58 protein-coding genes (1 of these 58 running past the window's edge) are annotated in these 54,701 nt (G+C 68.2%); 29 read left to right on the top strand and 29 right to left on the bottom strand.

Annotation, left to right across the window (positions count from 1 at the left end; all coding sequences use genetic code 11):
* Positions 1-42, top strand: the 3' portion of a protein-coding gene (locus K3F48_RS13460) for an OmpA family protein (protein WP_222575951.1). Its footprint begins 1,140 nt before the window's first position; 42 of the gene's 1,182 nt are visible here — the last part of the coding sequence; the start codon falls outside the window, past its left edge; it ends in the stop codon at positions 40-42.
* A 93-nt stretch (positions 43-135) separates the two neighbouring features.
* Here the strand turns inward: K3F48_RS13460 and rdgB are convergent, their stop codons facing one another.
* The 13 genes from rdgB to motA all read right to left on the bottom strand — a co-directional run bounded on the left by rdgB (position 136) and on the right by motA (position 9,674).
* Complete coding sequence (rdgB, locus tag K3F48_RS13455) at positions 136-762, bottom strand: RdgB/HAM1 family non-canonical purine NTP pyrophosphatase (protein WP_222575950.1); 627 nt, start codon at positions 760-762, stop codon at positions 136-138.
* On the bottom strand, positions 759-1,472 hold the full coding sequence (gene rph / locus K3F48_RS13450) for a ribonuclease PH (protein WP_222575949.1): 714 nt from the start codon (positions 1,470-1,472) through the stop codon (positions 759-761). Before rph ends, rdgB begins: the two co-directional genes overlap by 4 nt.
* Before the next feature lie 211 nt (positions 1,473-1,683).
* Positions 1,684-2,784: a flagellar basal body P-ring protein FlgI gene (gene flgI / locus K3F48_RS13445; RefSeq protein WP_222575948.1), complete on the bottom strand. Its 1,101-nt coding sequence runs from the start codon at positions 2,782-2,784 to the stop codon at positions 1,684-1,686.
* A complete protein-coding gene (gene flgA, locus K3F48_RS13440) occupies positions 2,781-3,230 on the bottom strand; it encodes a flagellar basal body P-ring formation chaperone FlgA (protein ID WP_222575947.1) in 450 nt (149 codons plus the stop codon). The genes flgI and flgA overlap by 4 nt, the downstream gene beginning before the upstream one ends.
* Positions 3,230-4,018, bottom strand: coding sequence for a flagellar basal-body rod protein FlgG (gene flgG, locus K3F48_RS13435; protein ID WP_222575946.1), 789 nt, complete (start codon positions 4,016-4,018; stop codon positions 3,230-3,232). The genes flgA and flgG overlap by 1 nt, the downstream gene beginning before the upstream one ends.
* 17 nt (positions 4,019-4,035) lie before the next feature.
* A complete protein-coding gene (locus K3F48_RS13430; protein WP_222575945.1) occupies positions 4,036-4,359 on the bottom strand; it encodes a flagellar hook-basal body complex protein FliE in 324 nt (107 codons plus the stop codon).
* Positions 4,356-4,775, bottom strand: coding sequence for a flagellar basal body rod protein FlgC (gene flgC / locus K3F48_RS13425; protein ID WP_222575944.1), 420 nt, complete (start codon positions 4,773-4,775; stop codon positions 4,356-4,358). Before flgC ends, K3F48_RS13430 begins: the two co-directional genes overlap by 4 nt.
* Positions 4,776-4,779: 4 nt before the next feature.
* Complete coding sequence (locus K3F48_RS13420; protein ID WP_222575943.1) at positions 4,780-5,163, bottom strand: flagellar basal body protein; 384 nt, start codon at positions 5,161-5,163, stop codon at positions 4,780-4,782.
* Positions 5,164-5,234: 71 nt separating this feature from the next.
* Positions 5,235-6,308 carry a flagellar biosynthesis protein FlhB gene (flhB, locus tag K3F48_RS13415; protein WP_222575942.1) on the bottom strand — a complete coding sequence of 358 codons (1,074 nt, stop codon included), beginning with the start codon at positions 6,306-6,308 and terminating at the stop codon, positions 5,235-5,237.
* Positions 6,309-6,321: 13 nt separating this feature from the next.
* A complete protein-coding gene (locus K3F48_RS13410) occupies positions 6,322-7,332 on the bottom strand; it encodes a flagellar motor switch protein FliG (RefSeq protein ID WP_255608989.1) in 1,011 nt (336 codons plus the stop codon).
* Between the two features lie 30 nt (positions 7,333-7,362).
* Positions 7,363-7,680: a flagellar motor switch protein FliN gene (gene fliN, locus K3F48_RS13405; RefSeq protein WP_255608996.1), complete on the bottom strand. Its 318-nt coding sequence runs from the start codon at positions 7,678-7,680 to the stop codon at positions 7,363-7,365.
* A 106-nt stretch (positions 7,681-7,786) separates the two neighbouring features.
* Complete coding sequence (locus K3F48_RS13400) at positions 7,787-8,803, bottom strand: FliM/FliN family flagellar motor switch protein (RefSeq protein WP_222575939.1); 1,017 nt, start codon at positions 8,801-8,803, stop codon at positions 7,787-7,789.
* Position 8,804: 1 nt separating this feature from the next.
* Positions 8,805-9,674, bottom strand: coding sequence for a flagellar motor stator protein MotA (motA, locus tag K3F48_RS13395; RefSeq protein ID WP_222575938.1), 870 nt, complete (start codon positions 9,672-9,674; stop codon positions 8,805-8,807).
* Positions 9,675-9,831: 157 nt separating this feature from the next.
* Between motA and flgF the strand changes: the two genes are divergently transcribed.
* The 3 genes from flgF (at position 9,832) to K3F48_RS13380 (ending at position 12,425) form a co-directional block, all read left to right on the top strand.
* Entirely contained in the window at positions 9,832-10,554 is a 723-nt protein-coding gene (gene flgF, locus K3F48_RS13390; RefSeq protein WP_222575937.1) for a flagellar basal-body rod protein FlgF, read from the top strand.
* On the top strand, positions 10,554-11,894 hold the full coding sequence (gene fliI / locus K3F48_RS13385) for a flagellar protein export ATPase FliI (RefSeq protein WP_222575936.1): 1,341 nt from the start codon (positions 10,554-10,556) through the stop codon (positions 11,892-11,894). Before flgF ends, fliI begins: the two co-directional genes overlap by 1 nt.
* A 75-nt stretch (positions 11,895-11,969) precedes the next feature.
* On the top strand, positions 11,970-12,425 hold the full coding sequence (locus tag K3F48_RS13380; protein WP_222575935.1) for a hypothetical protein: 456 nt from the start codon (positions 11,970-11,972) through the stop codon (positions 12,423-12,425).
* A gap of 51 nt (positions 12,426-12,476) precedes the next feature.
* Here K3F48_RS13380 and K3F48_RS13375 read toward each other — a convergent pair whose 3' ends face one another.
* A complete protein-coding gene (locus K3F48_RS13375) occupies positions 12,477-13,013 on the bottom strand; it encodes a hypothetical protein (protein WP_222575934.1) in 537 nt (178 codons plus the stop codon).
* Between the two features lie 161 nt (positions 13,014-13,174).
* Between K3F48_RS13375 and K3F48_RS13370 the strand changes: the two genes are divergently transcribed.
* Positions 13,175-14,395 (top strand): hypothetical protein, encoded by a 1,221-nt coding sequence (locus K3F48_RS13370; RefSeq protein ID WP_255608987.1) that lies wholly within the window; start codon positions 13,175-13,177, stop codon positions 14,393-14,395.
* Positions 14,396-14,467: 72 nt separating this feature from the next.
* Here the strand turns inward: K3F48_RS13370 and K3F48_RS13365 are convergent, their stop codons facing one another.
* Positions 14,468-15,067 carry a transglycosylase SLT domain-containing protein gene (locus K3F48_RS13365; RefSeq protein WP_370631419.1) on the bottom strand — a complete coding sequence of 200 codons (600 nt, stop codon included), beginning with the start codon at positions 15,065-15,067 and terminating at the stop codon, positions 14,468-14,470.
* Positions 15,006-16,130, bottom strand: a complete 1,125-nt coding sequence (locus K3F48_RS24895) for a flagellar hook-length control protein FliK (protein WP_222575932.1) — start codon at positions 16,128-16,130, stop codon at positions 15,006-15,008. Before K3F48_RS24895 ends, K3F48_RS13365 begins: the two co-directional genes overlap by 62 nt.
* Positions 16,131-16,866: 736 nt before the next feature.
* On the opposite strand from K3F48_RS24895, the gene K3F48_RS13355 reads away from it, so the two are divergent.
* Together K3F48_RS13355 and K3F48_RS13350 are read left to right on the top strand one after the other, a co-directional pair.
* Entirely contained in the window at positions 16,867-17,514 is a 648-nt protein-coding gene (locus K3F48_RS13355; RefSeq protein WP_222575931.1) for a hypothetical protein, read from the top strand.
* Between the two features lie 1,869 nt (positions 17,515-19,383).
* Complete coding sequence (locus K3F48_RS13350) at positions 19,384-19,953, top strand: hypothetical protein (protein WP_222575930.1); 570 nt, start codon at positions 19,384-19,386, stop codon at positions 19,951-19,953.
* Positions 19,954-20,842: 889 nt separating this feature from the next.
* Here the strand turns inward: K3F48_RS13350 and K3F48_RS13345 are convergent.
* From K3F48_RS13345 to K3F48_RS13325, 5 genes are all read right to left on the bottom strand, one after another.
* Positions 20,843-21,994, bottom strand: a complete 1,152-nt coding sequence (locus K3F48_RS13345) for a hypothetical protein (protein ID WP_222575929.1) — start codon at positions 21,992-21,994, stop codon at positions 20,843-20,845.
* The gene (locus tag K3F48_RS13340; RefSeq protein WP_222575928.1) at positions 21,994-23,151 is read right to left on the bottom strand and encodes a MotB family protein; all 1,158 of its coding nucleotides are present in this window, start codon (positions 23,149-23,151) and stop codon (positions 21,994-21,996) included. The genes K3F48_RS13345 and K3F48_RS13340 overlap by 1 nt, the downstream gene beginning before the upstream one ends.
* Positions 23,148-23,780: a hypothetical protein gene (locus K3F48_RS13335; RefSeq protein ID WP_222575927.1), complete on the bottom strand. Its 633-nt coding sequence runs from the start codon at positions 23,778-23,780 to the stop codon at positions 23,148-23,150. Before K3F48_RS13335 ends, K3F48_RS13340 begins: the two co-directional genes overlap by 4 nt.
* The gene (fliF, locus tag K3F48_RS13330) at positions 23,780-25,432 is read right to left on the bottom strand and encodes a flagellar basal-body MS-ring/collar protein FliF (RefSeq protein ID WP_222575926.1); all 1,653 of its coding nucleotides are present in this window, start codon (positions 25,430-25,432) and stop codon (positions 23,780-23,782) included. The genes K3F48_RS13335 and fliF overlap by 1 nt, the downstream gene beginning before the upstream one ends.
* A gap of 153 nt (positions 25,433-25,585) precedes the next feature.
* Positions 25,586-26,497 (bottom strand): flagellin, encoded by a 912-nt coding sequence (locus K3F48_RS13325; RefSeq protein WP_222575925.1) that lies wholly within the window; start codon positions 26,495-26,497, stop codon positions 25,586-25,588.
* Between the two features lie 420 nt (positions 26,498-26,917).
* Between K3F48_RS13325 and K3F48_RS13320 the strand changes: the two genes are divergently transcribed.
* Both K3F48_RS13320 and aat read left to right on the top strand, forming a co-directional pair.
* Complete coding sequence (locus K3F48_RS13320; protein WP_222575924.1) at positions 26,918-28,864, top strand: acyl CoA:acetate/3-ketoacid CoA transferase; 1,947 nt, start codon at positions 26,918-26,920, stop codon at positions 28,862-28,864.
* 140 nt (positions 28,865-29,004) lie between these two features.
* Positions 29,005-29,709 carry a leucyl/phenylalanyl-tRNA--protein transferase gene (gene aat, locus K3F48_RS13315; RefSeq protein WP_222575923.1) on the top strand — a complete coding sequence of 235 codons (705 nt, stop codon included), beginning with the start codon at positions 29,005-29,007 and terminating at the stop codon, positions 29,707-29,709.
* Here the strand turns inward: aat and K3F48_RS13310 are convergent.
* Together K3F48_RS13310 and K3F48_RS13305 are read right to left on the bottom strand one after the other, a co-directional pair.
* Positions 29,678-30,373, bottom strand: a complete 696-nt coding sequence (locus K3F48_RS13310) for a DUF2155 domain-containing protein (RefSeq protein ID WP_222575922.1) — start codon at positions 30,371-30,373, stop codon at positions 29,678-29,680. The genes aat and K3F48_RS13310 overlap by 32 nt on opposite strands.
* A gap of 110 nt (positions 30,374-30,483) precedes the next feature.
* Positions 30,484-30,891, bottom strand: a complete 408-nt coding sequence (locus K3F48_RS13305) for an NADH:ubiquinone oxidoreductase subunit NDUFA12 (RefSeq protein WP_222575921.1) — start codon at positions 30,889-30,891, stop codon at positions 30,484-30,486.
* A gap of 199 nt (positions 30,892-31,090) precedes the next feature.
* Here K3F48_RS13305 and K3F48_RS13300 point away from each other — a divergent pair, with 199 nt between their 5' ends.
* Complete coding sequence (locus K3F48_RS13300; RefSeq protein ID WP_222575920.1) at positions 31,091-31,477, top strand: hypothetical protein; 387 nt, start codon at positions 31,091-31,093, stop codon at positions 31,475-31,477.
* A 186-nt stretch (positions 31,478-31,663) separates the two neighbouring features.
* Here K3F48_RS13300 and mdoH read toward each other — a convergent pair whose 3' ends face one another.
* On the bottom strand, positions 31,664-33,412 hold the full coding sequence (gene mdoH, locus K3F48_RS13295) for a glucans biosynthesis glucosyltransferase MdoH (protein ID WP_222575919.1): 1,749 nt from the start codon (positions 33,410-33,412) through the stop codon (positions 31,664-31,666).
* A 16-nt stretch (positions 33,413-33,428) separates the two neighbouring features.
* Entirely contained in the window at positions 33,429-33,761 is a 333-nt protein-coding gene (locus K3F48_RS13290) for a rhodanese-like domain-containing protein (RefSeq protein ID WP_222575918.1), read from the bottom strand.
* A 169-nt stretch (positions 33,762-33,930) separates the two neighbouring features.
* On the opposite strand from K3F48_RS13290, the gene K3F48_RS13285 reads away from it, so the two are divergent.
* Positions 33,931-34,398 carry a CHRD domain-containing protein gene (locus K3F48_RS13285; RefSeq protein WP_222575917.1) on the top strand — a complete coding sequence of 156 codons (468 nt, stop codon included), beginning with the start codon at positions 33,931-33,933 and terminating at the stop codon, positions 34,396-34,398.
* Between the two features lie 60 nt (positions 34,399-34,458).
* Here K3F48_RS13285 and K3F48_RS13280 read toward each other — a convergent pair whose 3' ends face one another.
* A complete protein-coding gene (locus tag K3F48_RS13280; RefSeq protein WP_222575916.1) occupies positions 34,459-34,974 on the bottom strand; it encodes a hypothetical protein in 516 nt (171 codons plus the stop codon).
* A gap of 207 nt (positions 34,975-35,181) precedes the next feature.
* On the opposite strand from K3F48_RS13280, the gene K3F48_RS13275 reads away from it, so the two are divergent.
* From K3F48_RS13275 to K3F48_RS13225, 11 genes are all read left to right on the top strand, one after another.
* Positions 35,182-36,015 (top strand): DUF5765 domain-containing protein, encoded by an 834-nt coding sequence (locus tag K3F48_RS13275; protein ID WP_222575915.1) that lies wholly within the window; start codon positions 35,182-35,184, stop codon positions 36,013-36,015.
* A 270-nt stretch (positions 36,016-36,285) separates the two neighbouring features.
* Positions 36,286-37,953, top strand: coding sequence for an apolipoprotein N-acyltransferase (gene lnt, locus K3F48_RS13270; protein ID WP_222575914.1), 1,668 nt, complete (start codon positions 36,286-36,288; stop codon positions 37,951-37,953).
* Positions 37,954-38,078: 125 nt separating this feature from the next.
* A complete protein-coding gene (locus tag K3F48_RS13265) occupies positions 38,079-38,516 on the top strand; it encodes a helix-turn-helix transcriptional regulator (protein ID WP_222575913.1) in 438 nt (145 codons plus the stop codon).
* Positions 38,517-38,649: 133 nt separating this feature from the next.
* Positions 38,650-39,846: a methionine adenosyltransferase gene (gene metK / locus K3F48_RS13260; RefSeq protein ID WP_222575912.1), complete on the top strand. Its 1,197-nt coding sequence runs from the start codon at positions 38,650-38,652 to the stop codon at positions 39,844-39,846.
* Positions 39,798-40,568, top strand: coding sequence for a tRNA (guanosine(46)-N(7))-methyltransferase TrmB (locus tag K3F48_RS13255; protein ID WP_255608981.1), 771 nt, complete (start codon positions 39,798-39,800; stop codon positions 40,566-40,568). Before metK ends, K3F48_RS13255 begins: the two co-directional genes overlap by 49 nt.
* A gap of 31 nt (positions 40,569-40,599) precedes the next feature.
* Positions 40,600-41,487 (top strand): co-chaperone YbbN, encoded by an 888-nt coding sequence (locus K3F48_RS13250; protein ID WP_222575911.1) that lies wholly within the window; start codon positions 40,600-40,602, stop codon positions 41,485-41,487.
* Positions 41,488-41,525: 38 nt separating this feature from the next.
* A complete protein-coding gene (locus K3F48_RS13245) occupies positions 41,526-42,194 on the top strand; it encodes an LON peptidase substrate-binding domain-containing protein (RefSeq protein WP_222575910.1) in 669 nt (222 codons plus the stop codon).
* Positions 42,195-42,240: 46 nt separating this feature from the next.
* Positions 42,241-42,471, top strand: coding sequence for a Trm112 family protein (locus tag K3F48_RS13240; protein WP_222575909.1), 231 nt, complete (start codon positions 42,241-42,243; stop codon positions 42,469-42,471).
* A complete protein-coding gene (locus K3F48_RS13235; RefSeq protein ID WP_222575908.1) occupies positions 42,468-43,358 on the top strand; it encodes an acyl-CoA thioesterase II in 891 nt (296 codons plus the stop codon). The genes K3F48_RS13240 and K3F48_RS13235 overlap by 4 nt, the downstream gene beginning before the upstream one ends.
* 313 nt (positions 43,359-43,671) lie before the next feature.
* Positions 43,672-44,010, top strand: coding sequence for a P-II family nitrogen regulator (locus K3F48_RS13230; RefSeq protein WP_003610684.1), 339 nt, complete (start codon positions 43,672-43,674; stop codon positions 44,008-44,010).
* 31 nt (positions 44,011-44,041) lie between these two features.
* Positions 44,042-45,538, top strand: coding sequence for an ammonium transporter (locus K3F48_RS13225; RefSeq protein ID WP_222575907.1), 1,497 nt, complete (start codon positions 44,042-44,044; stop codon positions 45,536-45,538).
* Between the two features lie 211 nt (positions 45,539-45,749).
* Here the strand turns inward: K3F48_RS13225 and K3F48_RS13220 are convergent, their stop codons facing one another.
* Positions 45,750-46,439 (bottom strand): Crp/Fnr family transcriptional regulator, encoded by a 690-nt coding sequence (locus tag K3F48_RS13220; RefSeq protein ID WP_222575906.1) that lies wholly within the window; start codon positions 46,437-46,439, stop codon positions 45,750-45,752.
* Positions 46,440-46,572: 133 nt separating this feature from the next.
* The gene (locus K3F48_RS13215) at positions 46,573-48,417 is read right to left on the bottom strand and encodes an alpha/beta hydrolase (protein WP_222575905.1); all 1,845 of its coding nucleotides are present in this window, start codon (positions 48,415-48,417) and stop codon (positions 46,573-46,575) included.
* A gap of 324 nt (positions 48,418-48,741) precedes the next feature.
* Between K3F48_RS13215 and K3F48_RS13210 the strand changes: the two genes are divergently transcribed.
* From K3F48_RS13210 to K3F48_RS13195, 4 genes are all read left to right on the top strand, one after another.
* On the top strand, positions 48,742-49,554 hold the full coding sequence (locus K3F48_RS13210; protein WP_222575904.1) for a uridine kinase: 813 nt from the start codon (positions 48,742-48,744) through the stop codon (positions 49,552-49,554).
* A gap of 5 nt (positions 49,555-49,559) precedes the next feature.
* A complete protein-coding gene (locus K3F48_RS13205; protein WP_222575903.1) occupies positions 49,560-50,393 on the top strand; it encodes a molybdenum storage protein subunit alpha in 834 nt (277 codons plus the stop codon).
* Between the two features lie 153 nt (positions 50,394-50,546).
* Entirely contained in the window at positions 50,547-50,852 is a 306-nt protein-coding gene (locus K3F48_RS13200) for a hypothetical protein (RefSeq protein ID WP_222575902.1), read from the top strand.
* A gap of 42 nt (positions 50,853-50,894) precedes the next feature.
* Positions 50,895-51,314 carry a hypothetical protein gene (locus K3F48_RS13195; RefSeq protein ID WP_222575901.1) on the top strand — a complete coding sequence of 140 codons (420 nt, stop codon included), beginning with the start codon at positions 50,895-50,897 and terminating at the stop codon, positions 51,312-51,314.
* Between the two features lie 67 nt (positions 51,315-51,381).
* Here K3F48_RS13195 and K3F48_RS13190 read toward each other — a convergent pair whose 3' ends face one another.
* The gene (locus tag K3F48_RS13190) at positions 51,382-52,386 is read right to left on the bottom strand and encodes a linear amide C-N hydrolase (protein ID WP_222575900.1); all 1,005 of its coding nucleotides are present in this window, start codon (positions 52,384-52,386) and stop codon (positions 51,382-51,384) included.
* 300 nt (positions 52,387-52,686) lie between these two features.
* Here K3F48_RS13190 and K3F48_RS13185 point away from each other — a divergent pair, with 300 nt between their 5' ends.
* The 3 genes from K3F48_RS13185 to K3F48_RS13175 are packed head-to-tail and all read left to right on the top strand — an operon-like array spanning position 52,687 to position 54,476.
* Complete coding sequence (locus K3F48_RS13185) at positions 52,687-53,238, top strand: NifU family protein (RefSeq protein WP_222575899.1); 552 nt, start codon at positions 52,687-52,689, stop codon at positions 53,236-53,238.
* A gap of 45 nt (positions 53,239-53,283) precedes the next feature.
* On the top strand, positions 53,284-53,973 hold the full coding sequence (gene tsaB, locus K3F48_RS13180; protein ID WP_222575898.1) for a tRNA (adenosine(37)-N6)-threonylcarbamoyltransferase complex dimerization subunit type 1 TsaB: 690 nt from the start codon (positions 53,284-53,286) through the stop codon (positions 53,971-53,973).
* Positions 53,974-53,984: 11 nt separating this feature from the next.
* Positions 53,985-54,476: a GNAT family N-acetyltransferase gene (locus K3F48_RS13175; protein WP_222575897.1), complete on the top strand. Its 492-nt coding sequence runs from the start codon at positions 53,985-53,987 to the stop codon at positions 54,474-54,476.
* Positions 54,477-54,701: the final 225 nt, after the last annotated feature.

Below are 54,701 nucleotides of genomic sequence, written 5' to 3'. Positions count from 1 at the left end.
ACGCCGCGCGCGGAGACCCGCGTCGAAATCGAGGTGCGGTGAGAGCCGGGGCTGAAGAAGCGAGCCTGAAGGCTCGCGGTCCAGGACACGCTCGGACCGCGAGTCTTCAGGCTCGCATTCGGCGTTGCTTCGTATCTAGGCGAGACACGCCAGCGCCAGCGCCTGAAAGGCGCGCGCGCGGTGCGAGAGCGCGCGCGAGCCGTCGCCGGGCAAAGCATGCTTTTCCGCCGACATCATCTCGCCGAACGTGCGGTCCAGGCCGTCCGGCAGGAAGATCGGATCATAGCCGAAACCTTTCTCCCCGCGTGGCGGAAACACGAGGACGCCGTCGACCCGTCCCTCGAACTCCTCGACATGCCCGTCCGGCCAGACGATCGCCAGAGCGCAGATGAAATGCGCCGCGAACGGCGGCTGCGCGCCGCGCTCGCGAAGCTCGCGCTCGACCCTGCGGATGGCGGCGGAAAAATCCCGGTCCTCGCCGCCCCAGCGCGCCGAATAGACGCCTGGCGCGCCCTCCAGCGCATCGACGCAGAGACCCGAATCATCGGCGAAAGCCGGCAAGCCCGTCACGGCGCAGGAGGCGCGCGCCTTGAGCAGCGCATTGCCGGCAAAGCTCCCTTCCGTCTCCGCCGGCTCGGCGACGCCGAGCTCTCCCGCCGAGATCGCGTCGATCCCATGCGGAGCCAGCAATTGGCGAAGCTCCCACAATTTGCCGGGATTATGCGTCGCGATGACGAGACGGCCCTCGATCTTGCGCGTCACGCGAGCGCCGCCTTCTGCAGCGAGATCAGTTGCTCGACGCCGGCGCGCGCCAGCGCCAGCATGGCGGAGAGATCGGTCTCGGAGAAGACCGCCGCCTCCGCCGTCGCCTGCACCTCGACGAGTCCGCCGGCGCCGGTGATGACGAAATTGGCGTCGGTCTTCGCGGTCGAATCCTCGTCATAGTCGAGATCGATCACAGGTCCGCCGTCGCCGACGCCGCAGGAGACGGCGGCGACATGGTCGCGCAACGGATTCTCCTTGATGATCGAGCGCGAGCGCATCCATTGGAAGCAATCATGCAGCGCGAGCCAGGCGCCCGAGATCGCCGCGGTGCGCGTGCCGCCGTCGGCCTGCAGAACGTCGCAGTCGACGACGACCTGCCGCTCGCCGAGCGCCGGCAGATGGGTGACCGCGCGCAGCGAGCGGCCGATGAGACGCTGAATCTCCTGCGTGCGCCCGGACGGCTTGCCGGAGCTCGACTCGCGCCGCGTGCGCGTATGGGTCGCGCGCGGCAGCATCGCATATTCCGCCGTCACCCAGCCGCGGCCCTGGCCGCGCAGCCATGGCGGCGGCTTGTCCTCGAGCGTGGCCGCGCACAGAACATGCGTATTGCCGAATTTGACGAGGCACGAACCCTCGGCATAGCGGGCGACGCCTCTCTCGAAGCTGACGGGACGCATTTCATCGGGCGCGCGTTTGCTCGGACGCATGGAGACTCCGAAATAGACGTCTCCGGCCGAGACGAACCCCCGTTCGCTCCGCGGGCCGGTCGACACGGGGATCGCGAATGACGGCTTGTATCCTGGTTCGCCCGAGAGTGGAAGCCGTGGTCGTCGTCGCGAGCGCGGCGATCCGGCGGAACAGCGAGCAGCGAGTAGAATTCACTCTATTCGCTACTCGCTACTCGCTACTCGCTGTTCGCTATTGAATGACGAGATCGGCCTGCAGCGCGCCCGCGGTCTTGATCGCCTGCAGAATGGAGATGATGCCGGTCGGCTTCAGCCCGATCTGGTTGAGCCCGCGCACCAAGGTCTTCAGCGTCGTGCCCTCGAGCGTTCCGACCTGGCCGACCTGCTCGGTCGCGGTGATGCGCGTCTGCGTGGTCACGGTCGTCCGACCATTGGAGAAGGGCGCCGGCTGCGAGACCTCCGGCGTCTCGTTGATGCGCACGGTGAGCCCACCCTGCGTCACCGCGACGGGAAGAATCTGCACATCCTGGCCGATCACCACCGTACCGGTGCGCTCGTCGATGACGACGCGCGCCGGCGTCGTCGGATCGACGCGCAATTCGCCGATCTCGGCGAGCAGGCGCGTCGCGCCCATGTTCGGCGCGCCGCTCACGGCGACGCTGCGATTGTCGCGCTCGCGCGCGAGACGCTGGCCGTAGCGCTCCCGCGTGAAGCGGTTGATCGCGTCGGTGATGCGCACGGCCGTCTGGAAATCGGGATTGCGCAGCTCGAGCACCAGGGCGCCATTGTCGCCCGTAGGCCGCGGCGGCTCGCGCTCGATCGACGCGCCATTGGGAATGCGCCCGACGGTCGCGACGCCATGCGTCAGCGACTCGTTCTGTCCCGCCACCGCAAAGCCCGACACCGCGATCGGCCCCTGCGCGATCGCATAGACATTGCCGTCGACGCCGGTGAGCGTCGTGAGGATCAAGGTTCCGCCCATCAGCGAGGTCGCGTCGCCCATCGCCGAGACGGTGACGTCGATCGTCGAGCCCCAGCCGACGAAGGGCGGCAGCGACGCCGTCACCATCACCGCCGCGAGATTGCGCGTGCGCAGCGCGCTGTTGCGCACATTGACGCCCATGCGGTCGAGCATGGACGACACCGATTGCTCGGTGAAAGCCGCGTTGCGCAGCGTGTCGCCGGTTCCCTGCAGGCCGACGACGAGGCCATAGCCGACGAGCTGATATTCCCTCAGCCCGCGCACCGAGGCGATGTCCTTGATGCGGACCGAGCCGAGCGCCGGCGCGCAGGCGAGGAGGAGCAGGACGACGACCGCGAGCCGACGCATCATCCCTCGCTCACCCGCACCGATCCGTCGGACTGCACGCGGCCGGTGACGACGAGGCCGCTGTCCTGATTGCGCACGCGAATGAGATCGCCGACCCCGCCCGGCTGCAGCGCCGCGCCATAGGTGACGATCACCAGCCCCGCTTCCTCGAACACGATCTTCACCTGCGCATTGACCACGATGACCCTCGGCGAATCGACGGCGAAGGTCGGGACCGGCCGATCCGGCAGCAGCGTGCGCCGCGCGACCTTGCCGATGAGCGCGCTCTTCGAATCGACGACCGCGCCATCGCCGCCGCCGCGGAAGGAACGCTCCGCGATCATCGACTCGCGGATCACCTCTCCCGGATAGATCACCGCGACCGGCGTCGGCAGCAGACGCTCCTGCGCCAACGCCGCGGCCGAACCGGCGAGGCTCCCCGCGACGAGGACGATCGCGAGCGCGCGCATCACCTGATGCCCTTGGAGATGGTGCCCGCCATCTCGTCGACCGCCTGGATGACCTTGGAATTGAGCTCGAAAGCGCGCTGCGCGGCGATAAGATTGACGAGCTCCTTGACCGAATCGACATTGGAGCTCTCGAGATATTTCTGGCTGACGACGCCATAGCCCGGATCGCCCGGCACGCCGACGACGGGCGCGCCCGACGCCAGCGTCTGACGGAACAGATTGCCGCCGAGCGCCTCGAGGCCCGCCTCATTGGCGAAATTGGCGATGGTCAATTGCCCGAGCTGCTGCGGCTGCGTCTGTCCGCCGATGGTCGCCGAGACCACGCCCGACTGGTTGATCGAGATGCTGACCGCATTGTTCGGAATCACGATCGCCGGCGTCACCAGATAGCCGTCGCCGGTTACCAATTGCCCGTTGGCGTTGGTGCTGAACGAGCCAGAGCGCGTGTAGAGCGTCTCGCTGTCCGGCCCGGTGATCTGAAACCAGCCGCGCCCGTTGAGCGCGAGATCGAGCTCATTGCCGGTCTGCGTGAGCGGGCCCTGCGTCTGCAGGCTGCGAATGGCGGCGAGACGCACGCCGAGGCCGGTCTGCGAGCCCTCGGGAACGGTGGCGTCGCGGCCGCGGTTGGAGACGCCTTGCAGGCGGTCCGCCTGATAGAGGAGATCGGTGAACTCCGCGCGCGAGCGCTTGAACGCCGTCGTGTTGATGTTGGCGATGTTGTTGGAGATGACTTCGATATTCTGCTGCTGGGCGTTCATGCCCGTCGCGGCGATCGCAAGCGCCCTCATGATCTCTCTCGTCCTTCTCAGATCGTCATTCGGCTGATTTCCTGATAGGCGCCGACCGCCTTGTCGCGCACGGCGATGGCGGTCTGCAAGGTGCGCTCGGCGGCCATCACCTGATCGACGACCTGCTGCACCGAGGCCTTGCCCTGCACCGAGGCGATCGACGTCGCCTCGCTGGATTTGAGCGTGTCGACGACATCCGTCGTCAGCTGCCCCAGCACTTCGGAGAAGGACGGGCCTTCGACCTTGGGAGCGACCGTGGCCTTGCCCGTGACGCCCTGGAGCGCCGAGACGCCGATATCGGCCGCGACGGAGGAGACGATGCCGGGAACGAGCGGAATCATTGGCTTCCCTTCAGCAGATCGATGGTCATCGAGAACAGCTCGCGCGTCTGCTTCATCACCTGCAGATTGGCCTCGTAAGATCGATTGGCCTCGCGCATATCCGCGACTTCGGTCAGCAGATTGACGTTGGGATATTTCACATTGCCGTCGGCGTCGGCGGCGGGATTGCCCGGATCGTGCTCGATGCGGAAGGGCGCGCGGTCGACGCCGACGGAGCCGAGCTGGACCAGCGACGCGCCGGAGGCGCGATCGATCTCGCTCTGAAAGCTGACCGTCTTGCGCGAATAGGGATTGGCGCCGGCGGTCTTGGCGACCGACTGCGCATTGGCCATGTTTTCGGCGACGACGCGCAAGCGCGCCGATTGCGCTGCGAGGCCGGAGCCGGCGATCTTCATCGAGGCCTGGAGCGGATCCATCTCGCTATCCCTTCAATGTCGCCATCCACATTCCGTGGAAGGCCTTCAGAATGGCGGTGTCGACCGAGAAGGCCCCGCGGATCTCACCACCCTTGATCATCTCCTGTTCGAGGCTGACCGAATTGCCGGACACCGTGGTCTCCCAGGCGGTTCGCTCCTGCGGATCGCCGGATCTGGGATCGAAGGCGGCGTTCTGCAGGTGGAGGCTGTTCGTCTCGGCGAGCTGCATCGCGCTCTGGTCCAGCGCCTTGGAGAAGGGCGCGAGATCGACGGCGCGATAGCCGGGAGTATTGGCGTTGGCGATATTCTGCGCGACGAGCGCCTGGCGCGCCGTGAGATAGGCGCGTTGGCGATCGACGAGATCGAAGAGATAGACGGGCTCGACCATGGAACCTCACATGATCCTGTCGCGTCTGTCCTACGGGCGGCGTCTTGTGTCAGGCTGGAGCGCGCCGCGCGTCAACGCGAGGCGGAGCCGCGAGCGGTCAGGAAGTGAATGAGCTCGGCGACGGGGCGGTAGAATTCCGAGGGAATCATCTGATCGACCTCGACCTGATTATACATCGCGCGTGCGAGCTCGGGACGCTCCAGCACGGGCACGCCATGCTCCTCGGCGATTTCCCTGATCTTGAGCGCAATGAGGTCCTTGCCCTTGGCGACGACGAGCGGCGCGCCGCCTTCGGAGCGCGAGTAGCGCAGCGCGATCGCATAGTGAGTCGGGTTGGCGATCACGAGCGTCGCGCGCGGCACCTGCGCCATCATGCGCTTGCGCGAACGCTCGAGCGCCAGCGAGCGCAGGCGCGCCTTCACGAAGGGATCGCCTTCCGACTGCTTCATCTCCTCCTTCAGCTCCTGCCGGCTCATGCGCATGTCGCGCCGCCATTTGAATTTCGTCCAGGCGAGATCGGCGAGCGCGATCAGCACCACCGGGATGCAGACGACGCTGGTCAGGCGAATCGTCAGCTTCAGCAGCAGCGACGGAAGCTGCGCCGGCTCCATTCGCATCGCGTCGAAGATGAGGTCCCGGTCGACCGTCAGCGAGAACACGACGCCGCCGCCGATGACGGCGATCTTGACGATCGCCTTCAGCAGCTCGACCAATCCGGGAAGGCCGAAGATGCGCTTCAGCCCTTGCTGCGGCGAGATGCGCGAGGCGTCGAGCTCGATGCGCTTGAACACGACGCGCGGCGCGCCCTGCACAGCCGCGGCGAGCAGGCCTGCGACCATGAATATGGCCAATGTCGGCGCGAGAAAGCGGCCGACCTCCTCGGCGACCGCGCGCGACTGCATGAAGGCGTCGGCGCCGTTGGCGAGCGAGAATTGGCCGACATTGGCCAGCATCAGCTGCATCGCCAGGACGAGGCGCGGGCCGACCGTCTGGAAGACGAAGCTGACGCAGAGCAGAAAGGCGAGGAACATGGAGGCGACGGCCACGTCGCGCGAGACCGGGGTCTTGCCTTGCTCCAGCGCGTCGAGGATCTTTTTCTCGGTCGCTTCTTCTGTTCGGGACTCGTCATCTTCCGAGTCGCTCATGGCGCCGCCGCGCTCACTCCGGCTCGCCCTCCGCCGGGCTCGAGAGATCGATCTTGCCCTGCTCGGCGAGCTTCAGCACCGTGTCGGCGATGAGGCGGCGCGCCTCGAGAATGTCGCGGCGCGGCGGCGAGGCGCCGGTGGAGAGCTCGCTCTCCACCATGCGGCGCATGCGCGAGGAGAGGGCCGCGAGGATGAAGTCGCGAATGTCCACATCGGCTCCCCGCAGAGCCAGCACGACCCGATCGGACGGCACGGTGTCGAACAGGATCATGCGGGCGCGGACATTGAGTCGCGTCACATCCTCGAAGGTGAACAGCATGCTCTTCAGCGCCTCGGCGTCGCGCGGCCGCCGCTCCGAGAGGCTGCGCAGCGCGCCCTCCGCCTGATCGCGCTCCATCTTGTTGATGATCGACGCGAGCTTCGCATTCTTGGCGGCGGAGGCGGTGAGCTCGGAGTTCTGCAAGAGCTCCGCCTGCAGCACCGTCTCCAGCAGGCGCAGCATTTCGTCCGCGACAGTGCGCGTCGCCAGCATGCGGCGCACGACCTCGTCGCGAAACGCCTGCGGCAGCGCGCCGAGCGTCTTGGCCGCGCGCGCGGGATCGACGCGCGAGAGCATCAAGGCCGCGGTCTGCGGATGCTCCTTGCCGACATACTCCGTGAACGCGCCCTCGGGCGCCGAGCCGACGCGCTCCCACACGAGCCCGTTGGGGCTGCCGCGGACCTCGGACATGATCTCCGCGACCTGCTCGGGCGACACGACGCCGGTGATGAGCTGCTCCGCTTCGCCCGCGGTGCCGCGCAGATCGCCGCCGCCATTGGCGAGCTCATTCATGAACTCGTCGATCAGCGGCTCGATCGCGCTCGCCGGCACCGAGCCGAGCCCGGCGGCGAATTTGGTGATCTGCCGCAGCTCGTTCTGATCGAAATGCTTCAGCACGCGCTGCGCGACGAATTTGTCGACGGACAGCAGCAGCGCGGCCACCTTTTCCGGACCGTTGAGCACGCGTGTCGGCTCTGTGATCATTGCGCTCGTCATCGCCGCCCTTCGCCGCCGTCACATGCGCCTTTCGGCGTTCCGCGGCTCGATGATCTCGGTCAACGACACGCCGAAACGCGTGTTGTCGTCCTCCACCACGACCACCTCGCCGCGCGCGATCAAACGCCCGTTGACGACGACGTCGACCGGCTCGCCGATCTTCTGATCGAGCGGAACCACCGCGCCGCGCCCGAGCTTCATCAGATTCGACACCGGCATGGTCACCGAGCCGACGATGACCTGCATGACGACCGGAATGCGCAGGATCGATTCGAGCTTGCGCGAATCCATCTCCGGCGCGTCGCGCGGCTCCTCGCGCGGGCTCTCGGCGCCCATGCGCGGGCCGCCGCCGCCGATCAGTCGTTCGAGTTCCTCGCTCTTTGAGCCTTCCATGCTCGATTTCTCCCAGATGGCCGCGCCATCGAGACGGGCTTCGGCGCGATCATGCGCCGAGCATGTCGTCGATGAATTCCTGCTCCTTGTCGACGAATTCCGCGATGCGGATGGTGTAGGCGCCGTCCTTCTGCCCGATCTCGCACCAGAACAGCGTCTGCCCCTCGCATTCGAGCGCGATGAGGCCGGTCGGCGTCACCGGCAGCTCGACGATCTGGCCGACCTCGAAGCGCGCGACATCGCCGAGCGTCAGGTCGCGCCGCTCCATCACCGCGGCGAGCGACAGCTCGGTCTGCGTGACGCGCGCCTTCATTCGCTGCGCCCACAGCGGATCGACCGATTGAATGGTCGCGGCAGGATCGGCGGAGAGCGCCTCGCGCAGCGGTTCGAGAACGCCCTGCGGAATCGCCACGATCGACTGACTGTCGCAGCCCAAGGCCGAGAGCCGCAAGCGGCAGATCAACATCGAGCCGCCGCGGCGCGCGGCGCCCGCGGGCTCGGGCTTCGCCTCGATAGGATCGAGCCCCGGCGCGGCGCCGGCGACCGTCAGCAAGGAGGCTTGCAATGTCTTGGCGAGACGGTCGAGAACGAGTCGGCCGAGCCGCGTCTCGACGCCAGTGAGCGCGCGCTCCTCGTCGTAGAAAGGCTCGGAGCCGTCCGCGCCGAACAATCCCTCGACCATGGCGAAGACGAATTTTCGCTCGGCGCCGATGGCGACGCGCGCGTCGGGCTCGGCGCCGCCGTAGGTCGCGGTCAGCGCATAGGCCTCGAGCGCGATCTGCGCGTCGGCCGCGCGCGCGCTCACGAGACTCTCCACCGCGACCTGCGGCGACGGAAGGCCGAGCCTGCGCAGCGCCTGCTCGAAAGCGGAAGCCGTCTCGTCCAGCGCGACGCGCAGCATCGGCAGGCGATCCGGCGACAGGCCGCCGCCGGCGAGCAGCCGCTCCCTGATCGCGAGCCCCGGCGACTCTTGCGCGTCGTCGCGCTTTTTCTTCGGCGCGGCGGGCGCGAGGCGCTTGCCCTTGGACGCGCGCGCCGACGCGTCGACGACTTCGCCCGCAGTCATGTCACGCAGCCTCCGCCGCGCCGCCCGACAGCGTCTCGTTCTCGACTTCGTCGATGGTCGGACGCTCGTAGGAGGGGATCGACTTGCGGCCGTGCTCCACCGCCACCTGCGGCATCGCGCCGTTCATGAAGGCGAGCAGCGTCTGCTTGATGATGACATAGAGGTGGCACTCCTTGGTGCGCGCCACCTTGATCTTGAAGGCGAGCGGCGTGATGACGCCGTAGGAGACGAAGATCCCCGCAAAAGTGCCGACCATCGCGGCGCCGATGAGCCCGCCCAGCAGCTCCGGCGACTGATCGAGCGCGCCCATCGCCTTGATGACGCCGAGCACCGCCGCGACGATGCCGAGCGCCGGCAGGCCGTCGCCGACCGTGGTCAGCGCGTGATAGGGCTTCAGCCGATCATAGCGAATCGCCGAGATCTCCTCGTCCATCAGCGCCTCGATCTCGAAGGTGCGGACATTGCCGATGATGAACAGGCGGCAATAGTCGCAGATGAACGCGGTCATGTCCTTGTTCTCGAGCACCTTCGGAAAGGCGGTGAAGATCTTCGACTCGGCCGGATTGTCGACATGCGCCTCGACCTCGTTGCGCGGCTTGCTGCGCAATTCGCGCATCAATGCGTGCAGCAGGCCGAGCACGTCGAGATAGTCGCGATGCTTGGGACCCTTGCCCATGATCGCCTGAGCGATCGCCTTGCCGGAGTCCATGATCACCTTGGTCGGATTGGCGATGACGAACGTGCCCAGCGACGAGCCCATGATGATCACGAACTCCCACGGCTGCCACAGCACCACGAGATGTCCGCCGAGGGCGGCGAAGCCGCCGAACATGCACCCCATCGTAATGATCAGGCCGACGAAAAATCCCATGACGACGGTCTCTCCCGATGGAAGTCTACAGTATTAAAATTAGGTATATTCGCTTGCGCGAGGCTGACATCGGCCTATCAGCCTCACGCAAGCCGGCCCCTGCAGCATTGCGGATGCGGCGTGCGCCGCGGCCTCGCCACGACGGACTGCTCAAATCATGCAATCGGCTTTCTATGTCTCGCTCTCCGCGCAACTGTCGATCGACAAGCGCATGGAGACGATCGCCAACAACATCGCCAACGCCACCACTGCCGGATATCGCGCCAATGGCGTCAGCTTCGAATCCGTCGTGGCGAAGACGGGCGCGGAGCCCGTCGCCTATGCCTCGGCGGGCCGCGACTTCATCTCGCGCACGGCGGGCGACATGCAGCGAACAGGCGATCCCTTCGACGTCGCCGTCGTCGGCAAAGCCTTTTTCGCCATCCGCACGCCGGACGGCGTCGCCTACACGCGCGACGGCCGCATGAAGATGACCGAGACCGGCGACCTGCAGACGGTCGGCGGCTACCCGATTCTCGATGCGGGAAACTCGCCGGTCGTGCTCGACCCCACCGGCGGGCCGCCGATGATCTCGCGCGACGGCATGATCAATCAGAACGGCCGGCAGATCGGCGCGCTCGGCCTGTTCATGATCGACAATGACGCCAAGCTGACGCGCGGACCGGGCGCCAGCGTCATCCCCGACAAGCCGGCGACGGCGGCGCTCGACTTCGTGCGCAACGGCGTCGAGCAGGGGGTCGTCGAAGCGGCCAATGTCAATCCGGTTCGCGAGATGGTCAAGCTCATCGCCGCCTCGCGCGCGTTCGACAGCGTCAGCTCGATGAACGATCTGCTCGACGGCTCGCAGCGCGACGCGATCCGCACGCTGGGCGGCGGCTGATGTCGCGTCTGCAGCGTCTGCGCGAGGCGGTCGAGCGCCATCAGCGGCGCAAGGATCACGCGCGCGTTTCCGGACTCGTCACCGAAGTCGCCGCGTCCCATTGCCGCGTCTTCGGCCTGTCGGATTTCGTCGAGCTCGGCGAATGCGTTCGCTTCGGCTCGCCGCGGGACGAGCGCCTCGGCCAGGTGGTGAAGGTCGGCAAGGACGGCGCGATCGTCAAATCCTTCGACGACCGCGCGCGCGTCGGGCTCAACACGCCGGCCTTTCGCGCCGGGCCGATCGAGGTCGCGCCCCATCCGGACTGGGTCGGGCGCGTGCTCGACGCCTTCGCGCGGCCCGTCGACGATCGCGGGCCCTTGGCCGAAGGAGACCTCGCTCTGCAGGTCGACACGAGCGCGCCGCCGGCGATGCGGCGCGCGCGCGTGACGACGCCGGTGCGCACCGGCGTCAAGGCGGTCGACTGCTTCACGCCGATCTGCGCCGGCCAGCGCATCGGCGTGTTCGCCGGCTCGGGCGTCGGCAAATCCACTCTGCTCGGCATGCTGGCGCGCGCCCCCGGCTTCGATCTCGCGATCATCTGCCTCGTCGGCGAACGCGGCCGCGAGGTGCGCGAATTCCTCGAGGAGGCGATGTCGGCGACGCATGCGCGCGACTCCATCACCATCGTCGCGACGGGCGACGAGAGCCCGATGATGCGCCGGCTCGCGCCGCTCACCGCGACGACGATCGCCGAATATTTTCGCGACATCGGCCGCAATGTGCTGCTCATCGTCGATTCGGTGACGCGCTTCGCCCATGCCTCGCGCGAGGTGGCGCTCGCCGCCGGCGAGCCGCCGGTGGCGCATGGCTACACGCCGAGCGTCTTCGCCGATATTCCGCGCCTGCTCGAGCGCGCCGGGCCCGGCGAGGAAGGCAAGGGCACGATCACCGGCGTTTTTTCCGTTCTCGTCGACGGCGACAATCACAATGATCCCATCGCCGATTGCGTGCGCGGCACGCTCGACGGACATATCGTGCTCGACCGCGCCATCGCCGAGCAGGGACGCTATCCGGCGATCGACATCAAGACCTCGATCTCGCGTCTCGCTCATCACGCCTGGCGGCCGGAGCAGCGGCACCTCGTGCAGAAATTGCGCGCGCTGGTGTCGCGCTTCGAGGACACGCGCGACCTGCGCATGCTCGGCGGCTATCAGAAGGGGAGCGACCCGGAGCTCGACCAGGCGGTGCAGCTCGTGCCCAAGCTCTACGAGGCCGTCTGCCAGTCGCCGCAATCGCCGCCGAGCATGGATCCGTTCCGCGAGGTCGCGGATCGTCTGCAGCAGGCCGGCGCGCAGGGCTGACGCGTCCCGCGCATGAACCAATCTTTCATTCCTTCACGGGCATGATTCTCGCCGTCACAGAGGCGGATGAGGCCCATGAACGATTTCGCGACGATTTTGACGCGGCTCGAGGAAGCGTCCTGCTCGACCGAGCGCAAGAGCGACGACTCGCTCGCCTCTCTGATCGAGCTTTTCGCGCGCATCGATACGGCTGCGGCGAAGGCGTCGGAGGATGAGCGCGCTTCGTTCGCCTCGCGCGTCTATGGCGTCTCGTCCGATGCGGCGGACCCGCGCAGTCGCGACGAGCACAGCCAGAAAATCCCCGACCGGGAGGAGTTTTTCGCCGATCTGCGCCGCGCGGAAGGCTCGCTCGCCGAATTGCGCGCGCTGCGGCGGCGCGTCGCCTGGCTCTGTCATCCGGATCGCCGCGAGAAGTCCGGCGCCCGCCAGGCGGAACGCCTGCTCGCCGAATTCAACGCGCAGATCGACGCCGCCGTCGCCCGTGCGCCGGGGCAAAAGAGCTTGCGTCGCGCCAGCGCGCCGCGACGATAAGGCGCGTCCATCTCTCGCGCAGCGACGCGAAGCGCGTGTCCGACTCTGCGCTCAATTGCCGGCGACGATCCCGCTCGGCGTCACCAGCACCCATTTGTCGCCGCGACGCTCGAAGGCGGTGATGCGTCCGAGCCCGGCGACGACATCGCCCGGCGACACACGCACGATCGCGCTCGGCGTCTCGAGCAGCGCCGCGCCGGCGCGCACCTCGAGCAGGCGAAAGCCTGGAATGGTCGGCTCTCTGGTTTCGCCGATCGAGCCGACCGGCGAATAGTCGACTTTCGGCTGCGACTGCGCCACCTGCATCTGCGCGCGCTGCGCCGCGAGAGTCGCGGGCCGGCTGTAGATCGCTAAATGCTCGATGCCGGCGAACTGGGGGCGCCGCTCGGTGTCGGAAATCATATAGCCGGCGAAGCCGGTCGAGGCGACGGCGAGGCCGACGCCGAGCGAGCGCACGATGTTTTCTCCGACATTATGCGCGCGCGGTCGCGGCGTGGCGCGGCGCTCGGCGAAAAGCCCCGGCGCGGGCGCCGGCCCGGACGGCGCGCGTCGCGCGGCGTCGGTTCGCGAAGTCGTCCCTTTGCGCATGCGATCATCTCCGAATCGGTCGACCATCGATTGGATAGCGCAAATCGCAGGCGAGGTGAATCGGCGCGGAAAATCATGACAAGCTTCGGGAAACGTCTGAAAGATAGCAATGTGCGCGTTAGGCGTCTCACTGGTCGGGACAGCCCAGAGGGTGAATTTTGATGCGTATCGACGATGCGTCGGTCCAACGCAACGCTCTGCCGATCGGCATGGCGAAATTGACGCGGCTCGCCTTCGCCGGCGTCGATCTCGGCCGCATCGCCGGACAGCTGCGCGGAATGTTCGAGCGCGATCCCGCTCATGCGGGCGCGCTGATGGATCTCTCGGTCATCGACCAGCTCAACGGCGATCTCTCGATCGGCCTCGAGCGCCAGGCGCTGGCGCTGCGCCAGCAGCGCGTCTTTCACAGCACGTGCTGCGGCGCCAAGCCGCGCCTGCGCGTGCTCGCTTTCGTCGCCGCCGCGGACATCGGCGCCAACACGCCGCTCGAATTCCTGCTCGAAGGCTCCGACATCGCGCTCACCATGGCCTATGCGATGCCGGGGCGCCCGCTGCCGCGCGAATTGCCAGATCACGACCTCGCCTTCGTCGCCATCGCCGCGACGCCGACCAATCGGCGCCTTCTCGCCGATCTCGAGGAGCGCCTCGCATATTGGCCGGCGCCCGTGGTCAATCTTCCCGCGCGCGTGTCGATGCTGGAGCCGGACGACCTCGGCGATCATCTTTGCGACGTCGAGGGACTGCGCACGCCAGTGTTCGAGCGGCGGCGACGCGACGAGCTCGCCGCCGCGGCGCAGACGCGCGCCCTTCCCTTCCCGCTGATCGTCAAGCCGCAGGAGCCGGCGAATTGGGACTCGGAAAAGATCGACGGGCCGGTCGCGCTCGCCTCGCTGCTGGCGCGCCGCTGCGACGCGGCGTTCCATATCGCGCCCTTCATCGATTGCCGTGGGGCCGACGGGCTCTACCGCAAGATCAGGGTGATCTTCGTCGACCGCCGCGCTTACGCCTGCCATCTCGCCGTCTCCGACGGCTGGAACGCCTCGCATATCGATGCCCGAATGCAGTCCGACCCGTTCGGACGCTCGGAGGAGGAACGCTTCTTCGCGACCTTCGACACGGATTTCGCGGCGCGCCACGCGAAAACCTTCGACGCTCTGGTCGAGCGCGTCGGCCTCACTTATTTCGGCGTCGATTGCGCGGAGACGTCGTCGGGCGAGCTCGTCGTGTTCAAGGCCGATCACACTCTGCTGGTCCACGACATGGATCCGGTCGACGTCTTTCCCTACAAGCCGTCGCAGATGCGCAAGCTGTTCGACGCCTTCTCGGCCTATCTCTATCGCGCCGCAGGCCATGCGCGCCTCGGGGGACGACGCAGGACCTGAGGAAAGGCCCGGCGCCGCGCCGCCTCTCGAGAGCGAGCCGTCAGGCTCGCTCAAATCGGCTGAATCACGCCGCTATCGCGCCACCAAATGCCCGCGCGGACGGCAGAAATCGTGCGCGGCCTCGGTCCATGAGCCGAAGCCGCTCGCCACCATATTGGCGATCACCGCGCACACATAGGTCTTTTGCGCGGGCGCGTTGCCGGGTCCGGCGTGATAGCGCGCCACGGCCGCCGTCCAGCTGCCTTCGCTCGCGCGCAGCGCCTTCAGGAACTTCGCCGCATAGCCGACATTGAGCCGCGGATCGAACATCGCCTCCACCGACGCGAACTTCGCGCCGTGAAAGTGATGATTGACCTGCATGCAGCCGATGTCGATCAGCGCCGCGCCCGCGCGCCGCGCCGCCGCGAAGCGCTCCAGCGCCTCGCGCAGATCGGCGCTGAACACCGGGCGTCCTTGCACATTCATCGCATAGGCGTTGAGCGCGCCCCTCTGGCCGGTCTCGGTCAGCGCCACAGCGTAGAGCACGGCGAGCGGCACCGCATGCTCATTGGCGGCCTGGATCATCTCCCGCTCGCAAATGTTCCGCGGCGGCGCGCCGGCGGCGCGGGCGTCACAGATAGACGCCGCCGCGACCATCGACAGGACGCCGAGCCGCCGTCTCCGGCGCGCCATCGTCCCGCGCGGTCTCGCGCCGCCGTCCGCCCGCGCCCTGTCCATCGCCCGTTCCTTCTTCCGAGATCGTCCGCTCTCGCGGCTCGCTCTCCGCGCCATTGGACGCTGTAGAGAAGCCCTGCCCTCCCGCCTGCGTCCCGTCGGTCGCGGCGGCGGACATCTGAATCGTGCAGCCGTCGATCGCGCATCCGACCGACCGCATCGCCTCGACCAAGGCGTCGCGAGCGGATTCGAGGTCGCGCAGCGCCTCCGGCGAGCGAACGCTGATCTTCATATCGACGCCCGAATGCGCGAGCTTCATCTTCACGACGACCACGCCGAGCGATTCCGGCGCGAGCTCGATGGTCATCGTCTTGGCCGCGAGAGACGTCTTGGCGCCGAGAGACGTCTTGGCGCTGAGGGAGCTGGCGCGCGGCGCGGCGTCCGAGGAGCCGGATGCCCCGCCCGGGCCGCGGCCCGGCGCGAGGCCGAGCAAGCTGCGCGCCTGCGGGGCGAGCATCGCCGCCATCGCCGGAGCGGGATTTGCCGTGGGAGCGGAAAGATCGACACGCCCGAGCGGCGCGGCGACAACCTCCTCCTCCGCCGCAGCCGGCGCGGTGGTCTCGCCGGCCGCCGGGGTCGCGACGGCGCGCGACGCCGCGACCGCCGCCGGATGCGTCTCGCTGCGAGCGGCGTGCGGCTCGTCATGTGGCGAAGGCCGCTCCATGGGCGGCGACGGCGGCTCGACGGCGGACGCAGTCGCGGCGAAATCCTTTCCGAAGCTCTCGACCGCAGCGGTCGGCGCCGCCGTCGGCGCGGCGATCGCTCCGTCGCCCGTTCGCGCATCGGCCGTCGCACGCGAGCCGTCGCCGGCGATGAGCGACGGAAGCGCGGACGCGATGTCGAACGGCGACCTCACGGCGTCGGCGGTCGCTGCTGAGGCGCGCGAGGTCGGGCGGGCGACATCCTCCCGGGCCGGCGCGCGCGCGGCGACCGGCGAGGCGAAACGCCCGGCGGGGATCGAGCGCAGCAGGGCGAGAAGCCCGTCATCGCGGACCGCCTCCGGCGCGGCCGCCGCGCTCACAGTCGCGGCGGATGGCGCGGCAGGCGCGCGATTCTCCCCTGCGACGGCTGCGGTTTTCGGAGCGGAAGCTGTCTTCGGCTCGGCGCGCGGGAACGATTCCGCGTGTTCGCCCTCGCGCGAAACCGCGGCTTCGCTCGGCGGCGCGGGCCGGGACGCGGCGGCCGTCGGTTCGGGCCGCTCCGCCGGAGCGGCGGCAGCGAGGGCGGGCTGCGGATGCGGCGCGTTCGCGACATCCGACGACGCCTGCCGCGCGTCGGTGACGTGAGGGGGCCTCGGCTCGGGACGCGCGGCGACGGCGCTCGTCGGCGGCGCGTCTGACGCAACGGCTCGCGCCGGAGCATCGACCTTTGCCTCCGCCGTCCGGAGCGTCGACGACTCGTCCTCTCGCGGGCGCGGAGTCGGCGGCGGGGCGGCGGGAGCCGAGGGCGCGGCGGGTCGCTCGGAAGCGGCGCGAGGCGCGATCCTCGGCTCCTCCGCCGCGGGACTCGAGGCCGCCTTCGAGGAAGCGACGAGCGCCCCGGAGGCCGCGGAAGACGAGCGCAACTCGGCGACGACGGGGGCGACGCTCTTTTGCGAAAGCGGGAGGTCGACCGCAGGCGCACGCTCGGTCGTCGGGGGCGCGCTCTCTCGCGGAGCGGACGTCGCGGTCTCGCCGGCCGGCGCCGAAGGCGCGGCGGCCCGGTCGGCAGCCGCCCGCGGCGGGATCGGCGGCTCGGCCGCTGGATGCGAGATCGCCTTGGATGAATCGAGGAGGGCCGCAGCCGCCGCGAACGATGCGCGCGATCCGGCGGCAGGGCTCGACGACGCGGAGTCGACGACAGAAGCGGCTGCTCCGGTCGCCGGGGACGCGCTCGGTTTTGGAGCGGACGTCACGGTCTCGGCGGCGGGAGCCGCCGGCGCGGCGGCCCGATCCGAAGCCGCGCGCGGCGCGATCGCCGGCTCCGCCGCAGGACTCGCGATCGTCTTCGACCTATCGGCGGAAACCCCGGACGCGGCAGGGGCGGACAAGGCCTCGTTCCGCGCGGAAACCTGCGTCTCTCCCTTCGGCAAAGGCGCGGCGTCAACCAAAGGCGAGCGCTCCGGCGCGGACTGCGCGCTCGGTCTCGGAGTGGAAGCTGCGGTCTCGCCCGCCGCGCTCCCGACGCGGGGCGGCGCCGGGCTCTGCGCGATATGGCGCATCTCGTCAGTGGACGAGGACGGCGCCTCCTGCGCCAGCGCGCCCGTCACTCTCGGGCCCGCCGAGACAGCGAGAGGATCGCGGCCGGCGGCGTCCGACGAATGTGCTCGGCCGGCCCCACCAGACGGCGGCGCCGCGACCGGCGGCCCATCCTTCGGCTCGGCGCCGCGCGTCGCATCCGCCCGCAGGGAAGCGGGAGCAGGATGAGACGGCTCCTCGCTCCTCGGCGCGGCTTCGTCCGCCGAGGCCGGCGTCGATGTCGAAACGGTGGAAGCGCGCGACGACGCGGCGAGCGCCGGCTCGGCAACTTTCGTCGATTCGGGCGCCGCCGGCGCTCGCACGCCCGACGCGCTGTCGGCGCGGACGTCGATCGTCTCGGCGCCTCGGAAAACGGAATCGGCGACGCGCGGCGATTCGCTCTGAGCGGGCGCCGGCGCTGAGCGGGCGGCGGTCAGCGTCGGATCGGTCCTAGCGGTCGGCTCCGCGAGTGGCCGAGAGGGCTGACGTTCCGTGACGGGAGCTCCGCCAGGCGCCGGGCGGAGCGACGGCGCTTCGACGGCGGCCGGGCTCCGCGTAACGGCGCCCACAGGCTCAGCGGTCTGTGAGCGCTGGGAGATGACGACGCTTTCCGGCGCGGGGGCCCCGCGCGGAGCATCGAGCGGGCGCGGATCGAGCCGCGGCGCAGGCGCGCTCTCGGCCGCCGACTGACCGCGCGAGGCCGCCGATGGGTTCGAGGCGGCCGGCGGAGCGCGGAGCGTCGTGGAAGAGCGCGCGGACGACGATTGCGACGCCTCGCGTTCGACGACAACGGCCGCCCTCTCCGCGGTTGCCGGGATCATGGCGTCGCCGGAAGAGCGCCCCTCCTCCGAAGAAGGAGGAAGAGGAGAAAGGCGCATGGAAGGCGCCCCTTCATCGACGACGACGCTGGCCTCGCCTGCGTGGTCCGCGGGAACGGAAACTGGAGTTGCGACCTCATCCATGGATCTTGCGCGGACCGCCTCGGTCACGGGCGCGGACCGATGAATCACCGGCGCGGCGGTCGGCTCGATCGAGGCCGTCCTGCGCCCCCCATCTGTGGGAGGACTGCGAAGCGCCGACGACCGCGCTTCTTCGACGACGATGCGCGTTGCGCTCTCGTCCTCCGCGGGAGAAAGCGAAGGTTCGGGCGTCGGAAGCACGAATATTTCGGCGCGAGGCGCCGGCGTCTCGGCCCGGGCGCCTTCGACTGCGTCTCCCGAGACGCGGCTGCCCAGGGCCGCCGCGGCCGTGGGCGGCACGAAAGCGCTCTCGGCCCGCGTATGAGGCTCGTTCGAATCGGTTCTCGTCGGCGGCGAGACGGCGGTAGAAATCGCCGGCGAGGCGGTCGGCGCGACCGAACCCTCCGCTGGCGACATTCCGAGTCGCGCCTGTTCCGGCGCGGCCTCGACAGAAACGACGCTTCGGAGCGGATAGGACGCCGCGGAGCTCGGCGGGCGAGCGTCTGCGCCATTCGGATCGCGAACCGGAGCGTCGCCAGCAGGCGAAGCGGCGGCGCCCTCGGCAGTCGCAGAATCGCCGACCGCAATTTCGGCCTGGGGCGTCGCCGGCGCCGCGCGCGAGACCGACTCGCTGGCATCGATCGGGCCAGCGTGGTGTTGCGCGACAGGCGGGTTCGGAGTCGCAGCCGCGCGCGGGGCGGCGTTGTGCGAAACATACGCCGCCTCCACAGCCCGCGTTGCGGCCACAGGGGTTTGGTCGCGCGTGGGGGCGGCCTCGGCGGTCGCCGTCGAGGTAGGGATAAAAGAAACGGCGCGCGCCGCTTCGGGCGGACCCGCCTCCGCTTCGGCCGCCGGCTCTACCGCCGATGGCTGCGGAGCGCGTTGCGTCGAGGCCGGCGTCGCCGTCGCCGATTCTGCGTCCACCGCCGGCGCGTCGCTCACGGCGGGAAGAGGCTCCGAGACCGCTGACGGCGCGATACTCGTGGGCGTCGCCGCGCTCGACGAGGCGACGGACGGCGGCGCATAAGCCGGCTCTGCCGACGGCGAAAGCTTTTGTGTTTCCGCGCGACCGGCGGAGGGCTCGAGCGCTGCGCCTCGCGTGAGGTCGGGCGCAGCGGAAATCACTGTCGTGCGCTGGGGCTGCGACGGCTCGGCGACGGCGGCGGCGAGGGACGCGGGCGCCACGTCCACGCGCGAGCTCGTGAAGAGCGCCTCCATCCGACTCGGCTCGGAGCCTTGGACCATCTTCACGCCACGAACGGGCGACGCCGATGGGGCGGAGGCGTCAGCCGCATCTGTCGATAGCGGGGCGCGGCTCGTCGCGCCCGCATCGCCCAGCCGCGGCGTCTCGGCGCGAGCCGGAGCTGTCCCCGACGTCTCCGCATCCGTCTTCGGCGGCGCCGAGGCGGGCGCTACGGTTCCGGTCTTGGACGGCGCGTTCGACGCGATGGTCGCAGCAGGGTGTTCGCTCCCCGACGCCGGGTCCGAAGATTGGCTCGGCGCAGTTTCGACGGGAGCTTCGGTCGGCGCCATCGACGCGGTCCCGCCCTCGTCGCGAGAGCGCTGGTCGGTCTGGAGCGCAATTGACGCTGCGCCGGTCTCCGCCGCGATGGACCGCACGGAAGACGGGCGCGCAATCGCCGCTCGGCTCGCCGCCGACGAAACGTGAACCGCGGACGATCGCGAGGCGTCGCGACTCTCCTGCGGAGCAGCGCTAGCGGGCGCCGCCGCGCCCGCGTGATCGGCGCGCGCCTCTGGCGCAGACGCGGCGGCGACGGGGGCGGACACGGTCGCAGACTTTGCTGCGAACGCGGCCGGCCGCGCCGATGCGTCGTCAGTCGACGAGCGTGAGGGATCGCGCCGCTCCTCGGGAGCAGCGCCGACGATAGCCGCCGCGTCCCCGCGAGCGACGCGCGGATCTGAAGCAGGCGAAGCGGCGACGGCGCCTGACACGATCGGAGACGGAGACGGCGCTGCGAACGCAGCCGGCCGCGCCGATGCGTCGACAGTCGGCGAGCGCGATGCGTCTCGCTTCTCTCGGGGAGCAGCGCTGGCGGGCGCCGCCGCAGCGACCCCGTGAGCGGCGCGCGGCGCATCTGACGCAGGCGCCGCGGCTACGGGGGTGGACGCGATCGAAGCAGGCGCGGACAACGCAACCGCCCGCGCCGGCTCCGCCGTGCGTCGGCTCGCGTCGGCGCCGTCGGACGCAGCCTCCCGCTCGGGCGCGGGCGCCGACGCCGGCAATGCGGCCGGCCCGAGGACCAGCTCGCGACGCGGCTCGTAAGGCAGGCTCGGGGCGCCTTGCGCCGGCGGCGTATCCGGGCGGTCCGCCGCTTTCGTCGAATCGGATGCGCCCTCCTCCGCCTCGCTGTCGCCCCAGGCGTCGGCGGCCGCATTTTGCGTTTCGCCCGTGCGCGCCGCGCCGTCCACCTCCGAGAGAACGGCGGCGAATGCGGACGCGCCCGCCGCGCCCTCCTCCAAGTGTCCGCGAGACGACGCGGACTCGCGAGGGCGCGCGAGCTGTTCGGCTGCGACGCTCGACAGCAGCGAAGCGAGATTCATCTTTCCACCGCCTTTTGCAGCACGATTTCCGAGTCCGCGAGCGCTTGCCGCGCCGCCCTTTCGGCCGGCGTTTCGGCGCGCGCGGACATGGCCGCTCCCTCGGCCGCTCCCTCGGCGGCGTCGGGCTCGCGCCGCAATCTCTCCATCGCCCCGGAGACGATCGCCTGCAGCTCCTTGTCGCGCGGCGCGAGAGACTTGGCGTCGAGCTCGGCGAATTCGACCGCCGCGGCGTCGAAGTCGCCGCCGAGCGCGGTCAAGGCCGCGCGATGCAGCGCGACGCGCGCCTTGGCCTGGCGCGTGTCGGCGAGCGGAGCGGCGCGATCGGTCTCGAGCGCCGCGAGCCCGGGACGTCCGCGCAGAATCGCCGCCTGAGCGATCGCCATATGGAGATCGAAGCGCGTCTCGGCCGGCTGAGCGTCGAACAGCTCCAGAAATTCGCCGAGCTGCTGCTCGGAGACGCTCGTCGCGACGCGCGTCGTCGCCGCGCGCGCCTCGCCCCAGAAATTGCGCGCGAAGGGCGAGCGCGGATATTGCGCCACATAGCGGCGCGCGAGCAGCAGGAATTTGTCGGCGTCCTGCAGCGGATCGACGACCGCGATCTCGCGCCGCAGCGCCGCCTCCTCGACCAGCGAGCTCGGCACGAGCAGACGCGCGAGATCGAGCAGCTCGCGCGCTCGCGCATTGTCGGAGCCGATCATCAGTCCGCCGCGCACGAGAGCGACATGGCCGCCGAGCGTCGCCGGCTGCGCCTTCGGATCGACCTGCGCGAACAGCTGCGTCGCCTCGCGGCTGCGCCCTTCCGCATAGGCGAGGCTGGCCTCGAGGAGAGGCCGGTCCGAGTCCGAGAACAGATGCGCGTCGAACAGCTTGCGAATGCTGCGCGGCGATCCCCCACAGAGGAGAAAGGTCGCCGCGGCGCGAGCGTTCGCCCGCTCCTTCCAGGAATCGGCCTCCGCCGTCGCGATCGCCGATTGGATCTGCTCGACCTGCGCAGGGATGGCGGCGCGCGCAGGCGCCGCGCCGCGCGCCAGAGCGTCCTGGAGGCTGGTGAGCTTGCGCACCAGCTCGACCAGCCCGTCCGATTGCGCGGCGGCGGCGCTCCACATCGACAGCGCCGCGGCCACGACGAGAGAAAGCGATACGCGCATCACGGGCCGCCCTTTCGCACCAGGATTTCGATGCGGCGGTTGACGGCGGAGAGCGGCTCCTTCGGCTCTTTCAGATTGCGGTCGGCGTAGCCGGCGATCTTGACGACGCGCTTCTCGGAGAGGCCGCCGCGCAGGAGCATGTAATAGGCCATATTGGCGCGGTCCGCCGAGAGCCGCCAATTGTCGTAGACCTTGGATTTGTAGGAGCGTCCGTCGGTATGGCCGCGCAGCTCGACCTGGCCGGGCTGCTTGGAGAGCACGGAGCCGATCTGGCCGATGATGCGCACGAGCTGCGGCTTCGGCTTGACCGAGCCGATCGCGAACATGGAAAAATTCGCCTCGTCGGTGAGGCTGATCAGCAAGCCTTCGGATGTCTGCGCCACCTCGACATGCGGCCCCGGCTGCGCGCTCGCGCTTTCCGCCTTCACGATCTTTTCGATCGCGGCGCGCGCCGCCTCGACTTGCGCCGCCTCGGCCCGCGCCTTTTCCTCCGCCGCCGCGGCCGCAGCGGCGGCGGCGGCCGACGCGGCTTGGCGCTGCTGGCGCGTCGCGGATTTGGCGTTAGTCGGCGGCGTCGTGGCCGCTGGCTTGGCGCGCTCCTCGGCCGGCTCCGCCTCGCTCGCCTTGTCGGGCGAGCCGCTCTCCTCGAGGCGCTGCTCGACATAGCCGACGCCGCGCATGCTGCGGTCGAAGGGATCGCCGAAGGTCGGCGGCGCCTGGCCCGGCTTGCCGGACGCATCCGTCGAATTCGCGGCCGCCGGGCCAGCGATCTCGTCGAGCGTCGACATCGGATCGTAGAGCAGCGCCGCTTCGCGCAGCGGCTCGTCCTTCTCGCTCGCAGCCGCGGGCCCGGCGTGCTGCCGCTCCTGGACGTTCGACTCTTTCGTGCTCTTGCCCTGCCCTCCGTCCTTCGGATCGCGCAGCCCCTTGTGCGCGGGATTGGAGTCGACGAGCTGGACGGGGTTGAAATATTGCACGATCGCCGCCTTGGTCTCCTTCGAGGTGGAGTTGATGATCCACATGACCAGGAAGAAGGCCATCATCGCCGTCATGAAGTCGGCGAAGGCGATCTTCCACGCGCCGCCGTGATGGCCCTCCTCGTCATTCCCGTGGCGCTTGCGGATGAAGATGATTTCGCTTTCCTCTTCGTCGCTCATTGGGCGCCGCCCTCGTCACGGAGCTCCCGCATCCATTCTCCGAGTGTCGTTTCGATCGTCGTCGCCTCTATGCGCGCGCGCAGATCGACGCCGCCCACATCCTCGATGCGAGTCGCGACGCCCTCGCTGCTCAGTTTCTCGCAGAGCGCGTCCAGGAGGTCGGTCGGTCCGCCGAGGCGCACGACCGGATGATCCCGATCCGCGATTATCACCCGCAGCCGGTCGACCAGCGCGTCCAACATGCGGTCGCGCACCTCGCCCGTCACGAAGGGCTCGAGAACGCGCCCGACATCCTCGCCGACCTGCGTGACGAATCCATCGAGCGCCGAGCGGAATTGCTCGCCGAGCCGCTCGCCCTCCTCGCGCGCCCAGCGACGCCGCTCGGTTTCGAGCCGCAGCAGCGACGCCGCCCGCTCGCGCGCGATCAACGCCTCATATTCCTCTTTGGCGGCCGCGCGGCCTTCCTCGACGAGCTCGGCGCGCAGCTCGTCGGCGAGCTCGATCCGCGGCTCCTCCGGGACGCGCTCCTCCTCGACGAGAGGCTCTGCGATCGGCTCCGGCGGCTCCGGCGGCGCGAGGATCGGCGACTCGTCGAACCGCATCAGAAAATCGGCGACCGAGCGCGCCATCACACGCTCCCTCCGACGTACATCCATTGCTTCAAGATCGCCGCGGCCTGCATCTCATCGGCTTCGATGAGCTGCTCGAGCTTCTTTTGCTGATTGAACTTTTCACGCCCGCCGATATCCTCGATGAGTCCGGCGTCGATCGATCCCATGAACTGCGGCGCCTCCATCATCGGCGCGAAAGGCAATTCGATGCTCGGCTCGGCGCCGAGCAGCGCCGGCGCCGCGTCCTCGGCCATAGCCAGGGCCGGCGGCGGCGCTTCGGCGAGCAATGCGCGCGAGGCCGGACGCAGGCCGAAGAGAACGAGCAGCACGGTGACGACGATGAGCGCGCCGGCGTTGATCATCGATCCGAGCTGATGGGTGATCGCCTCGCTCCATCCCGCGGGCTCCACCGGAGACAGGTCGTTTTCGTTGATCGCGAAATCGACGGCGGAGACTTTGACGCTGTCGCCGCGGTCCTTGCGCACGCCCGCCGCGGAGGCGACGAGCTGCTCGATCTCCTTCAGCTGCCGCTCGACCGCCTCCGGCTTCGGCGCATCCTTGCCGGCCCCGCCGAGGCTCGCGCGATTGACGAGCACCGCGATCGACAGATTTTCGACCGTGTAGCCGCCGCTGACCGTCGTGACCGTCTTCGACGACAATTCGAAATTGGTCAGCTCCTCGCTCTTCTTGTTCTCGTCGTTCGATTGCTTGCCCTCGCCCGACTGCGGCTTGTCCTGGGGCACGTTGCGGTCGACGCCGGCGGCCTGGCTGGTGCTGTTGTTCTGGGAGGTGGAGTTCTCCTTCACCACCCGCACCGAGCGCTCGACGCGCGATTCGGGATCGAACACCGTCTCATTGGTCTGCCTGCGGTCCGTGTTGATGCGGGCGCGCACGCTGACCTGGAAGTTCGCGAGGCGCAGATAAGGGGTGAGCGTACGGCGAATATTGTCCTGAATGTCCTTGGAGACGGTCTTCTCGAGCGTCAGCGTCTTGGCCGGCACGGCGTCGTTCTCGTCGCCTTCCGAGGCCGTGAGCAGCATTCCGTCGGTGTTGAGCACGGTGACCTGCTCGACCGTCATGCCGGGAATGGAGGCGGCGACGAGATGGCGGATCGCCTGCGCCGCTTTCGAATCGTCGGGGCTCTCGGTGCGAATCACGACGGAGGCGGAGGGCGGCTGGCGCGCGCGGCGGAACGAGCCTTCGTCGGGCAGCACGATATGCACGCGCGCGGCCTTGACGCCGCGGATGAGCTGAATGGTGCGCGCGAGCTCGCCTTCGAGCGCGCGCACGCGCGTCACCTCCTGCATGAAGGAGGTGAGGCCGAGCGAGCCGACCTTGTCGAACAGCTCATAGCCGGCGTTGGCGCTCTGCGGCAGGCCGCGCTCGGCGAGCAGCATGCGCGCCTGCGCCGTCTGGCCATAGCGGACGAGGACGGCGTTGCCTTCCGGATTGATGTCGAAGGCGACGCCGGAGGATTTGAGCACGGCGCCGATGCGGCTCACGTCCTCGCGGTCGAGGCCGGCGTAGAGCACCTCGAAGTCGGGCCGCGAGACGTAATAGGCTCCGAGCCCGGTGATCGCCAGAACGAGAACGAATATCAGACCGAGGGCGGAAAGCTTTCTGGGCCCGAGCGCGAGCAGATTGTCGCGGAGCTGATTGAGGCGGTCCATGAGCGCGATTCATCGGGTCGGAGCAGAGCGGAGCCCGAATTTTGCGCTTTAGGCTTGCGCGAGCCTCGCCGTGGCGAGTCTCCGCAGAAAAAGCGCGACAGGCCGCGCCGAGCGGCGCGGCCTGTGCGGCCGAGAAACGGCGTCTTCCGAAAATTACTGGAACAGCTTGAGGATCATCTGGCTGTTCTGGTTGGCGATCGACAGCGACTGCACGCCGAGCTGCTGCTGCGTCTGCAGCGCCTGCAGGCGCGTCGAGGCCTCGTTCATATCCGCGTCGACGAGCGAGCTGACGCCATTGGTCAGCGCCTCGTTGAGCGTCTTCATGAAGGTGGCCTGTCCGTTGACGCTCGTCTGCACCGCGCCGATCTGCGCGGCGTATTGGGTGAGGTCGGCGATCGCCTTGTCGGCGTTGGACAGCGTATCGGCGATGCTGGTGGCGCTGGAGACGCTGTTCACGTCCAGAGCGGTGAAGTCGGTCGCCGCGCTCGCGCCGGTCGCCTGCTCGGTCTCGAGAATGCCGGAGCCGGCCGCGACAGCGGGCGAAGCGCCGCCGCCGCCGATCAGCGCGATCGCGGTGAGGTCGATCGTGTTGAGAGACGAGGCGACCGTGCCCTTGCCATCCGAATAGGAGGCGATGAAGTTGAAGGCGCTCGCCGAACCGTCGACCAGATTGAGCCCGTTGAAATTGGCCGAGGCGACGATGCTGGAGAGCTGGCTGCTGAGGCCTTCGAGGGTGGTGCCGATCTTGGCGGTGTCGGCGCCGGGCTGCGCCGCCTGCGCGACCTGCGACTTGATGTTGTTGATCACCGAGATCGCATTGGTGATCGCCGTCGACGCGATGTTCAGCACCGAGGAGCTGACGTTCAGCGAATCGCTGATCGTCGACAGCACGCCCTGATCCGACTTCATCGTCTGGGCGATGCCCCAGGTCGACGCATTATCCGCGGCGCTGGAGATCTTGAGGCCGGTCGAGATTTCCTTCTGCGTCGACGCGAGCGACGACTGCGTCGAGCGCAACGACTGGAGCGCGGTGATGGCGGAGGAGTTGGTCAGAATACTGGACATGACTCATCGATCCCTGGATGGGGTGGAACCTCTGATAAACGGGCATCCCGGATTTTCACCGGCTCGACGGAAGCGGCATCATGCCTTGGGCGGCTCGCCCTATCCGAAACGACGCGCTCGGAGCGCCGGCGCATCGAATGCTCGACCGGACCGCGACAGGAGCAGCGTTGACGTCACAGTTAACGGGATAACCTTAACGAAGGGCTAATGCTTGACTCTATCGGCCGAAGCTCCGGCGCCGTCTATCGAATTCGGCTGCGCCGCCCCTGCGGCGGCAGGGTCCGGCGACGCTATTGCGAAAAAGAGGCGCGAACTCTAGTGTCGCCCCAAACGACGAGCCGGCGCCCGCCCGAGACGGAAGACGCGGGAGAATATTTTCGTCCGCCGGGCGGGGAGACGACCAGGGGAAACACGCAGGAAATGAACAAGAACAACAAGGTGATCACCGCCGACGAGGCCATCGCGCTGATCAGCGAGAACGACGTTCTGACGACGACCGGCTTCGTCCAGAGCTGCATTCCCGAGGCGCTGCACGCCGCGCTGGAGAAGCGCTTCGTCGAGACCGGCGGGCCGAAGGGCCTCACGCTGATCATGACCGCCGGCGCCGGCGACAGCAAAGGGCTCGGCACCGGCCGCCTGCATCACGAGGGATTGCTGCGCCGCGTCATCGCCGGCAATTTCGGCCGCATGCCCAAGGTCGCCCAGGCCGCGCAGGAGAACAAGATCCTCGGCTACAACCTGCCGCAGGGCGTGATCTCCCAGCTCTACCGCGCCTGCGCCGCCGGCCAGCCCGGCCTCTTCTCCAAGGTCGGCCTCTACACTTACGTCGATCCGCGCTTCGGCGGCGGCCGCGTCAATGAGGTCACCACCGAGGACATCGTCAAGCATGTGGTGATCGAGGGCGAGGAGTGGCTGTTCTATACCGCCACCAAGGTCGACGTCGCCTTCATTCGCGGCACCAGCGCCGACCCCTCCGGCAATATCGGCATGGAGAAGGAGTCGCTGACGCTCGACGTGCTCGCCCAGGCCATGGCGGCGCACAATAATGGCGGCATCGTCATCGCCCAGGTCGAGCGCATCGTCGACTCCGGCTCCATCCGCCCCAAGGACGTGAAGGTGCCGGGCATTCTGGTCGACTGCGTCGTCGTCGCCGATCCGCCCGAGATGCATCGGATGAATTACGGCGTGATCTATAATCCGGCGCTCGCCGGCGAGATCCGCGTGCCGGTCGAGAGCATGGCCAAAATGCCGCTCGACGCGCGCAAGATCATCGCCCGCCGCGCCGCCTTCGAGCTGCCGCCCAACGGGGTCGTCAATCTCGGCGTCGGCGCGCCCGAGGGCATCGCCGCCGTGGCCAATGAGGAGAAGCTCACGCCCTTCATCACCCTCACCACCGAGGCCGGGGCGATCGGCGGCGTGCTGGCGTCCGGCTCCTCCTTCGGCTCGGCCACCAACGCCGATTCCATTATCGACCAGAACACGCAATTCGACTTCTACGACGGCGGCGGCCTCGACATGACCTGCCTCGGCATGGCCGAATGCGACGAGCAGGGCAATGTGAACACCAGCCGCTTCGGCGGACGCCTCAACGGCTGCGGCGGCTTCATCAACATCAGCCAGAACGCCCGCAGCGTCGTCTTCGCCGGCACCTTCACCGCGGGCGGACTCGATGTCGCCATCGAGAACGGCGAGGTGAAGATTCTGAAGGAAGGCCGCGCGCGCAAGTTCTTGAAATTCGTCGAGCAGGTGACCTTCAGCGGCAAATATGCGCAAAAGCGCGAGCAGCCGGTGATCTATGTCACCGAGCGCTGCGTGTTCCAGCTGAAGAAGGACGGGCTCGAGCTGATCGAGGTGGCGCCGGGGATCGATATCGAGCGGGACATTCTCCCGCACATGGATTTCAAGCCCATCGTCAAGCATCCGGTCACGATGGACAAGCGCATCTTCATCGACGAGCCCATGGGGCTCATCTCCGATCTGCTCAATCTCGATCTGCAGGACCGCGTCAGCTATGACGCCGACCGCAATATCCAGTTCCTCAATCTCGAGGGCTGGAGCGCCCGCTCCAAGCGCGACATCGACGATCTGCGCAGCATGCTGATCGACGCCTGCCAGAAGATCGGCAAGCGCGTCAACCAGGTCGTCAATCTCGACAATTTCCGCATCAGCGAGCATCTCTACGATTATTACGCGGAGATGATCCAATACATGCTGGAGAACTATTATCTGACGACGACGCGCTACACGACCAGCGCCTTCCTGCGGCTGAAGCTCAAAGAGGCGCTGAGCAAGCGCGGCATCGCCCCGCATGTGTTCGAGCGCAAGGAGGACGCGCACACCTTCCTCGAGGTGATCGGGCAAGACTGATCTCTCGTTCGGCGAAGCGAAGCAATCCTGCCGCCGTGGAGGGCGCGCCGGATCGCTTCGTTAGCCACGCTCCTCGCAATGCCGGCGAAGGAGCGGGTCGTCGCTCTCGATTCCGGCGCGCGATGCGCTACAATCCGAAAATGTCCCGCCCCAGCGCCAGCTACGCGATCACGCCGCAGATTCTCTTGCGCGCCTATTCCATCGGCCTGTTCCCGATGGCCGAGAGCGCGGAGGAGGAGCAGCTGTTCTGGGTCGACCCGCAGGAACGCGCGATTTTTCCGCTCGACGCGTTCAAGGTCTCGCGCTCCCTCGCCAAGACGATCCGCCAGGACCGATTCGAGGTCCATATCGACCGGGATTTCGACGCCGTCATCGACGCCTGCGCGGCCTCCGCGCCGAAGCGGGAAAACACCTGGATCAATTCCGAAATCCGGCGCCTCTATCGGGAGCTGTTCGATCTCGGCTTCGTTCATACGGTCGAGTGCTGGCGGGCGGGCGCTCTCGTCGGCGGCCTCTACGGCGTCGCCCTGCGCGCCGCCTTCTTCGGCGAGAGCATGTTTCACCGCGAGACCGACGCGTCGAAGGTGGCGCTCTCACATCTCGTCGCGCGGCTGCGCAGCGCCGGCTTCTGCTTGCTCGACACGCAGTTCATGACCACGCATCTCGCCTCGCTCGGCGCGGTCGAGATCAGCCGCGACGCCTATCACGACCGGCTCGAGCGCGCGCTCGCGCTTTCGCCCCGGGCCGACGCCTGGCGCGACGATGTCCGGCTTTCGGGACAGGAGATCGTCGAAATGTTGAGCGAGGGCGCGATCAGAAGGGAAACAGCGGAGACGGCGCGCTAGGACGCGGCGCTTCCCCGCCCGGCTGGCTCCTGGACTTCTTCTTCGATTTCTTCTTCTCGGGCTCGGGCGGCGGCGCGACGGCGTCCTCGAAGGGCGCTTCCGGCGCGACGGAGTCGCGCGGGCCGATCGGCGCCGCTTCGATCGGAGTCGGCGCGACCGGCTCCACCTTGCGCGAGCGCGTGCGCTTCTTCTCGGCCGGAGCCGGAGCGGCCGCGCCGGCCTGAGCGGCGGCGTCCGCCGGCTGCGGCGCCTGAACGGTTTCCTTGCCGCCTCTGCAGTCGGTCAGCCACACGTCATAGACGGGATGCTCGACGCCGTGCAGGCCCGGGCTCGCCGCGAACATCCAGCCGGAGAAGACGCGCTTGGCCTCGTTCTTGACCGGGTCCTGGTCGTCGACCTCGACGAAGCCCGTCGTCTGCGGTGCCTCGGTCTGCGGCCGCGTGTTGCAGACGCGCGGCGTGATCTGCAGCGAGCCGAACTGCACCGTCTCGTCGATCGCCACGTCGAAATTGATGATGCGGCCGGTGGTCTTGTCGAGGCCGGCGAAGACCGCGGTCGGATGCCGGATCGGATCGGCGGCCGCGCCGGCGCAGAGGGCGAGGACCGCCGCCCCGCCGAGCGGAAGGCGGCGCGGGATCGCGCGAAGGCGGGAGCGGAACGTCATGAGCGGATTGCGGCTTCCGGTCTCGGACTCGGGACGAAGCGCCCGAGCTGCATGCGCCCGAAAACGAGCAGAGAAGCGTGGCGGATCGATGGTCGGGCGCGAGACGCGCCTCAGCCCTCCGGCGTCCAGGCCTGATAATCGCCGCCGGCCGGCGCGCGCCGGCCCGTGGAAAGGATCGATCCCGGCGGCCGATAGGCGGCGGGCGTGCCGGTCAGATTGGGCATATGCGGCAGTTCCCACTCCTTCGGAGCGTAGCGCTCCTCGGTGGGCGGCGTGTCGACGGTGTGATGGAGCCAGCCGTACCAGCCGGGCGGCGTCGCCGAGCCCTCGGCATAGCCCTTGTAGATCACCCAGCGGCGCTCGATGCCGAGCGCCTTGTCCTTCTTGCCGCCCCGGCGCCGGTAATAGACATTGCCGAATTCATCCGAGCCGACGCGCTCGCCATAGAGCAGCGTCCACAGGCCCGTGCTGAGCGTCGCCCGATTCCACCAGGTGAAGAAGCGAATAATGTAGGACATGTCGCGAGCGTCCTCGAGATTGCGTGGCTCCTTATTGCGTTACTCGCGCGCGATGTCCAGTCGAGAGGACCGCGGACCGACGCTTCCGCACCCCTTCGGGCTTGGCCGAAGCCGCATTTGCGCATAAACCGCTTTTGAAAGAGAGGCGCGTGTCGCCTGACGCGGGCCGCTCCGAGGAGCCGCGAGGAGCAAAGAATCCATGTCCGAGGCGCCGTTCGGCCTCAGCCTCGATCCCGATGGCGAGGGATTCGTCCTCAGCCGCACCGGCGACGACGGCGTGACGGCCAGGATTCCCCTCACCGCCGCCGATATTCTCTCGCTCACGCGCTCGGCGCTGGCGCTGCGCGAGCAGAGCCTCGCGGCGCGCCAGGCGGCGAGCGGCGACGTCGAGGCCGTGCTGGCCTCCCCGGTCCGCGAGGCGACCCTCGCCCGCGAGATGCTGGGCGGCCATGTGCTGCTCACGCTGACATCGCCCGAGGGCGACCGCGCGAGCTTCGCTCTGCCCCTCGCCCTCGCCGCCGAATTGTCGGCGCAGCTGACGGAGCTGGTCGAGGCGCCGCCTCCCGCCTCTATATCGCGTCAATAGACGGCGCCGTCCGACGCAGGGGAACCGGGTGAAGGACGATATCCCTAACCCCTCGTCCCGAGGAGCCTGCGAAGCGGGCGTCTCGAAGGACGGCGACGGGGAGAAATCTTTGATTGCGCTCCACGGCCATCCTTCGAGACGCCGCCTGCGGCGGCTCCTCAAGACGAGGGCTGGGGATTTTATCCTTCACCCCATCGCCCTGCGGTCCGACGCGGCGTCCCGCAGCAGGGCCGGCGGGTCGAGCTCCTCCGGCGTCGCGCAGAGGCCCGCCGTCTGGAACGCGCGCCCGAGCCAGGGCGACGCGCTCGCCACAGCGAAAGGGATGGCGGCCACATAGCCGATGGTGAGCGGCAGCGATGCGAGGAGCAGCGCCGGCGAAGCCTCCGCCGCGAGCATGAGCACCGGGACGCCGAACAGGAGCTGCGGCCACAGCTCGCGCGCCGCGCCGCGCCAGGACAGGCGATGGGCGTCGCGCTTCTGCCCGCGCCATTCGCGGCCGGAGCGATCGTCGAGCTTCAGCAGGCAGCCGGCGACCGCCAATGTGGTGGCCGCGCCGATGACGAAGGACGCGCAAATCTCGAGCGAAGCGCCGACGCAAAACCGCAGGCGCCCGCCATAGCGCCGCAGCCCTCCCGGCGCCAGCGCCGCATCCGCATAGCCGGCGAGCTTGGGCGAAAGATGCAGGAGAAGAAACGCCATATAGAAATCGCCGGCGGAGTCGATGGGGAAATCCGCCATGTCCTCGACATGCGGCAGCACCGCGGAAAGGGCGATGATCGCCGTCCAGGCGGGCGCGCCGATGAACATGCTGATGGCCCACACGAGATGAAACCGGCTCATCGGCAGCAGCCCGGGGAGGGTCAGCAGCTCGACATATTGCATGTTGCCGCGGCACCAGCGCAGCTCGCGGCGCATGAACTCCGGCAGGGTCGGCGGATTCTCCTCGAAGCTGCCGGTCTCCGCCGGCAGCAGCCGCACCTCGTAGCCGGCGCGGCGCATCAGCGCCGCCTCGATCTGATCATGCGAGAGAATATGCCCGCCGCCGCGCAGCTTCGGCAGCCGGCAATGCTGCTCGAAGGGCGCGACGCGCACCAGCGCATTATGGCCCCAGAAGGGTCCGCAATCGCCCGCCCACCAGGCCGCCCCCATGGAATAGGCGCGCATTCCGGCCCGCATGCCGAATTGGAACATGCGGGCGAAGGCGGAGCGCGACGGCGCGCCGACGACGAGGCTCTGAATGACGCCGATCTTCGGATCGGCCTCGCCGATGCGCGCGAGGCTCAGGATCGTCTCGCCGTCCATGAGGCTGTCGGCGTCGAGCGGAATCATGAATTCGTAGCCATCGCCCCAGCGCCGGCAGAAATCGGCGATATTGCCGGCCTTGTAGCCGCGGTTCGCGGCGCGGCGGCGATAATGGAGACGGCCGCTCCGCGTCCCTTCTGTCTCCCGCCAGGCGTCGAACAGCGCGTCTTCCCGCGCTGCGATGTCGGGATCGCTGGTGTCGCTCAGGACGAACCAGTCGAATGCGGCGCCCTCGCCCGTCGCGTCGACGCTCCTCTTCACCGCCTCGACGCGCGCGAAGGCGCGTTCGGCGTCCTCGTTGCGGATGGTGAGCAGCACCGCCGTGCGCGAAGCCAGCGGCCGCCCCGAATGGCCGGCCTCTGCGAAAGGAGCGACGGCGGCGAGCGCGTCGCCGCGAACATGCAGCAGCCAGAAGCCCAGAGCGGCATTGACCGCGCCGAGCACGGTCCACGGCGAGGCGAGGGCGAAGCAGAGGAGAATCAGCAGGCCGATCGGGCTCCAGCCGTCATGGCCGAGGATCGCCGCGAGCCAATGGACGAGCGCGCCCCACAGGGCAAAGCAGAAGAGCGCGGCGAGCGCGCGTCGAAACAGCATGCGCGCGCCCGCGGGCGGCCGCAACTCCGCGCCTTTCATGAGGCGAACGCCCCTGTCACATGCCCGGAACGACCGGCTCGCCCGCCTTCTGCCAGCCGAGAATGCCGCCGCCGAAATGCGTGTTCACATCGCGGCGGCCGAAGAGGCGCGCCTGCTCCATCGCGCTCACCGAACGCTTGCCGGAGCGGCAATAGACCACGACCTTCTGGTTCTCCGCCGGCCGCGGAATCTGCGTCGGATCGAACCGCGAGAGCGGATTGAACAAGGCGCCGTCGATATGGCCGGAGGCGTATTCGTCGGCCTCGCGCACATCGATGAGAATGATCGAGCCGTCGGCGATGCCGCTCTTCAAATCGTCGAGGCTGATGTCGTTGAACGGGTCGGCCATGATGCGCGTCCTGAGTTGGCTCGTGCTGGGATTGCTCGCGTCGAGAAGGGTGAACCGGGCGCTCCCTCGCCCCGCCGCCGGACGAGCTCAGGCTTGAAGCCGGCCGCAGGCGCGTTAGGTGGAGGCGCCTCGGGGGCGTTCGTCCGCCATTTGACACGGGAGGTCCGGAATGTCCAGGAACGCTATCGACAAGAACGCTATCGACAGGAGCGCATCGGGAAAGCTGCCGCTCGCGGCGGCCCTCGCGCTCGTCCTCTCGGCCGCGCCGGCGATGGCCGAAGTCATCATGTTCAAGGGCGATCTCACCGGCGGCGCCGAAACTCCCCCGAGCGGCAGCAAGGCCACGGGAGAGATCGAGGTCAAGCTCGATCCGGCTTCGAAGAAGATCACCTGGAAAGGCCATTACAAAGGCCTGCGGAGCGAGGAGACGCAGGCGCATTTCCACGGGCCCGCAGGCCCCGGCCAGAACGCGCCTCCCGTGCTGCCAGTCGACGCCACGGGCGGCAAGTTCGAGGGTCAGGCGACGCTCGACGCCCAGCAGGTCAAGCAGCTCGAGAGCGGCAAGTGGTATTTCAACGTCCACACCGACAAGCATCCCGAAGGCGCGCTGCGTGGGCAATTGACACGGGTGAGGTGAACGCGACGAACGGCGGGCCCGAGCGATAAGGACCCTCCGGAGCCGAGCGGGCAGCCCGGCTCAAATGCCGGCGCGGCCGAAGGATTTGGGCCGCTCCGGCGCGGCCGGGCGGGGCTCCTTGCGCTCGGCCGCCTTTGGCAAGGAGCCGGTCGGCGTCGGATCGATCTGCGCGCGCTCGATCCGCGAGAGGCGCGCCTCCATCCGGTCGAGACGCGCCCCGCCGACATCCCGCGCCGATTCGAGAGCGCGCAGCCGCTCGCCGGGACGCATCGCCTCGCGTTCGTGGCGCAGCGATTCGAGCTGAGCGCGGACCGAACGGACGTCATCCAGCAATTGCGCGATCTCGCGCCGCCGGCGCAGATCGACCGACGCGACTTCCGGCTTCCAGGCGAGCGCCTTGGACAGAGTTTCCGCGTCTATGCTCTGACCCGCCTCCAGCCCATCCTTGACTCCCGTGTGCGAGCCGAGCACGAAGCCCGCCGCGGCGCCGACAGCGATCGACGCGAGGACGAAGCCCGCCCGCCTCAGGCCTTGCGGCGAGAAAACCCCGAACGGCTTTGCGGCGAAGATCGGCATGGGCGCCTCTGCGGCGACGCGACGAGCTGTCGATGTCGCGCCACTCTCCGCCCGCTGTGGTTAATGGCCCGTTAAGCCGAAAGCTTCGCCGCTTTCAGGGTCCGCCTGCGACGAAGCTCCGCGGGGGGCCTGAGCGCGACGGCGCTCGACAGACGCGCGGAAATTGTCTATCTGAGCCACAACTAGAAGAAAGATAGGGTACATTCCATGTGCTGGAGTGGGGAAGCGTCGACGGTGCTGGCGACGGTGGGCGTCGGCGGAGCGATCTATAGCGCGATCAAGAAAGAGCCTTTGGCGCTCTGGGGCTGCCTCCTCTATTTCTCCAGCATGGAGGCGTTGCAGGCGGTCAGCTATTCGGTGCTCGACCAGTGCGATTCGCCGCTCAATCAAATGATGACCTTGTTCGGCTATCTGCACATTACATTCCAGCCCTTCTTCATCAACGCCGTGGCGCTCTACTTCATGCCCAAGGAGGCGGCCAGGCGCGTCGCGCCGATCGTGTTCGCCGCCTGCTTCGTCGGCGCCGTCTCCATGCTGGTGCAGCTCTATCCGTTCCAATGGGCCGGGCATTGCCAGCCGGGACGCCCGCTCTGCGGCGAGTTCCTGTGCACGGTGCGCGGCGAATGGCATCTCGCCTGGCTGGTGCCGACCAACGGCATCGGCAACAGCATGGCCGACAACGCCTATCTCGGCCGCGGCTATCTCGCCTATCCGCTGCTCGCCTTCCTGACGCCGGCGCTGATCGGCAGCTGGCGCTTCACCCTGTTTTCTTATGTGGCGGGCCCCTTCGCCGCGAGCCTCACCACCTCCAACATCAATGAATGGCCGGCGGTGTGGTGCCTGTTCAGCATCGGCCTCGTGCTGGCGATCATGAAGACGCCGCTGCGCCGCCACCTGCATGTCGGCGAGCCCTGGTGGCGCCGTCTCGCCGCCTGGCGCGCCGCGCGCGCCGCCGCGACCGTCCCCGCCGCCGAGCCGGCCCCTGCGCCGGAGGAGGCGAGCCGGGTCCCGGCCCGGCGTCTGGAAGCCGCGGTCGACTGAGCGATCAGATGACGCTCTGGCCTTCTTTCTTTTGAGCAAATTCTGATCGATCGAACGATTCCTTTCGATCGGAAAGCGCTCTAGTGGCGTGATTCAGCCGATTTGACAGGGGTGAAAGGGCGAGCCCGAAGGCTCACGGACCAAGCGCGGCCCCTGGACCGCGAGCCTTCGGGCTCGCTCTCGAAGCCCATCGACATCGATGACGCAGACCACTAGGGCTCGGCTGTCGGAGCGGCTAGGATCGCGCGGCTTCGAATCGAGCAGGACTCCATGGCGCAAGCTTCGATCACCAAGGGCGCGGGCGCCGAGCCCGCCCTCACTATTCCCCAGCGGATCATTCTCGCGGAAGGCTGGACGCGGAGGGCGATCGCCTGTCTCGCCGGCGCCTGTGGAGCGCTCGCCCTCGCGCCGATCGATTTCGCGCCGGCGATGGTCGTCCCGATGTGCGTCGCCGTCTGGCTGCTGGACGGGGCGGCGACGAGCGGCGCGGGCGCCTTGTCCTTTGCCCGCGGCTCGATGGCGTCGGCGGCGGGAGCGGGCTGGTGGCTCGGCTTCGGCTATTTCCTCGCCGGCCTCTGGTGGCTCGGCTCGGCCCTGCTGGTGCAGGCCGATCAATTCGCCTGGGCGCTGCCGCTCGCCGTCGTCGGCGTGCCGGCCGGCCTCGCCTGTTTCACGGCGCTCGGCTTCGCCCTCGCCCGGCTGCTGTGGTCGCCGGGCTCGCTGCGCGTCTTCGCGCTGGCGGCGGGGCTTTCCGCCTCCGAATGGCTGCGCGGCCACATGATGACCGGCTTTCCCTGGAATGATTTCGGCATGGCGCTGGCGGGCGTCCCCGCGCTCGACCAGACCGCCTCGCTCGTCGGCCTGCATGGACTCGACATCCTCGCCATGATCGTGTTCGCCGCGCCCGCCACCCTCGCCGATGGCGGACGCAGACGCCTGACGCCGGCAATCGTCGCGGCGCTGATCCTGCTCGCCGCCATGGGCGCCTATGGGGCGCTGCGCCTCGCGCGGAGCGAGGGCGGCTTCGTCGAGGGCGTGCGCCTGCGGCTGATGCAGCCGGCGCTGCCGCAGGACGCCAAATTCAAGCCGGAGAACGGCGCGGAGATCCTGCGCCGCTATCTCGAGCTTACCGACAGGGCCATCGCCCCGGGCCATTCCGGCGTCGCCGACGTGACGCATGTGATCTGGCCGGAATCGGCCTTTCCCTTCATCCTCTCGCGCGAGCCGCAGGCGATGGCGCGCATCGCCGCGACCATGGGCGAGGCGACGCTGCTGACCGGCGCCGCGCGGGTCGAGGACGCGCGGGTCGAGGACGCGCCGGGCGGGAAGCGCCGGACCAAGATCTACAACGCCATCCTCGCCCTGCAGCGCGGCCGCATCGTCGCCGCCTATGACAAAATTCATCTCGTGCCCTTCGGCGAATATCTGCCGCTCGTCGGCCTCCTCGGCCCGCTCGGCGCCACCCATCTCGTGCCGGGAATATGGGACGCCGGCGCGGGCCCGCGGCGCCTGCGCGCGCCCGGCCTGCCGCTCGCCGCGCCGCTCGTCTGCTATGAGGCGATCTTCCCCGGCGAGACGGTCGAGCCCGACGGGCCGGAGCGGCCGCAATGGCTGCTCAACCTCACCAATGACGGCTGGTTCGGCGCCACCAGCGGGCCCTATCAGCATTTCGCCCAGGCGCGCCTGCGCGCGATCGAGGAGGGCCTGCCGCTGGCGCGCGTGGCCAACACCGGGATCTCCGCCATCGTCGACCCCTATGGGCGAATTCTCGAGCGTCTGCCACTCGGAGTCGAAGCCGTCGTCGACGGCCGGCTGCCGAAGCCGGCGACCCCCCCGCCCTTTGCCCTCCATCCTTTTCTCTGGACTTCAACACTTTGGTTCTTCACAATAATTTTTGCAGCTCTCGGGCGGTTTCGCGGCTTTGCGGGTTTGACTTGACAGCTGGAGCGGGTGCTTAATGCGGTCCTGCGGCTGTGGCGCGCGGGCGTGACCGGCTGTCGTATGGCAATTCGATTCCGTCCGGCCCCGGCTCGACGGCATTGGGCATGAGGAGATCAAACGCAGTGAAGAAGGCGCCCGATCCGATAGACCGGCATGTCGGAAGCCGCGTGCGCATGCAGCGCGTCTTGATGAAAATGAGTCAGGAGAAGCTCGGCGAAGCGCTCGGATTGACGTTTCAACAGGTGCAGAAATACGAAAAGGGCACCAATCGCATCGGCGCCAGCCGGCTGCAGCAGATTTCGAAGACGCTGAACGTCCCGCCCTCGTTTTTCTTCGAAGGCGCCCCGACGGTCGACGCCACAGGCGACGGCTTCGCCGAGGAATCCTCGTCGCAATATGTCGTCGAGTTCCTCTCCACGGCCGAGGGACTCCATCTCAACCGCGCCTTCGCCCGCATCAAGGACCCCAAGGTCCGCAAGCGGGTGATCGACCTCATCACCACTCTCGCCGACCAGACCGACGACGGCGCTCCCGCGCGGGGCGAAGACTCCCCGAAATAGCCCATCCGGGTGTAAGCGGCGCTCCCATCCGCCAAATGGGCGCCTTGACGAGCGCGCCGCCGCCTGTACTGATCTACCAGACCGCGATGGCCCGAGGCGCGATGTCCGAGGATGGCGCCACGCGCAGACGGAGATGAACGTGACGCGACAAAACTACCTTTTCACGAGCGAGTCGGTTTCAGAGGGTCATCCCGATAAGGTTTGCGACCGCATTTCCGACGAGATCGTCGATCTGTTCTTTCGCGAGGGCGCGAAATTCGGCGTCGATCCTTACCTGATCCGCGTCGCGGCCGAGACGCTCTCCACCACCAACCGCGTCGTGATCGCGGGCGAGGTGCGCGGCCCGGCCATCCCCAAGGAGCAGATCGTCGACGCGGCCCGCAAGGCCATTCACGCGATCGGCTATGAGCAGGACGGCTTCCACTGGCAGCGCGCCGACGTCGAGGTGCTGCTGCACGCCCAATCGGCCGACATCGCCCAGGGCGTCGACGCCGCCGGCAATAAGGACGAGGGCGCGGGCGACCAGGGCATCATGTTCGGCTACGCCGTGCGCGAGACGCCGGACCTCATGCCGGCGCCGCTCTATTACGCCCATAAGATCCTCGAGAAGCTGGCCCATGCGCGCCATTCCGGCAAGGAGAAGGGCCTCGGCCCGGACGCCAAGAGCCAGGTGACGCTGCGTTACGAGAACGGCAAGCCGGTCGAGGCGACGCAGATCGTGCTGTCGCATCAGCATGTCGACGAGAGCCTGACGCCCCAGGACATCCGCCGAATCGCCGAGCCCTATATCCTCGAGGCGCTGCCTTCGGGCTGGGTGACGCGGGAGACGGTCTGGCACGTCAACCCGACCGGCAAGTTCCATATCGGCGGTCCGGACGGCGACGCCGGCCTCACCGGCCGCAAGATCATCGTCGACACCTACGGCGGGGCGGCGCCGCATGGCGGCGGCGCCTTCTCGGGCAAGGATCCGACCAAGGTCGACCGTTCCGCGGCCTATGCGGCCCGCTATCTGGCCAAGAACATCGTCGCCGCCGGCCTCGCCGACCGCGCGACCCTGCAGCTGTCCTACGCGATCGGCGTCGCCGAGCCGCTGTCGATCTATGTCGATCTGCACGGCACGGGACAGGTCCCGGAGGACAAGCTCGAAGCGGTGCTGCCGCAGATCATGCGCCTGTCGCCGCGCGGCATCAGGGAGCATCTCCAGCTCAATCGGCCGATCTACGCCCGCACCTCCGCCTATGGCCACTTCGGCCGCACGCCGGATGCGGACGGCGGCTTCTCATGGGAAAAGACCGACCTCGCCGACGCGCTGAAGGCGCATTTCTCCTGAGCGGAGAGCCGAGGGCGCAACAGAACGAGGAGCCGGCGGCGGGCGAGGAGTTCGGGCCGCGCCGGCTCTACGGCCGCAGCAAAGGCAAGTCGCTGCGGCCCGGCCAGGCCCGCCTTCTCGACGAGCTCCTGCCGAAGCTGCTGCTCGATCTCGCAGCGCCGGTGGACGCGCGCGTGCTGTTCGCCGCTCCCGTGCGCGAGACGCGGCTCGAGATCGGCTTCGGCGGCGGCGAGCATCTGATCGCGACGGCCGCGCGGAACAGGGACGTCGGCTTCATCGGCTGCGAGCCTTTCGTCAATGGCATGGCCCGGCTGCTGGCGCGCATCGCGGCGCAAGGGCTCGGCAATATTCGCCTCCACCAGGGCGATGCGATCGACGTCGTCGACTGGCTGCCCGACGCCTGCCTCGCGCGCGTCTATCTCTTCTACCCCGATCCTTGGCCGAAGCGACGGCACCGCAAGCGTCGCCTGGTCTCGCCGGAAAATCTCGCCAAGCTCGCCCGCGTCATGACGCCGGGCGCGCAATTGCGCTTTGCGACCGACATAGACGATTATGCGGGCTGGACGCTGGCGCGCCTTCGCGCCTCGCCCGATTTCGAATGGCGCGCCGCGACGGCGCAGGACTGGCTCGCGCCCTGGGACGGTTGGACGCAGACGAAATACGAGGCGAAAGCGATGGCGGCCGGCCGCAAACCGGTCTATCTGACGTTCCCGAGATGTTGAGGACGCGGGTCTTGGCGGGAGATGCGCTAAAATGGCGACGGAAACATTCGCAGCGGGCGGCGCGCAGGAGACCACCACGGAAGGGTTTCGCGCCGATGTGATGGAGCCCTCGCTCCGCCAGCCGGTGCTGGTCGACTTCTGGGCCCCCTGGTGCGGCCCTTGCAAGCAGCTCGCGCCGACGCTGGAACGCGTGGTCAAGGCGGCCGGCGGCAGAGTGAAACTCGTCAAAATGAACATCGACGACCATCCGGAGATCGCCGGCCAGCTCGGAATCAAGTCGATCCCGGCGGTCGTCGCCTTCGTGCGCGGCCGGCCGGCCGACGGATTTGTCGGCGCCTTGCCCGAGAATCAGCTGCGCGGCTTCATCGAGCGGCTCGTCGGGCCGCTTCAGGACGAGGGCGAAGACGCCTTTCTCGCCGCCGAAACGCTGATCGGCGAGGGCGATTTCGCGGGAGCCGAGGCCATTCTGACCGAGCTCGTCTCGCGCGATCCGCCTCTCGTCAAGGCCGCGGCGGAGCTCGCTCGGCTCCTCGTCGAGCAGGACCGTCTCGCAGAGGCACAGGCGCTGCTCGAAGGGCTTCCCGCGGATCTGCTCGCCGACGCCAATGTCGCGGCCGCGGCGGCGGCGCTCGAGAATGCGCTGCGCGCCTCCGAACTCGACGAGGTCGACGAATTGCGCCGGCGCATCGCCTTCGATCCGGACGATCTGCAGGCGCGCTTCGACCTCGCTCTGGCGCTCAACGCCAAGGGCAAGCGCGACGAAGCGGCGACGGCGCTCCTTGACATCATCCGCAAGGACCGTAGTTGGAGCGACGATGGGGCGCGCAAGCAGCTCATACAATTTTTCGACGCCTGGGGTCCGCTCGACAAGGCGACCATCGGCGCCAGGCGACGCCTGTCGTCGCTGTTGTTCTCCTGACGACCTGAAGGAGTGGCGTCGAACGCTGCGCGGCCGAAATGAGCGTCAACCGTCCCTATAGAGATGCGAGCGCATTGCCGGACATCCTTCCGGTGTTTCCGCTGACGCGCGCGCTGCTGCTGCCGCGCGGCGAGCTGCCGCTCAATATTTTCGAGCCGCGCTATCTCGCCATGGTCGACGACGCCATCGCCTCGCAGCGCATCATCGGCATGATCCAGCCCCTGCCCGGTCACGACGAGCATGACGCCGCGCCCGCTCTGCACCGGATCGGCTGCGCCGGACGCATCACGCGCTTCCTCGAGACGGGCGACGGCCGCTATTTGATCTCGCTCACGGGGATCTCCCGATTCGACATCGTCGAGGAGCTGCCGGCGACGCTCGCCTATCGCAATTGCCGCGTCAGCTACGAGCGTTTTCTCCTCGATCTCGAGCCGGGCGCAGGCGAGAACGACGTGGATCGCTCCGGTATGATCCGCATGTTGCGCGAATTCGCCGATGGGTCCAAGCTCGAAGTCGACTGGACGAGCATCGACGCGGCGCCCAATGAGGCGTTGGTCAATGCGCTGGCGATGATGAGCCCGTTCGGCGCCGATGAGAAGCAGGCGCTGCTCGAGGCGATCGACCTCAAATCTCGCGCCGAGATGCTGGTCGCTCTGGCCGAGCTCGACCTCGCGCAGAACAGCGACGAGCCGCCCCACTTCCACTGAGGGGCCGCGCGCGAGAGCGCTTCGCCGCAGCAGGAGAGCAATCGCTATGACCGACGACGCAGACAAGCAAGGCGAGCCCGCCGAGGAGGCGCCCGCGCCGGAGGCGACGAAGGTCGATCCCCGCCTGCTCGAAATTCTCGTCTGCCCCTTGACCAAGTCGACGCTCGAATATGACGCGGCGCGGCAGGAGCTGATCTCGCGCCCGGCGCGCCTCGCCTATCCGATCCGCGACGGCATCCCCATCATGCTGCCGGAAGAAGCGCGGCGGATCGATTGAGCGCCGCCGCGCCCGATGAGCCGCGCGCGCCGAGCGCGCTGCTCCAGGTCCTCGATCTCGAGGAGATCGGCGAGGATCGTTTCCGCGGCCGCAGCCCTTGGGCGACGGGGCGCGTCTATGGCGGTCAGGCGGTGGGACAGGCGCTCGTCGCGGCGCAGCGCACGACCCCGCGCGAGCGTCTCGCGCATTCGCTGCATGCCTATTTCATTCTCGCCGGCGACGCCGCCGCGCCGATCGACTACACGGTCGAGCGCGTGCGCGACGGGGCGAGCTTCACGACGCGGCGCGTCGTCGCGACCCAGAAGGAGCGCGCCATCTTCTCGCTGGAGGCGTCGTTCCAGATCGTCGAGCCGGGTCTCGAGCATGCCTTTCCGGCGCCGGCGGCGCCGCCGCCCGAGAGCCTGCCGACGACGAGCGCGCTGGCCGAGCGCTTCGCATCCTTCCTGCCGCCCATGGCCGCGGAGTGCATCGCGCGGACGGCGGCCGTCGACATTCGTTTCGCCGATGCGAACGCCTATTTTTCGAACACACCGCAAGCGCCTGCACAACAATTCATCTGGTTCCGCGTGGTGGGCGCGCTGCCGGACGACGACGCCACGCATCGCAGCGTGCTCGCCTATCTGTCGGACATGACGCTGCTCAATGCGGCGCTGGTCGTTCACGGCCGCTCGATCTTCGAGCGCGATCTGCAGGTGGCGAGCCTCGATCACGCCGTCTGGTTCCATCGCCCGTTCCGCGCCGACGAATGGCTGCTCTATGCGCAGGACAGTCCGACCTCGGCCGGCGCGCGCGCGCTGACGCGCGGCCTCGTCTACGCGCAGGATGGCCGACTCGTCGCGTCGGTCGCGCAGGAAGGGCTTATTCGAGAGCGTCCGGCGCGGAGCTGAGCCCCGATGTGCTTATCGGCTGGGCGCCGGCTGCACGATTCCGGGCGCCCATCCGGCGTCGTCGCATCATTTGCCGCCGACATCGAGGCCACGCCATTGCGTGGAGACGGAACCGAGCGCGCGACCCCGCGCAGTTTCGCCGCCATAGCCCTGCGACGCGCCGCCACGGGCGCAGCTTCTCCTCTCTGGCACGCCATTTGAAGGCCGGGGCCGTGAGCACGACGGTGCTCGTTCAGGCCATCGCCCGCGTAGACGCCGTCGTCCTCGACGCTCCGTCACTCGCCATGAAGGTCAAAAAACATAGGATAGGCAGATGAAAATCGTGACAGCGATCATCAAGCCCTTCAAGCTCGATGAGGTCCGCGACGCGTTGACGAATATCGGCGTGCACGGCCTCACCGTGACGGAAGTCAAGGGATATGGACGGCAAAAGGGACACACCGAGATCTACCGCGGCGCCGAATACGCCGTGAGCTTTCTGCCGAAGCTGAAAATCGAGGTGGCGGTGACCTCGGAGCTCGTCGCCAAGGCGATCGAGGCGATCACGACGGCGGCTCACACCGGACAGATCGGCGACGGCAAGATTTTCGTCCTTCCGCTCGAGCAGACGATCCGCATCCGCACCGGCGAGCGCGACGCCGACGCGCTCTGACATTCTCACGAAAAATCACCAGGAGTTCCCAATGAGACTTCGTCTGCCTCGAAGCCTGTCCGCGGCTTCGACACTCATCGGCCTCGCGATCGTCGCCGCCGAGCCCGCCTTCGCAGGCGACGCTCCCACTCCCAAGCCCGGCGACACCGCTTGGATGCTGGTCTCTTCCCTGCTCGTGCTGATGATGTCGATTCCCGGCCTCGCGCTGTTCTATGGCGGCCTCGTGCGCTCGAAGAACGCGCTGTCGGTGCTGACGCAGACCTTCGCCATCGTCTCGCTCGTCGGCGTGCTGTGGACGTTCTACGGCTATTCGCTGGCCTTCGGCGACGGCGGCTCGCTGAATAACTACATCGGCGGAATCAACAAGCTGTTCCTCAAGGGCGTCGACGCCTCGTCCAACGTGCCGACCTTCACGCCCGGCGTCGTGATTCCGGAATACGCCTATTTCGTGTTCCAGATGACCTTCGCCATGATCACGCCGGCGCTGATCATCGGCGCCTTCGCCGAGCGCATCAAATTCTCGGCGGCCTTCGTCTTCGTCCTCCTCTGGGTGACCATCATCTACTTCCCGATCGCGCATTGGGTGTGGGGCGTCGCCGATCCGAACGCGCTGGTCGACGCGGCCACCAAGCTCGCCGGCGCCGGAACGGAAGAGGCGAAGGCGGCCGCGCAGGGCGATATCGACGCCATCATGGCTTCGGTCGGCTGGATCGCCGGCGGCCTCGCGCCCTGGATGCACGGCACGGGCGCGCTGGACTTCGCCGGCGGCACCGTCGTCCACATCAACGCCGGCATCGCCGGCTTCGTCGGCGCGTTGATCATCGGCAAGCGCATCGGCTATGGCAAGGAGGCCCTGCCGCCCCACTCGCTGACGCTGTCCATGGTCGGCGCCTCGCTGCTGTGGGTCGGCTGGTTCGGCTTCAACGCCGGCTCCAACCTCGAGGCCAATGGCACGACGGCGCTCGCCTTCGTCAACACCATGGTGGCGACCGCCGCGGCGGGCCTCTCCTGGCTGCTGACCGAATGGGCGCTCAAGGGCAAGCCCTCGCTGCTCGGCCTCATCTCGGGCGCGGTCGCCGGTCTCGTCGCGGTGACGCCGGCCTCCGGCTTCGCCGGCCCGATCGGCTCGATCGTGCTCGGCCTGATCGTCTCGCCGATCAGCCTGTTCTTCGTCTCCAAGGTGAAGAACTTCTTCGGCTATGACGACTCGCTCGACGTGTTCGGCGTGCACGCCATCGGCGGCATCACCGGCGCTCTGGCCACCGGCATTCTGGTGAGCCCCGACCTCGGCGGCACAGGCGTCGTCGACTACACCAACATCGGCGAGAATTTCGCCGGCAAATACGACATGGCCCAGCAGATGATCTCGCAGGCGACCGCCGTCGGCGCGACGATCCTCTACTCGGGCGTCGGCTCGGCGATCCTCTTCAAGCTCGTCGACGTGATCATCGGTCTGCGCGTCGCCCCGGATCAGGAGCGCGAAGGGCTCGACATCGCCGAACACGGCGAGCGCGCCTACAACTACTGATCCAAAGCCGCCCACCCGCGCAAGACCGCGAACGGCGCCCACGGGCGCCGTTCTTCTTTTGGGGCATTGTTCGACGAAGCGAGCCCCGCTCGACGGCAATTGGCGCTCGCACGCCGGCCGGGGCGCGAAGAGCGAGCCTCTCAGGCTCGCGGTCCAGAGGCCGGGGTTGGACCGCGAGCCTGAGAGGCTCGCTCTTTGATCGCCTCCCTCGTCAGCCCGCCTGCTCGAGGCTCTCCGACACGCGCTGCTCGAGCAAGGCCGGACGCAGCAGCACCAGCCCGCCCCTGACCTTCTCGGCGAGGCCCTCCTGCACCATCGCCTGCACCTCGCGATTGACCTGCTCGCGGCGGCAGCCGATGCGGGCGGCGAGATCGTGCTGCAGCGGCGGCGGCGAAATGATCGACTGGCCGTCGAAGCCCTTGCGCGGCGCGGCGAGGCGCAGCAGCTCCGCATAGAGCCGGTGCTTCAGATCGAGCACCGAGCGCTCGAAGATGCGCGCATTGAGATCGCGCACGCGCTTGGTGAGGAGGCGCAGCAGCCGCTCGCACACCGCCGGCTGCGAGAAGACGACGGTCTTGAACACGGACGCCGACATGATGCAGAGTTCCGCGCGCGTCAGCGCCGACACATTGGCCGAGCGCACGGCGCCGTCGACCGCCGCCATCTCGCCGAAGAACTGGCCCGCCCGCAGGTCGGTCAAAATGACCTCCTTGCCCGCCGGGGTGCGGATCAGCACGCGCAGCTCGCCCGAGACGATGAAATAGACGTCGTTGGAAGGATCGTCATAGTCGACGACGAGCTCGCGCTCGTCATAGCGCCGAAACACGCATCGGCGCGCGACGCGCTCGGCCTCCTCGGCGTCGAGTCCTTCAAAAAACGGGATACGCTGCAATGAGCTCAAGGCGGTTCGCCCCTTCCTGCCGTCGAATGGGCAAAGAAGGATCGCGCCTCTCTCCGCCAGAGAGGCGAGACATCCCCCATCATGTCCTTGCCCCGGGCGATATTGGCAAGGATTTTCCGTCACGTCGAGCGCGTCACGGCTGATGGACGTAACGGCCCGGCGCCGGATAGAGCGGCGGATAGCCGTGCGCCCCCATCGGCGGCGGCGCGACGCGCTGCGCGCTGCTGCGGGCGGCGAGCCAGGCGGCCCATTCCGGCCACCAGGAGCCCTCGACGCGATGCGCGCGGGCGAGCCATTTTTCCGGTCCGACATAGAGGTCCCCGGCCCGGCGCAGGCCGATATGATAATAGCGGCCACGATGGCCGGGCTCCGAGACGACGCCGGCGTTGTGGCCGCCAATGGTCAGCACGAAGGTCAGCTCGCAATCTGTGAACAGGCTCGCCTTATAGACCGAGCGCCAGGGCGCGATATGATCGCTCTCGGTTCCGACGACGAACATGGGCGCGGAAATATCCTTCAGCGCGACGACCTCCCCCTCCACCGCATAGCGTCCCGCCGTCAGCCGGTTCTCGAGGAACAGCCCGCGCAGATATTGCGCATGCATCGCATAGGGCATGCGGGTCTGATCGGCGCTCCAGGCCATGAGGTCGTTGGGCGTCCGGCGCTCGCCGAGCAGATAGTCCTGCACCGCCTTGCCCCAGACGAGCTCGTTCGAGCGCAGAGCCGCGAAGGCGCCCGCCATCTGGCGCGTGTCGAGCACGCCCTGGTCCCACATCATATCCTCGAGAAAGGCGACCTGCGCCGCGTCGACGAACAGCATCAGCTCGCCCGGCTCGCTGAAATCCGTCTGCGCCGCAAGCAGGGTGATCGAGGCCAAGCGCCCGTCGCCGTCGCGCGCCATGGCGGCGGCGGCGATGGCGAGCAGCGTGCCGCCGAGGCAATAGCCGCAGGCGTGGAGCTTACGCCCGGGCAGCACGGCGCCGATGGCCGAGAGCGCCGCCAGCACGCCGGCGACGCGATAATCGTCGAAGGCGACGTCGCGGTCCTCGGGACCGGGATTGCGCCAGGAGATCATGAAGACGGTGAAGCCCTGCGCGACGAGATAGCGCGCGAGCGAGTTCTGCGGCCGCAGGTCCAGCACGTAATATTTCATGATCCAGGCCGGGACGATCAGGATCGGCTCGGCGTGGACGGTTTCCGTCGACGGCCCATATTGGATGAGCTCGATCAGCTCATTGCGGAAGATCACCTCGCCCGGCGTCGACGCCACGTCGACGCCGGTCTCGAAACCGCCATGGCCGTTCGGCGCGTGCGCGAGCGCGCGCATCGCATCCTCGAAGAAATTTTCGGCGCCGCGGATGAGATTGGCGCCGCCCTGCTCCTGCGTGCGCTCGATCACGGTCGGATTGAGCCAGGCGATATTAGAGGGCGAGAACGCGCCGAGCCATTGCTCGGCCATGAAGCCGACGCGGGCGGCGTCCCTCGGCGTCATGCCGCGCGTCTCGCGCGTCGCGCGGCGCCACCAGCTCTCGGCCGCGAGGAAGCTCTGTTTCCATAGCGAGAAGGGCGGCGCCTCCCAGCCCGGATCGGAAAAGCGCCGATCATGCGGCTCGGGCGCGAAGGGCCCCGCCGCGGTCTCGCCCGCGAGCGCATGCGCCGAAAAATGCGCGAGCGCGGCGGCGCTCTGCGCGGCGGCCAGCCCCAATTCGATCTGCCGCCCCGGCGCGAGAGAGAGGTGAGTCGCCCAGTCCAGCCAGGCCGACATTTGCGCGAGCGGCGAAACGCCTTGAGTGAAGCGCGCCGCAATGGCGCGGGCGGCGCGGTCGAGCGTGTCGAAGGAGGGGACGTCGCCCACCACGTAGGAGGTTCGGCGCGGCGGCTCCTCGACGGGCGCGGCCGGAGCGGAGGGCGGAGCCTGCGCGATCGGGGGCTTTTCCTCGCGGCGGCCGGCTCGACCGGCGAAAGTGACGACGACCATGTGAAAATCCCTCGGCTGGAGACTCGCCGCGCCTTCGCGCTCGCGCGCGATGTCGCCGCTCGAACGCTACAGGAGCATGACCGGGTGTAAATACGCAGATTCGCCACAGGGCCGCGATCTGCGGGCGGAGGGCGCGAAGCTTCGGGCGCCCAAAACGGGTGATTTGCTTTTCGTGTGGTTTTTTTCTGCAAAGTAAAACCATCGTCGTTTTCTCCAATTGCGCGATGATCTCGCAGGAATTTCGCATGTTGCGGGCCCGCCGCCCGGAGGAGTATCGACAGGCCTCTGAGAATATTGCCGAATCGAAGCGATGAAAGGCGAAGTATGACCAATTCGACGGCGGAGCTCGAAGCGCTCCTCATGCAGCGGTCGCTGACCGACGCGGGACTTCTCGCGGCGGCCGAGGCGGCGGCCGATTTCCGCATCCTGCCGGACGCCACGGTAATCAAGATCGGCGGACAGAGCGTCATCGACCGCGGCCGCGCCGCGGTCTATCCGCTGGTCGACGAGATCGTCGCCGCCCGCAAGACGCATAAGATGCTGATCGGCACCGGCGCCGGCACGCGGGCGCGGCACCTCTATTCGATCGCCGCCGGGCTCGGCCTGCCGGCCGGCGTGCTCTCGCAGCTCGGCGCCTCGGTCGCCGATCAGAACGCCGCCATGCTCGGCCAGCTCCTCGCCAAGCATGGAATCTCCGCGGTGGACGGCGCCGGGTTGTCGGCCGTTCCGCTCTATCTCGCCGAGGTCAACGCCGTCGTCTTCAGCGGCATGCCGCCCTACACCCTTTGGATGCGCCCCGCGGCCGAAGGCGTCATCCCGCCCTATCGCACCGACGCCGGCTGCTTCCTGCTCGCCGAGCAATTCGGCTGCAAGGCGATGATCTTCGTGAAGGACGAGCAGGGCCTCTTCACCGCCAATCCGAAGACGGCGAAGGACGCGAAATTCATCCCGAAGATTTCGGTCGACGAGATGAAGGCGAAGGGCCTGCACGACTCCATTCTCGAGTTCCCGCTGCTCGATCTCCTGAAGTCGGCGCGCCATGTGCGCGAGGCGCAGGTCGTGAACGGCCTCGTCCCCGGCAATCTCACCCGCGCGCTCGCCGGCGAGCATGTCGGGACCATCATCACCGCGAGCTGAACACCATGACCGATACTGCCGACACCATCAAGCACGTCGCCTCGCCGCTCGCGCGCCAGACCCTGCTCGACGGCGATCTGACCCGCCCCGTCGCCGGGCGGCGCCCGATCCGCCTCCTGCCCTGGCTGCAGGTGGTGAAGATCGGCGGACGCTCCATCATGGATCGCGGCGCCGAGGCGATCCTTCCGATCGTCGACGAGATCCGCAAGCTCCTGCCGGAGCACCGGCTGCTCATCCTGACCGGCGCGGGCATTCGCGCGCGCCATCTCTATGGCGTGGGGCTCGACCTCGGCCTGCCGGTCGGCTCGCTCGCCCCGCTCGCCGCCAGCGAGGCCGGCCAGAACGGCCATATCCTCGCCTCTCTGCTCGCGCCGGAGGGCGTCTCCTATGTCGAGCATCCGACGATCGCGAAACAGCTGGCCATCCATCTGTCCGCGGCGCGGGCGGTGGTGGGCAGCGCGTTTCCGCCCTATCACCATCATGAGTTTCCGACCTCGCGCATTCCGCCGCATCGGGCCGACACGGGCGCCTTCCTGCTCGCCGACGCCTTCGGCGCGGCGGGGCTGACGATCGTGGAGGACGTCGACGGCGTCTACACGACCGACCCCAAAGGGCCGGAGGGCAAAGACGCGAAGCTCCTCGCCGAGACGAGCGCCGCCGAGCTCGCCGAGCAGAGCGCCTCCCTGCCGTTCGACCGCGCGCTGCTCGAGGTGATGGCGACCGCGCGCCACATCGAGCGCGTGCAGGTGGTGAACGGCCTCGCGCCCGGACGGCTCACCGCCGCTCTGCGCGGCGAGCATGTGGGCACGATCGTCCATACGGGGTCGAAGGCAAGGTAGGCGGAATCCTTGAGGGGGCGTCGACAGACGCCCCCGAAACGGCCGCTCGGCGGGGAACGCGCCGCCGCGACGGCGCCTCGAGAATCGGTCGAGGCGGCAGGCTCGCTACACCGGCTTCATATTGCACAATAGAAATTTGACGATTTCCGATTTATGCGTGGTCAGCGCCGCGTGATCCTCGTCGGAGAGCTCGGCGGTGCGCGAGGCGCGGACGAAGGCGTCACAATAGACCCCGAGAACCACTCCCTTGCTCGCGAGATTTTCCATGAAAGTTTCGACGTCGAACGCAGCGACAGCCGTTTTTCTTCTGGCTTGAATGGCCCTCATCCTATGCTCCTGCCCAAATATGTCCGACCCGAAAAACGCACTGCCAATATTGAAATTCTAACCGAATCCGCCGGAACGGGAAAGCATGAAAACATCGGCGCTTTCCGCGGCGCGGCGACGCCAGAGCCGTGATATCGATCATTTTCACGCTCTCGATCAGCGGAGACGCCGCTCGTGACCCGATTATTTTCCGGAGGCTGTCACTGCGGCTGGCTCGGCGTGCGCTTGCGCACGACGCTCGCGCCGAGCGAGCTCATTCCCCGCCGTGACTCCTGCGGCTTCTGCCTGCGCCACGCCGCCCGCGTCGTGTCCGATCCGAGCGGACTGTTGGAGATCGTCGCCCCGCGCGAGGCGACGCCCTATCGTTTCGCGATGGGGATCACCGATTTCCATGTCTGCCCCCGCTGCGGATGCTATGTCGCGGCGAGCTGGGCCGATGGCGGCGCCCTCTTCGGCGTCGTCAACGTCAACGCGCTCGACGCGCGCGACGCCTTTTCCGCTGCGCCCGTCCTCACGGATTTCGACTCGGAGACGCGCGCCGAGCGCGAGGCGCGCCGCCGGCTCGGCTGGACGCCGGCGCGGATCGTGAGGTAGCGGACGCTTTCCCGACGGGTCCCCGAGGATAGGCGCGCGATCCCGATAATGGTTCGGGTCGCGCGCGTCAGGGCGCGAGCGGAAACGGCCTCTGCATGGGTGAAGAGCTGTTCAGCCGCGCGGAAACATCGCCGCTGAGCCCGATGTCGTATGGATCGACGGCGAGAATCTTCGAGGATCGAGCGTCGAGCTGTGCGAAGTCCACCCAGAACACGGCCGGACTGTTGACGGGCATGACATAATAGACCTTGTGGGTGAGGTCCACGACCGTGCTCCATCGGGTCGGCCAAGTGTCCGTTGATTCGCCGCCGGACGTGTCGAGCGCCCCGAATGGCACGGCGACATTGCGGGCGACCCCGGCGAGATGGCTCACCGCCTCATAGCGGTCCGCCGGCTTCGGCAGAGTCTTCAGGTAGGAGGAGGCGCGGACGAAACGGCTCATGGGGTCGATGTCGCCCGGCATCGTCAGCTTGCCGCCGAACGGAATGTAGCGCTTCAGATTGGCCAGCTGCTCGTCCAACGGCGGCTCGTTGGTCATCACGGTGACGTCCTTGCCGTGATGCACGACCAGCCTACCCTTTACGAACTCCAGCACGGCGCTGTCGCCGGAGGCGTCCTCGATGGCGAGATGCACTGGCCATTCGCGCCCGAGAGCCTTGGTCGAGACGACCCGGACCGTCTCGAGGCCGGCCAGGGCCTCGGTCACCGTGGCGTAGTTGTCCAGGACGTACTGCGCCCACAGGAGGTTTGCAACGCCGGGACGATCGTCGGCAGGCTCGTATTCGGCGCCATGCAGATAGAGGAGATGCGCGCTGAGCCCGGCCTCGTTCATGCCGTCGCCCGAGCCAGAATCGAAGGCGGTCAGCACCGCGCTCGCAAATTTCGAGGTCCACCGCGCCGCATTGCCCTCGGCGACTCCAAGGTGCGCAACGCCTCGCGGCAGATAGGCGAGGCGCGGCTTCTCGTCGATGTACAGGTCCCATGTCCGTGCGGCGACGATGGCCTGGTCGTTCGTGTTCCACAGGATCAGGCTGCACGCCTCCGCCGAAAATCCGAACGAAAGACATGCCATGGCGGCGGCCGCGCAACCGGCTGCGGCGGAAATGAGCTTTGCCCTCACCTTTGCACCTCTCAGCGAATGCTTGCCAGCGAATGCTTGCGACAGCATCGGCGCCAAATGCCTGCGAGAGCGTAAATTTTATCGCGCCCGGGGCAATTCGACGCCCGCGCCGGCGGAACTCCCGGCGCGCGGCGGATATGCGGTCCGCCGCTCCGCCGCCTGCGCGGTCTTGCTGCGACGCTCCCTATTTCATGTTAGACAGAACGCCTTATCGCCACGCCGGCCTTGAACCGGACGCTGCGGAGACGACCCATGTTCATCCTGACCGAAACCACCCCCAACCCTTCCACGCTGAAATTCCTGCCCGGCCGCCCCGTGCTCGCCGAGGGCGCGCGCGAGTTCCGCGACGCGGAGGCCGCCGCCGCCTCGCCGCTGGCCGGCGCGCTGCTCGCCATCAACGGCGTCGAGACCGTCATGTTCGGCCCGGATTTCGTCTCCGTCACCAAAGCGGACGCCGAATGGGCGCATCTGAAGCCGGCCGTGCTCGGCGCCATCATGGAGCATTTCACCTCCGGCGCGCCCATTGTTCTGGACGCCGCCGAGGCCGCCCCCGCCGAATTCTTCGACGCGGCCGACGCCGAAACCGTCGCGACCATCAAGGAGATGCTCGTCACCCGCGTGCGCCCGGCCGTGGCCAGGGACGGCGGCGACATCGCCTTCCGCGGCTTTCGCGACGGGATCGTCTATCTCGCCATGAAGGGCTCCTGCTCCGGCTGCCCCTCCTCCTCCGCCACGCTGAAGAACGGCGTCGAAAATCTGCTGCGTCATTACGTTCCGCAGGTGCGAAGCGTGGAGCAGGTGTGAGACCCGCGTTGATCGGCGCGCGAAAAGCGTCATAATCGGCAGCCGATGAAACTCCTCGCCATCGACACGGCGCTGCCCGCCGTCTCCGCCTGCGTGATCGATTCGGACATCGCCGCGCCGCTCTCCTGCGAGTCGGCGCCGATGGAGCGGGGCCATGCGGAAGCGCTGCTGCCGCTGCTCGAGCGCGTCGTCGCGGCGGGCGGCGGCTTCGCCTCGATCGAGCGCGTCGCCGTCACCGTCGGGCCCGGCTCCTTCACCGGCATTCGCATCGGCCTCGCCGCCGGCCAGGCGATCGCGCTGGCGCTGCGCGCGCCCATCGTCGGCGTCTCGACGCTGGCGGCGCTGGCGGCGCCGCATATTCTCGAGCCCTTCGACGGCGTCGTCGCCGCGGCGATCGATGCGCGCCACGGCCAGGTCTATGTGACCGCCTATGGCCCGGACGGACGGACGCTGCTGACGCCGCGCCGCGTCGGCGCGCATGAGGCGCTGCGCGCTCTCGGCGACGGGCCGCTGAAGCTGGTCGGCTCGGGCGCGCCGCTGCTCGCCGCCGAGGCGCGCGCCTCCGGCGTCGCCGCCGAGATCGCCGATGCGCGGGCGGCTCCGGATATCGCGCTGGTGGCGCGGCTCGGCCTCGCCGCCAACCCCGACACGGCCCCGGCGCGCCCGCTCTATCTGAAAGCTCCGGACGCCAAGCCCCAGGGCCGCGCGGCGGCCGAAGCCCCCGCCGGAGCGTGAGCCCGCCGGCGATGAGCTTGATCTCGACGCTCTTTCCGCAGCCGCGATTCGTCATCCGCCCGCTCGGCGCGGAGCACGCCGATGATTGCGCGCGTCTCCATGCGGCCTCCTTCGCCTTTCCCTGGTCGAAGATCGATTTCGAGAGCATGCTGACCGATCCGCATGTCCTCGCCGACGGCGCCTTCAACGAGAAGCTGCTGAAGGACGAGGTCGGCGGCATGGCGCTCTCCCGGCTGCTGCCGCCGGACGCCGAGATATTGACCTTCGCCGTCGATCCGAAACGGCGCGGCGCCGGCCTCGGGCGCGCGCTGCTGGCCGCGCATCTCACCAATCTCGAGCGCGGCGGGGCGCGGCTGATCTTCCTCGAGGTCGGCGAGGACAATGCGGCGGCGCTGAAAGTCTACGAACGCCTGGGCTTCAAGACGATCGGCCGGCGCGAGAATTATTACAAGCGCCCCTCCGGCGAGCGGCAGGCGGCCCTCACCATGCGCTGCGAGCTGTGACGCCGGAGCGGAGAGCTACCGCATGCACACATCTTGGAATGCACAGCATGGCCGGGCTTGTCCCGGCCATCCACGCCAAGCCACTGAGATATTTTTGGAAAGCGCCATCGCCGCGGCGTCGACGCCGCGCACGAATTTGCGAGAAACATCGGCGTTGCGGCGTGGATGGCCGGGACGAGCCCACGGCTGTCCGGTTCAAGATAGGCATAGTATTATCTCGTATTG

Origin of the sequence: Methylosinus sp. Sm6 (assembly GCF_019802345.1) — a bacterium.
In the GTDB taxonomy this organism is placed as follows: Bacteria; Pseudomonadota; Alphaproteobacteria; order Rhizobiales; family Beijerinckiaceae; genus Methylosinus.
The sequence above is the reverse complement of the archived record's forward strand: the minus strand, read 5'-3'. Positions and strand labels throughout refer to the sequence as shown.

Bases quoted from the DNA above. Each gene is read 5' to 3' on its own strand.
- rph (WP_222575949.1), bottom strand. From the start codon at position 1,472: ATGCGTCCGAGCAAACGCGCGCCCGATGAAATGCGTCCCGTCAGCTTC.
- flgI (WP_222575948.1), bottom strand. From the start codon at position 2,784: ATGATGCGTCGGCTCGCGGTCGTCGTCCTGCTCCTCCTCGCCTGCGCG.
- flgA (WP_222575947.1), bottom strand. From the start codon at position 3,230: ATGCGCGCGCTCGCGATCGTCCTCGTCGCGGGGAGCCTCGCCGGTTCG.
- flgG (WP_222575946.1), bottom strand. From the start codon at position 4,018: ATGAGGGCGCTTGCGATCGCCGCGACGGGCATGAACGCCCAGCAGCAG.
- K3F48_RS13430 (WP_222575945.1), bottom strand. From the start codon at position 4,359: ATGATTCCGCTCGTTCCCGGCATCGTCTCCTCCGTCGCGGCCGATATC.
- flgC (WP_222575944.1), bottom strand. From the start codon at position 4,775: ATGGATCCGCTCCAGGCCTCGATGAAGATCGCCGGCTCCGGCCTCGCA.
- K3F48_RS13420 (WP_222575943.1), bottom strand. From the start codon at position 5,163: ATGGTCGAGCCCGTCTATCTCTTCGATCTCGTCGATCGCCAACGCGCC.
- flhB (WP_222575942.1), bottom strand. From the start codon at position 6,308: ATGAGCGACTCGGAAGATGACGAGTCCCGAACAGAAGAAGCGACCGAG.
- K3F48_RS13410 (WP_255608989.1), bottom strand. From the start codon at position 7,332: ATGATCACAGAGCCGACACGCGTGCTCAACGGTCCGGAAAAGGTGGCC.
- fliN (WP_255608996.1), bottom strand. From the start codon at position 7,680: ATGGGCGCCGAGAGCCCGCGCGAGGAGCCGCGCGACGCGCCGGAGATG.
- K3F48_RS13400 (WP_222575939.1), bottom strand. From the start codon at position 8,803: ATGACTGCGGGCGAAGTCGTCGACGCGTCGGCGCGCGCGTCCAAGGGC.
- motA (WP_222575938.1), bottom strand. From the start codon at position 9,674: ATGGGATTTTTCGTCGGCCTGATCATTACGATGGGGTGCATGTTCGGC.
- flgF (WP_222575937.1), top strand. From the start codon at position 9,832: ATGCAATCGGCTTTCTATGTCTCGCTCTCCGCGCAACTGTCGATCGAC.
- fliI (WP_222575936.1), top strand. From the start codon at position 10,554: ATGTCGCGTCTGCAGCGTCTGCGCGAGGCGGTCGAGCGCCATCAGCGG.
- K3F48_RS13380 (WP_222575935.1), top strand. From the start codon at position 11,970: ATGAACGATTTCGCGACGATTTTGACGCGGCTCGAGGAAGCGTCCTGC.
- K3F48_RS13375 (WP_222575934.1), bottom strand. From the start codon at position 13,013: ATGCGCAAAGGGACGACTTCGCGAACCGACGCCGCGCGACGCGCGCCG.
- K3F48_RS13370 (WP_255608987.1), top strand. From the start codon at position 13,175: ATGCGTATCGACGATGCGTCGGTCCAACGCAACGCTCTGCCGATCGGC.
- K3F48_RS13365 (WP_370631419.1), bottom strand. From the start codon at position 15,067: ATGGCGCGCCGGAGACGGCGGCTCGGCGTCCTGTCGATGGTCGCGGCG.
- K3F48_RS13345 (WP_222575929.1), bottom strand. From the start codon at position 21,994: ATGCGCGTATCGCTTTCTCTCGTCGTGGCCGCGGCGCTGTCGATGTGG.
- K3F48_RS13340 (WP_222575928.1), bottom strand. From the start codon at position 23,151: ATGAGCGACGAAGAGGAAAGCGAAATCATCTTCATCCGCAAGCGCCAC.
- K3F48_RS13335 (WP_222575927.1), bottom strand. From the start codon at position 23,780: ATGGCGCGCTCGGTCGCCGATTTTCTGATGCGGTTCGACGAGTCGCCG.
- fliF (WP_222575926.1), bottom strand. From the start codon at position 25,432: ATGGACCGCCTCAATCAGCTCCGCGACAATCTGCTCGCGCTCGGGCCC.
- K3F48_RS13325 (WP_222575925.1), bottom strand. From the start codon at position 26,497: ATGTCCAGTATTCTGACCAACTCCTCCGCCATCACCGCGCTCCAGTCG.
- K3F48_RS13320 (WP_222575924.1), top strand. From the start codon at position 26,918: ATGAACAAGAACAACAAGGTGATCACCGCCGACGAGGCCATCGCGCTG.
- aat (WP_222575923.1), top strand. From the start codon at position 29,005: ATGTCCCGCCCCAGCGCCAGCTACGCGATCACGCCGCAGATTCTCTTG.
- K3F48_RS13310 (WP_222575922.1), bottom strand. From the start codon at position 30,373: ATGACGTTCCGCTCCCGCCTTCGCGCGATCCCGCGCCGCCTTCCGCTC.
- K3F48_RS13305 (WP_222575921.1), bottom strand. From the start codon at position 30,891: ATGTCCTACATTATTCGCTTCTTCACCTGGTGGAATCGGGCGACGCTC.
- K3F48_RS13300 (WP_222575920.1), top strand. From the start codon at position 31,091: ATGTCCGAGGCGCCGTTCGGCCTCAGCCTCGATCCCGATGGCGAGGGA.
- mdoH (WP_222575919.1), bottom strand. From the start codon at position 33,412: ATGAAAGGCGCGGAGTTGCGGCCGCCCGCGGGCGCGCGCATGCTGTTT.
- K3F48_RS13290 (WP_222575918.1), bottom strand. From the start codon at position 33,761: ATGGCCGACCCGTTCAACGACATCAGCCTCGACGATTTGAAGAGCGGC.
- K3F48_RS13285 (WP_222575917.1), top strand. From the start codon at position 33,931: ATGTCCAGGAACGCTATCGACAAGAACGCTATCGACAGGAGCGCATCG.
- K3F48_RS13280 (WP_222575916.1), bottom strand. From the start codon at position 34,974: ATGCCGATCTTCGCCGCAAAGCCGTTCGGGGTTTTCTCGCCGCAAGGC.
- K3F48_RS13275 (WP_222575915.1), top strand. From the start codon at position 35,182: ATGTGCTGGAGTGGGGAAGCGTCGACGGTGCTGGCGACGGTGGGCGTC.
- lnt (WP_222575914.1), top strand. From the start codon at position 36,286: ATGGCGCAAGCTTCGATCACCAAGGGCGCGGGCGCCGAGCCCGCCCTC.
- metK (WP_222575912.1), top strand. From the start codon at position 38,650: ATGAACGTGACGCGACAAAACTACCTTTTCACGAGCGAGTCGGTTTCA.
- K3F48_RS13255 (WP_255608981.1), top strand. From the start codon at position 39,798: ATGGGAAAAGACCGACCTCGCCGACGCGCTGAAGGCGCATTTCTCCTG.
- K3F48_RS13250 (WP_222575911.1), top strand. From the start codon at position 40,600: ATGGCGACGGAAACATTCGCAGCGGGCGGCGCGCAGGAGACCACCACG.
- K3F48_RS13245 (WP_222575910.1), top strand. From the start codon at position 41,526: ATGAGCGTCAACCGTCCCTATAGAGATGCGAGCGCATTGCCGGACATC.
- K3F48_RS13240 (WP_222575909.1), top strand. From the start codon at position 42,241: ATGACCGACGACGCAGACAAGCAAGGCGAGCCCGCCGAGGAGGCGCCC.
- K3F48_RS13230 (WP_003610684.1), top strand. From the start codon at position 43,672: ATGAAAATCGTGACAGCGATCATCAAGCCCTTCAAGCTCGATGAGGTC.
- K3F48_RS13225 (WP_222575907.1), top strand. From the start codon at position 44,042: ATGAGACTTCGTCTGCCTCGAAGCCTGTCCGCGGCTTCGACACTCATC.
- K3F48_RS13215 (WP_222575905.1), bottom strand. From the start codon at position 48,417: ATGGTCGTCGTCACTTTCGCCGGTCGAGCCGGCCGCCGCGAGGAAAAG.
- K3F48_RS13210 (WP_222575904.1), top strand. From the start codon at position 48,742: ATGACCAATTCGACGGCGGAGCTCGAAGCGCTCCTCATGCAGCGGTCG.
- K3F48_RS13205 (WP_222575903.1), top strand. From the start codon at position 49,560: ATGACCGATACTGCCGACACCATCAAGCACGTCGCCTCGCCGCTCGCG.
- K3F48_RS13200 (WP_222575902.1), top strand. From the start codon at position 50,547: ATGCGTGGTCAGCGCCGCGTGATCCTCGTCGGAGAGCTCGGCGGTGCG.
- K3F48_RS13190 (WP_222575900.1), bottom strand. From the start codon at position 52,386: ATGGCATGTCTTTCGTTCGGATTTTCGGCGGAGGCGTGCAGCCTGATC.
- K3F48_RS13185 (WP_222575899.1), top strand. From the start codon at position 52,687: ATGTTCATCCTGACCGAAACCACCCCCAACCCTTCCACGCTGAAATTC.
- tsaB (WP_222575898.1), top strand. From the start codon at position 53,284: ATGAAACTCCTCGCCATCGACACGGCGCTGCCCGCCGTCTCCGCCTGC.
- K3F48_RS13175 (WP_222575897.1), top strand. From the start codon at position 53,985: ATGAGCTTGATCTCGACGCTCTTTCCGCAGCCGCGATTCGTCATCCGC.